Consider the following 57,008-nt stretch of genomic DNA (forward strand, 5'->3'; position numbering starts at 1 on the left):
CCGCGTCGAATGGAGCCACCATGGTGGCACCTGGGGCGTGCCCGGTGGCGCCCGCCGCACTGGTGAAACGGCTCAGCAGGCTGCATTGCGCGAGGCGGGCGAAGAGGCGGGTGTTCCCGCCGATGCCGTGCAGATCTTTGATGAGCAGGTGCTCGATCTGGGCTTCTGGTCGTATGTCACCGTCATCGCCCGCGTGTTGCACCCCTTCGAGGCAGTGCGCACCGATGCTGAGAGCCTCGAGCTGGCTTGGGTGCCGCTGACACATGTTGAGCGGCTCGACCTGCATCCGGGGTTCGCCTCGGCGTGGCCTGAACTGCACCGCAGACTGCTGGCCGCCGAAGCCTAGCGACCCCGCGCATCCTGCCGAACCCCAAGCTTTGAGCGCGACGCTCAGTCGAGGTGATGCCGGATGGCCCACTCCAGTTCGTCGGCTCGGCGCACCCCCGCTGCCGCGAATGACGAGTCTGCGGCGAACGCGGCGACATCTGCCGAGGGTGCGATGCGCATGCGACGCAGCGTCTGGCGGGCCACTGCCTCGGCGCTGTCAAACAACGCGACCCCTTCGGGCAGGTGCCGGGCGATGACGTCAGAAACCAGCGGATAGTGTGTGCAGCCAAGTACCACTGCCTCAACGTCTTTCGGTGTCTCGGCAACGAGGTGCTGCACGGCCGTTTCGATGCCGGCCTCATCCCCGGCTTCGATCTGCGCGGCAAGATCGTGACTGCCCACTACGCTGACGTCGCGGCCGGTGGCGAACACCGAGATCAGGTCTTCGAGGTACTCACTACGTGCGGTAGTGGCAGTCGCCCAGACGGCGAACCTCTGGTGCCGCGCGGCAGCCGGCTTGACCGCGGGAACGGTGGCGATGATCGGCAGGCGTGGTTCGAACTGCTCACGCAGCGGCTCACGGGCGACGATGCTCGCCGTGTTGCAGGCTAGTGCGATCGCGTTGGCGCCATGGTCACGCGCGTGACGCGCCATGGCGAAGACGCGTTCGACCACGTCGCCAGGGTCGCGCTCGCCCCACGGCCCGCCCTCGGGGTCGGTCTCGAGCAGCACTTCGACCTCAGGCGCGAGCCGGTGAATCCATTTTGCGGTCGGCAGCAGCCCCTTGCCAGAGTCGATCAGGGCAACGCGCTTCGCAGTTTCACTCACGCCACGATTGTACGCGCGACGCGTTCGTGCACCGCGCAGGTGTGCAGGCAACCTCAGTGCGCCCACTAGGCTGGAGCCATGCGACTTGGAGTGCTTGACGTCGGATCGAACACCGTTCACTTGGTGGTGGTTGACGCGCACCCGGGCGCCAACCCCTCGCCGTATTCCACGCACAAGTCTGTGCTGCGGCTCATGCGCTATCTCGCGCCCGACGGCTCCATCAATGAAGCCGGTGTCGAACATCTGGTGCGATCGATCCGCGAGGCCGCGGCGAGCGCACGCGCCGAACGAGTCGACAAGCTGATTGCGATTGCCACCTCGGCAGTGCGCGAAGCGACCAACGGCCCGTGGGTGATCGACCACATCGAGCAGCAGACCGGCGTGCGGCTGCAGGTGCTCGAGGGCGAAGACGAGGCGCGTCTGACGTTTTTGGCCGTACGACGTTGGTTTGGCTGGTCGTCGGGCAATATTCTGCTGTTCGACATCGGCGGCGGCTCGCTCGAGATTGCCGCCGGGTCGTCCGAGTACCCTACGGTGGCACGATCCGTGCCGCTGGGCGCTGGGCGCTCGACCATCGGGTTTCTGCATGATGACCCGCCGACCAAAGAGCAGATCTCTCGCCTCAAGCGTTATGCTTTCGAGCAGCTGAGCGACGTGGTCGATGCGTTCGCCGCGCTGCCAGCGCCCGACCATGTGATCGGCAGCTCCAAGACCATCCGCTCGTTAGCCCGACTGGCCGGCCAGTCTCATACCCATGGCGCCCTGAGCTCGCAGTGGCTGCGGCGTGCTGATCTCAAGCGCTGGCTGCCCCGCCTGGCCGGCGTGCCCGCCGAGCAGCGCCAGAATCTGCCCGGAGTTACCGCCGACCGCTCGTTCCAAATCGTGGGCGGCGCTGTCGTGCTCAATCAGGCGATGAAGGTGTTCGGGGCCGACGAGCTGCAGGCGAGCCCATGGGCGCTGCGCGAGGGGGTCATCCTGCGCTATCTCGACTCACTCGACACCGCCGACCTCTGAATCTGCGTAGCTCTAGAGCTGGCGTGCAGCCAGAAACTGCACACGTGCAGACGCAAAGATGCCCGCGAGTGTAAGACCCGCGGGCATCTTTGTGTGAAGTGACTACTTGGTGAAGTCTGTGATGACCGTCACGCCGTTCACCTTGAAGTTCGACATGTCGTTGTACACGTCGATGATGCCGCCCAGGCTGGTCTCGCCGGTGACCAGGTCACCGGGGGTCAGCTTGCCAGTGGCAACCTGGTTGAGCAGGCGCGGGAACTCAGCGCGCGGCATGCCGAACGAACCGAGGTACGAGATCTCGTTGGCGATGATGTCGTTGACATCGAGCGGAATCAGACCGTCGGCGCCCATCGGGGTCATGCCGATCTGCACGGCGCGGCCCTTGCGCTTGACGCTCTTCAGCGAGCTCAGCAGCGTGGCGTTGATGCCCAGCGCGTCGACGCTGACATCGGCACCGCCGTGGGTGAGGTCACGAACGGCCTCGGCTGCGTCGGTGTTCATGCTGTTGATGGTGTGCACCGCGCCGACCTTCCTGGCGAAGTCGAGCTTGTCATCGGCGATGTCGATGGCGATCACGTTGGCACCGGCAGCGGTGGCGATCTGGATGGCCGACAGGCCGACGCCTCCCGAGCCGTACACCGAGATCCACTCGCCCGGCTGCACCTTGCCGACGCTCAGCACGCCGTGATAGGCGGTCATGAAACGGCAGCCCATGCCTGAAGCCTGAGCGAACTCGACCTCTTCGGGCAGCGGGATCAGGTTGAAGTCAGCGGTGGGCACGTGAGCATACTCGGCGAAGCCACCGTTGTAGGTGAAGCCCGGCATGGTCTGGTGCTCGCACACGTTCGAGTTGCCCTCGAGGCAGGCCTGGCAGGTGCCGTCGCCACAGGTGAACGGAACGATCACGCGATCGCCCGGCTTCACCTTGTGCACGTTCTTGCCGACCTCAGTCACGATGCCGCTCATCTCATGGCCACCGACCATGGGCAGCGGAGCCAGGAAGCCGGTCCACTCGCCCTTCCAGCCGTGCCAGTCACTGCGGCAGATGCCACAGGCCTGCACCGAGATAATGGCACCGTCATCGGTGAGCACCGGGTCTGGAACGTCAGTGACGTTCAGCGGCGCATTGAACTCTTCAAGGACTGCAGCCTTCATTGATCTCCCTTTAGTTAGGATCACCTTAACAGTGATCGTATACGATCATTTTGAGCGTAACACTGGGTAACCATTTTGACAATTAGTTCAGTATGTGCTAATGAGGCTAATTCTCATTACTGTCTGCACTCGACAGGCACACCCCCCTCCCGCGCGGGCATAATGAGGCTATGACACAGTTGCTGACCCGCATCGTACTCACCGCGCTGGCCCTCTGGGCGACCACGGCAGTGGTTCCCGGCATCCAGGTCATCCCCTTCACCGGCAGTGAACCGCTCAGCTCAATCGTCTCAATGCTGTTCGTCGCGTTGATCATCGCCGTGGTCAACGCAGCCTTGGGGCCGATCCTCAAAGTGCTGAGCCTGCCGCTGTACATAGTGACGCTCGGGCTGTGGTCAATCGTGCTCAACGCACTGCTGCTCTGGCTGGCCGCGCAGATCAGCTCGCTGTTCGGCTGGGGCCTCGTCATCGACCGGTTCTGGTGGTCGGCCGTCTTGGGTGCGATCGTGCTCGGTTTCGTCAACTGGGCACTCAGTGTGCTCACCCGAAGGCTCACGGCCTGAGAGGCCTCACTCGGCGCGCGCGACGCCCTCCTGCCACACCTGCTCGAGCGCACGCTCGAACACTTCGACTGGCTGTGCACCCGGCAGCGCGTAGGCGTTCTGCAGCACGAAGAACGGCACCCCGGTGATGCCGAGCTCATTGGCACGCTGGATGTCGTCGGCCACCGCCTGCTCTTCGGCCTCGCCATCGAGAGCAGCCCGGGCCTGCTCAGCACTCAGGCCCACCTGCCGGGCCAGCTCAACCAGCGTCTGATCGTCAGCGACGTCAGCACCCTGTTCGAAGTGCGCCGCGAACAGCGCTTCGACCAGTCTCGACTGTGCTGCCTCTCCGCCCTCACGCAGTGCAGCCTGCAGCAGACGATGCGCGCGACGAGTGTTCGCCACCACGGTGCGGTCGAAGCGGTATTCGATGTCGACGTCGCGGCCTCGCTCAGCGATCTGCGCGAACATGCCCTCTACCTGCTCAGCCGAAAGCCCTTTGCGTTCAACCAGATAGTCGAGCTCACTGCCAGTGGCATCAGCCGGCACATCAGGGTCGAGCTGATAGCTGTGGAAGGTGACCCGGACATCCTGCGCATGCGGAAAGTTGGCCAGTGCACGCTGCAGCGACCGCTCGCCCAGATAGCACCAGGGGCAGGCCACATCAGACCACACGTCAATCGAGATCGTCTTCGTCATGGTGGGGCCAACGTTGCGCGTCGCGGCGGTATTCCGATGACTCGGCCCGGCGTCAGGCCTGAACGGCGCCCTGCCAAATCACGTCGAACGGCGCCTGCGAGGTGACTCGAGCCTTGATGCCGTCGGTCACAAACCGCTTGGCACGCCTGGCCGCCTCGAGCGGGGTGTCTCCCTGAGCCAGTGCAGCCGTCACCGCGGCAGCAAGCGTGCACCCGGCACCGGCGACCACGTGCTCGCCGACCTTCGGCTCGCGCAGCACCTCGAGAGTGGTGCCGTCATAGAACACGTCGATCGCGTCGGGCCCCTCGAGCCGCACGCCACCCTTGGCGAGCACGGCTGCGCCGCTGCGATCATGGATGCGCTTGGCCGCCTCGATCAGATCAGTCTCGTTGCCGATGTGCTCAAGCCCAGACAGCCGCTCCGATTCGAAGTGGTTGGGCGTGACGAACGTGGCCTTGGGCAGCACCTGAGTGATGAGCGCCTGATCGGTGTCGAGCGCGGCACCCGGCTCTTGCCCCTTGCAGATCAGCACTGGATCAAGCACGACGTTCTGATACTCGCGCTCGCTGAGCGCCTGCGCCACCCGCTCGATGCTGGCCGGCACGCCGAGCATGCCGATCTTCACCGTCTGCAGCTGGTCTGGGCCATAGGCCGAGGTGATCGCCTCGATCTGGTCGCTGATCACCTGGGGATCGACCGGCACAAACCGATGCCCCCAGTTGTTCTTGGGATCAAACGAGACGATGCAGGTGAGCGCAATGGCACCGAACACACCGAACTGCTGAAAGGTCTTGAGGTCGGCCTGGGCACCGGCACCGCCGGTGGCTTCGGATCCGGCGATTGTGTACGCGAATGATGGCATGCGGCAATTCTACGCGCCGAGACGTGCACATATTCACGCCCCGTGCACGATCTCCCCCTCAGCATGCCCAACCTGACGAAATTATGCGCAGCACGGTGAAATCGTGCCCCCACTCACGCCATGAGGCGGTGCCCGACCACACTCGGCGCAGCCCGCCCCGAGGCCGCCTGCACCATCTGGGCCAGTGCGGCCTCGGCATCGGCGGCGACCACGGCGAAACGCAGGGTGACCGACTGGGTCCATGCAGCATCCAAAGCAGCCCACCCCTGCTGCCGCGCCAACCGCTGCAGCAGCGCGGCATCAGCGTGCGAGGCGGTGACCTGCACCTCGACGCACTCGCGCACCCGCACCAAATCGCAGGCACCGATCGCAGCCTGCGCGGCATCGCGATAGGCGCGGGTGAGCCCACCAGTGCCGAGCAGCACGCCGCCGAAGTAGCGCGTGACCACACAGACCGCCCAGCCGAGATCCGCGGCCTGCAGCGCCTCGAGGATGGGCCGCCCGGCAGTACCCGACGGTTCACCGTCGTCGTTCGAGCGTGCCACCTCCGCACGATCACCGACGATGAACGCCGTGCAATGGTGTCTGGCCTGTGGATGCCGGGCGCGCACCTGCGCGATGGTCGCGCGAGCCCCGGTCTCAGTCGCAGCCGGCGCGAGGTGGGCCAGAAAGCGCGAGCGCTGCACCACGATCTCGGCGTGGGCTGGTGCCGCTGGGGTGAGAAACTGCGTCATGCCTGTCCGGGCCTTGCGAGTGCCATCGATCAGTGCTGAGCGCTGCCTTCAACAGGCTGAGCGTTCAGCAACTGCTGCTTCGCCTCGCGGTCGAACGCCACCGACTCGGGCTGGGCCAGTGCCTGGCGCAGCAGCTCAAGCGCGCCCTCTTTGCTCTTGGCTGCGCCGATAAACCCGGCTTTGTGCGTGAACACGACGTCGGGCACACCGGTGAGCTCAGCCAAATGCGCCTGCTCTTGCCCGCGCCAGGCCGCTGGCAGATACACCCGCGACTCGAAGCTGGCAGAGTCGACTTGCACCGTCTTGATCGCCCAATCACCGTTGGCGTTCGGAAACACGACAAACTGCAGCAACGGCTGCTTGCTGGCGATGCCCCCATGCGGCACGAAGCGATCGAGCACAACGTAGCGGGCATCGTCAGTCTGCGAGTACGCCTCCACGAAATAGCGCTTGCCCGCCACCGCATCGCGGGTCTTGGCCCGCAGACGCAGCAGCAGCTGCGTGGCGACGGCTACCGCCTTCTCGAACTGCGCATCGAACTCTTCAGCCTGCGTCTCGACCAGCTCACCGGTCTCGGGGTCGGTCAGGCTCACCGGGTTGAACCAGCCGAGCGTCTCTGAGATGTCGATCGGCCGAGCCTTGAAGTCGGTCAGCGTGTAGAGGTCTTGACCGTTGTCCACCGCATCGATGGCCTGCACCAACGAGCGATCCATGCGCTCCCACACCTCTTCGTCGCCGCCGACGAACTCGCGCCCGAAATGCTGCCAGAGCAGCCCGAAGGCCGAGTAGAGGATGCCATTCTCACGCGCCCCCGAAGTCTTCTGATGGTGGTCGAAGCGCAGCTTCTCAGGGTCGTACACACCGCCCACGTCGAGCACGATGTCGCCGGAGGCGATCACCTCAGGGTCGCGGGTGCGCACCAACGTCGAGTCGGGGTAGAGCTGGCGCAGCAGCGTCACGCCGAAAATGTCATCGGCGTGGAACTTGCCGTTATGAGTCACGATTTTCACATCGGCCAGTCTACGCGGTGACCTTCGGCCATCCACCGCCCGCGCACCGCCAACGCATACGATAGATGCCATGAAAACTCCCTGGAAAAGCTCGCCCCGTGATCTGCTGCGTTTCGATCCCGGGCAGTTGCTTGCCGATATTGACCCCGCCAGCACTCCCGGCTGGAAGAAAGATGCCGATCCTGTCGAGTTTTTAGCCGACACTGCAAATCACCTGGCAGATCTGCAGGAGCTCATGTTCGCCAACGGCCGCACCGAAACCGGTGACCAGCGATCACTGCTCTTGGTGCTGCAGGCCATGGACACCGCTGGAAAGGGCGGCATCGTGCGACACGTGATCGGCAATGTCGATCCGCAGGGCACACACATCCACGGATTCAAAGCGCCCACTCCCGAAGAGCGCAAGCACGATTTTCTGTGGCGAGTGCGCAAAGAGCTGCCAGCAGTCGGCCTGATCGGCGTTTTCGATCGTTCACACTATGAAGACGTGCTGATTCATCGCGTGCGCAACCTCACCCCGCTGCCCGAGATCGAGAAGCGCTACGGCATCATCAACGATTTCGAGGCCGAGCTCGCCGAGCAGGGCATCACCGTGGTGAAGGTCATGCTGCATATCTCAAAAGACGAGCAGCGCCGACGCCTCGCCTCACGCCTCGACCGCTCCGACAAGCACTGGAAGTACTCCCCCGGCGACGTCGACGAACGCGAGCTGTGGCCGGCGTATCAAGAGGCGTACGAGATCGCCCTGACCCGCACCTCGACCCCAAGTGCGCCTTGGCACGTGGTGCCGGCCGACTCGAAGCCCTACGCTCGCGCCGCTGTGCAGCAGATACTGATCGAAACACTCGAAGACCTGCACCAGCAGTGGCCCCCGGCCGACTTCGACATCGAGACCGAGCGGGCGCGGCTGGCCGCCAGCTGAACGCTGCCTACTTCTTCTTGCCCCGGCGCTCACGCACACGCATGTTGATCTGGATCGGTGTGCCGACGAACCCATAGACCTCGCGCAGGCGGCGGGTGATGAAGCGGCGGTACTGCGGATCCATAAAGCCGCTGGTAAACAGCACGAAGGTCGGTGGCTGGCTTGAGGCCTGCGTGCCGAACAGAATGCGCGGCTGCTTTCCGCCGCGCACCGGGTGCGGGTTCGCCTGGGTGAGCTCATGAATAAACGCGTTGAACTTGCCGGTCGGAACCCGAGTATCCCAACCGTCCAAGGCTGCCTCAAGTGCAGGCACCAACTTCTCGAGGTGACGCCCCGTTTTGGCCGAGATGTTCACCCGCGGCGCCCAGGCGACGTGCGACAGCCGTTGATCGATCTCGCGTTCGAGGTAGATGCGGCGTTCGTCGTCGAGCAGATCCCACTTGTTGAACGCGAGCACCAGCGCACGCCCCGACTCGACCACCATGTCGATGATGCGCAGATCTTGGTCGGAGAGCGACTCAGTGACGTCGAGCACCACGACGGCCACCTCAGCTCGATCGAGTGCCGACTGCGTACGCAGCGTGGCGTAGTAGTCACTGCCCTGTTGCAGATGCACGCGACGACGGATGCCCGCAGTATCGACGAACCGCCAGGTCTTGCCGAGGATGGTGACCAGTTCGTCAACCGGATCACGGGTGGTGCCCGCCAAGTCGTTGACCACCGCACGATTGGTGCCGGTGGCTTTATTCAGCAGGCTCGACTTGCCTACGTTCGGACGGCCGATCAGCGCCACACGGCGTGGGCCGCCAGGTTGCGCCTGGGCGATCTTCGACTCTTTGGGCAGCAACGCGATCACTGCGTCGAGCAGATCGCCCGAACCGCGGCCGTGCAGTGCCGAGACAGGGAACGGCTCGCCGAGCCCCAGCCCCCACAGCGCAGCAACGTCGGCCTCGCGGGCGCCGTCGTCGACCTTGTTGGCGACCAACAGCACGGGTTTGCCCGAGCGGCGCAGCACCTGCACCAGCTGCTCGTCGGTCGAGGTGACCCCTACCGTGGCGTCGACCACGAACAGCACGGCGTCGGCCTCCGAGATGGCTAGCTCGGCCTGCTCGGCAACCTTCGCGTCGAGCCCTTTCGCCTCGAGCTCCCACCCACCGGTGTCGACCAGGGTGAACGGCCGGCCGTTCCACTCGGCGTCATACGACACCCGATCGCGGGTGACACCGGGAGTGTCTTCGACCACAGCCTCGCGGCGGCCGAGCACACGGTTGACCAGCGTCGACTTGCCCACGTTGGGGCGCCCGACCACTGCCAGCACCGGCGGCGCGGGGCGCGGGGCGCTGCGTTCGGCACGCTCTTCATCGCCGAGAATCAGCTGTGCGTCTTCAGGCTCAAGCTCGTACTCATCGAGCGCTGCCCGGGCGACATCTGCCACCTGCTGCTCGAGGTCGGGCGCCAGCCCCTGCAGTCGTTGGGCGAGCTCGTCGGCGCTGGTGGTGCCGAACTCAGGTTCGCGTGGTTCACTCATGGTGCTCCTTCGTCGTAGAGGCGGCCACCAGGTCGGCGACTGTCTCGGTGACCTCGTCAAGGGTGAGGTCGCTGGTGTCAAGCAGGGTGACGCCGTCGGCGGCGTTGGCGAAGTCGACGACGGTCAGATCGCGGGCGTCTCGCTCGCTGATGCGCTGGGCAATGCCCGCAACGTCGTCGCTGCCGAGCTGTGCGGCACGTCGGCGTGCTCGTGCGTCGACCGATGCGGTCAGCAGGATGCGCACGGCCGCATCGGGAAAGGTCACGGTGGTGATGTCGCGCCCCTCGACCACCAGACCGGGCGCACTGGTGGTGGCTGCCAGGTGGCGGAAGGCGTGATTGAGGTGATCACGCACCGCTGGCACGCTGGAATAGCGGCTGACCGACTGGCTGACCTCAGGGGTGCGGATGGCCTCGGTGACGTCGACTCCCCCGACCGTGATGCGATCTGCCCCGAAACTCGAGGCGACCACTTGGTCGAAGTGGGCCAGCGCTGAGTTCAGCACCTGGGCATCCGCTGGGTCGACGCCGTCGCGCAACCCGATCCAGGTGAGCACACGGTACCAAGCACCGGTGTCGAGATGTGCGAAGCCCAGACGAGCCGCGACCGCGCGAGCCGTGCTCGATTTGCCCGAGCCGGCCGGGCCATCGATGGCGACCACCGGCCGCAGGGTCTCTGCGCTCATCTGCTGATCCGCCATGATCGCTCCTCTAGTGCGTCGGCCAGTGCATCACGGCGGTCGGGCACGACCGACAACTCGACCAAGCCGAACTGTGCCTGCGGCGAGTGCTCGATGCGCACGTCTTCGATATTCACGCCGATCTCGCCCACCTCGGCGAACAACCGGGCCAGCTCGCCCGGTCGGTCGTCGACGAAGACCACCAGCGAGGCGTACGTGGCATCGGTGCCGTGCTTGCCGGGAATGCGTCGCACGCCGGTGTTGCCGTCAATGAACAGCTCAACGATGTCACGCCGCGCGCCGGGCGCTTCGACGTCGGAGAGATCGGTGATCATGCGGTCGAGATCGTCGCGCAGACCGGTGAGCACCTCGACCACCTCGGGAGCGTTTGCGGCCAGAATCTGCAACCACAGCCCGGGATCGCTCGCGGCGATGCGCGTGGTGTCGCGCAGCCCCTGCCCGGCTAGGCCCACCTCTGACGGCGAGCCGCCATTGAGCCGTGCAGCCAACAGCGTGGCCACCACCTGAGGCGCGTGCGAGATCAGCGCCACGGCACGATCGTGCTGCTCAGGCGCCAGGTGCACCGGCACAGCCTCGACATCGAGGGCCAGTCGCTCGATGACTTCGAGCGCTTCAGGCGAGGTCTGCGCGTGCTCGGCAATCACCCACGGCTGGCCGAGAAACAGATCTGCGCGTGCGGAGATCGGCCCACCACGTTCTCGCCCGGCCATTGGATGCGAGCCCAGATACCGTGTGAGGTCAGCCCCACGCACGGCAAGTTCAGTGACGATTGCCGACTTCACACTGGCGACGTCAGTGACGAACGCCTCAGGCCAGCGGGTCAGTTGCTCGGCGACCACAGCACTCGTCAGCTCTGGCGGTACGGCCACCACAACCAGCGCCGGCACATCACCAGGTTCGAGTCGGCGGCCAGCCCCATAGTCTGCCGCGAGCGCGAGTGCGCTCGGTGAGGTGTCTTCGAGCAACACCTCGACTCCGCGCAGTCTGAGAGCCAACCCGATGCTGGCGCCCAGCAGCCCGGTGCCCACGATCAGCACCGGCGAGACGGTGCGGGCAACGTCGTGACTGATGCTCATGTGCCCTTTCGAAGCTGACTGACGGGGAGTGGCGCGAACACTGCGCGCACATGGCAGTCTACTTGTCTGTCGTGGCTTTCAGTAAACTGCCCACCTCACGATCGGTCAGCGGGCGCATGGCTCCCTCGGCCAAATCCCCCAGACGCACCGGGCCGACGCTGCGGCGCAGCAGATCGATCACCGGGTGGCCGACTGCCGCGAGCATCCTGCGCACGATGCGGTTGCGCCCCGAGTGCAGGGTGACTTCGACCAGGCTGCGCCCTTCGCTGCGATCGACTACCCGGGCGCGATCAACCGCGATCGGGCCGTCGTCGAGTTGCACACCGTCGCGCAGCTTGGCCAAGGTGCCCGGCTGCACCGTGCCGCGCACAAGAGCCAGGTAGACCTTCTCGATCTCGAATGACGGGTGCATCAGCCGGTGCGCGAGCTCACCGTCATTCGTCAGCAGCAGCAGCCCGCGGGTGGCCTCGTCGAGACGCCCGACGTTGAAGATGCGACCGGTCTCGGCCGTGACGTACTGCGACAGATCGGGGCGGCCCTGTTCGTCGTGCATGGTGCTGACCACGCCGGCCGGTTTATTGAGCAGGTAGTAGCGCAGGTCAGGGTCGGTCACGATCACCAGCCCATCGACCTCGATGCGGTCACGCAGCGGGTCGACGCGGGTGCCCAGTTCTCGCGCAACTTGACCGTTGACGCGTACTCGGCCTGCGACGATGAGTTCTTCGCTGGCCCGCCGCGAGGCGACGCCGGCCTGAGCCATCACTTTCTGCAGCCGCTGCCCCTCAGCGTTCGCGGCGGTGTCATGCGTGTTCGTCATCAGGATCCTCATCGAGCAGGTCAGAAATGGGTGGCAGTTCGGCCAGCGAGTTGATGCCGAGGTGCACCAGCAGCTCGTCAGTGGTCTCGAACAGGGTGGCTTGAGTGTGTTCGTCGATGCCGGCTTCGGTGATCAGCCCGCGAGTCAGTAGCGTGCGCACCACCGAGTCCACGTTGACCGCACGGATGGCCGCGATCTGTCCACGGCTGATCGGCTGTTTGTAGGCGATCACGGCGAGAGTTTCGAGAGCGGCCTGTGAGAGTCGTGCGGGTGCCTGCTCAGCCAGCAGAGCCTGCACCACCGGTTCGCAGCCGGCGCGCACATACAGCTGCCACCCGCCGGCCAGCTGGCGCAGCTCGAACCCGCGAGCGGGCACGTCATCGCCTCCGGCGTAGTCACGCTGCAAGTTCTGCAGAGCGCGCACCACATCGGGTTCGGGAGTCTGTGTGGCGGCGGCGAGCGCAGCCGATTCGATCGGTCGGTCTGCCGAGATCAGCAGCGCCTCGAGCGCAGTGGGCAGCGGGATGCGCGGCTCGGCTGGCTGCCCCGGCTGCGGTGGTTCAGTGGTCATATTCGGCTCCCAACGCGATCAGCTGTTCGTCGCTCCAGTGCTCGGCGCTCCATCGTACGCTCAGCGGGCCGAGTGGTTCGAGCTGTTCCAAGCTCACCGCCGCCTCGCGAAACAGTTCGAGCACGGCCAGAAATCGAGCCACGATCTCGCCCCGTACTCTCGCGTCGGCGATCAACTCGGTGAAGGTGAGCTGGCCGGCACGGCGCAGCCGGTCGGCGATGATTCCGGCCTGTTCCCGGATGCTCACAGCTGGTGCGTGCAGATGTGCCAGCCCGATGGTCTCGGGCGCCTTGGGCGCCAGAGCGATGCGAGCCAGCACGGCGAAGTCGTCGAGGCTGGTCGTCCAGATCAGCTCGGGCAGCCCCGGCCGCAGCCGTTCGTCGATGCCGGCGGTGCGGGCCAACCGGCCAGATTCGGCGGCCAGACGCTGCGCAAACCATGTCGACGACTCTTTGAAGGCACGGTACTGCAAGAGTCTGGCGAACAGCAGATCGCGAGCCTCGAAGGCAGCGATGTCATCAGCATCGACGGCCTCTCCCCGTGGCAAAAGCCCGGCGACTTTCATGTCGAGCAGCGTGGCCGCGATCACGATGAACTGGCTGGCCTGTTCGAGCTGGCCGGCGTCATCGAGCGCTCGCACATAGTCGATGAACTCTGCGGTGACTGCGCTGAGCGACACCTCGGTGACGTCGACCTCGTGGCGGCCGATCAGCTGCAGCAGCAGGTCGAACGGCCCGTCGAAGTTCTCGAGGCGCACCGCGAACGAGGCATCGTCGTGCGCTTCGGCGCCCGCTGCAGGTTCAGGGAGCTCCGCCACGCGAGATCAGTTCTCGGGCCAAGCTGCGGTAGGTCTGGGCTGCCACATGTGTGCTGGCGAACTCGGTGATGGGCTTGGCAGCGACGGTGGCGTCGGGAAACTTGACCGTGCGCGGGATGATCGTCTCGAACACCTTGTCGCCAAAAGCCTCGCGCACGCGCTCGAGCACCTCGCGCGCATGCAACGTGCGAGAGTCGAACATGGTGGTGACGATGCCGTCGAGCTCGAGCGAGGGGTTGAGCCGGTCTTGCACCTTCTCGATGGTCTCAACCAGCAGCGCGACACCACGCAGTGCGAAGTACTCAGCCTCGAGCGGAATGAGCACTCCATGCGCTGCGGTCAGCGCGTTGATCGCGAGCAGCCCCAGTGAGGGCTGGCAGTCGACCAGAATCACGTCATAGTCACCGCTGACCTGACGCAGGGCACGGCTGAGCGCCTGCTCGCGCGCCACCTCGTTGACCAGCTGCAGCTCAGCCGCAGAAAGATCGATATTGGCTGGCAGCACGTCGAGGCCTGATTCGGTGTGCACGATCACCGATGCGGTGTCGCGCACCGTGCCCATCAGCAGCTCGTAGACCGTGGGCCCGTCGAGAGTCTGCACACCGAGCGCTGCTGACAGTGCCCCCTGCGGATCGAAGTCGACCAGCAGCACGCGACGACCGTACTCTTGCAGCGCCGCACCGAGATTGACCGAGGTCGTGGTCTTTCCGACACCGCCTTTCTGGTTGCACAGCGCGATGATGCGCGCCGGGCCGTGCGTCGACAGCGGCTGGGGTTCGGGAAAATCACTCACCGTGCCATTCTACCCGCGATGATGCGCTCGTGGATGGCTGGTTGCGTAGACCTCGCGCAGCCCCTCCTGCGTGACCAGTGTGTACACCTGTGTGGTCGCCACCGAGGCATGCCCCAGCAGCTCCTGTACCACACGAATGTCGGCACCGCCCGAGAGCAGATGCGTGGCGAACGAGTGTCGCAGCACATGCGGTGAGACGCGATCTGCCAGCCCCACCCGATCGGCGGCACGCTCAAGGATGGTCCACACCGCCTGTCGCGACAACGGCCCTCCGCGCACGCCCAGAAACAGGCGTGCGCGGCCTCGCCCATGTGCAGCCAAGCCCGGCCGGGCTCGCACTAAGTAGGCATCCAGCGCAGCCCGTGCCATCGCACCAATCGGCACGATCCGCTCTTTGTCACCTTTGCCACGCAACCGCACGATCGACAGCGCGGACTCCGGCGACTCCTCATCGCCCAGCTGCTGCAGATCGTCGACGCACACGTCACACAGTTCGCTCACCCGGGCTCCGGTGGCGTAGAGAAACTCCAGAATGGCCCGATCGCGCAGGGCGATCGGATCATCACCGGGCACCGACTCGAGCAGTCTGGTCACCTCATCGATGCTGAGCGCCTTCGGCAGACGCCGACCACGCTTGGGCGCGCGCAGCCCCGGCGACGGATCCTGCGCACTGGCCCCATCAAGAAACAGAAAGTGGTGAAAGCTGCGCACCGCACTGAGCATCCGTGCCGCCGTGGCCGCACTGGTCTCGACCTGCTGCACTGCTCGCGTCTCGTTGAGCCATAACGGATACTCGGCGATGCGGCGCTCGGTGACCTCTGTCGCATCCGTGATGCCAGCCTCAGCCAGCCAGCGACCGTAGCTGCGCAAATCACGCCGATATGCCTCGGCCGTGTTGGCCGACAGAGCGCGTTCAACGCGCAGCTGCCGCAGAAACGCATCGACCTGCGCGGCGAATCCGGCGGGTGCGTTCATCGTGGCCTAGGCCCGCCTGGCTGCCTCGGCGAGTACGCCGATGACCAAGGTGGGGTTGCGCACACGCGAGCTGCGCACCGCCTCGAGCACTTCGGCGAACGGGCGCCAAACCAGTTCGAGCTCCACCTCTTCGCCGTCTCGTGCGAAATGTTCGGTCGAGTGCAGCCCCTCTGCGCGGTAGAGCCGCAGCAGTTCGTTGCTGCCGCCAGGGGTCGTATAGCAGTCGATCAAGTGCTCCCAGTGGTCAGCGCGCAGTTCAACCTCTTCGGCCAGCTCGCGCTGGGCGGCGGCCTGCGGGTCTTCGCCCGGCACATCGAGCAGACCGGCCGGCAGCTCCCACAGACGCGAGCGCACCGGGTGACGATACTGACGAATCAGGGCGAGACGGTCGTGCTCGTCTACTGCCAGAACGCCCACGGCACCGGGGTGTTCGACGAATTCGCGTGTGAGCGTCTGCCCGTCGAACTCGAAGGTTTCGGTCACTAGGTCAAAGACGTGGCCGTGGGCCAGCACACGGCCTTCGCTTACCGGCAGGTGCGCCGGCTGATCAGCCAGCGGCTCCGTCATTCGGCAGTCTCGCCGGTCTCGGCAGCCGCGTCGTCGGCGTCGAACAGTCGCGAGGCCTGCTGTCGATCGAGAGCGGCCGCGATCAGACCGGCGAACAGCGGATGCGGTGAGGTCGGCCGTGATTTGAACTCCGGATGCGCTTGGGTCGCCACGTAGTACGGGTGCTCGTCTCTGGGCAGTTCGACGAACTCCACCAGATGCCCGTCGGGCGAGGTGCCGCTGAATACCAGGCCGGCCTCGGCGATGCGATCACGGTAGGTGTTGTTCACCTCGTAACGGTGACGGTGACGCTCGGTCACCTCGGTGCTGCCGTAGGCTTCGGCGACGATCGACCCGGGGGTCAGACGTGCCTCGTAGGAGCCCAGGCGCATGGTACCGCCGAGGTCGCCCGCGGCGAGCACGTCAACCTGCTCAGCCATGGTGGCGATCACCGGCTGCGGAGTCTCGGGGTCGAACTCGCTCGATGAGGCATCGACCAGACCAGCTTTGGCCCGAGCGTACTCAATCACCATGCACTGCAGCCCCAAGCACAGGCCGAGCGCGGGAAGACGCTGCTCGCGTGCGTAGGTCAGGGCGGCGAGCTTGCCCTCGATGCCACGAATGCCGAACCCGCCCGGCACGCAGATGGCATCGACGGCACCAAGCTCGCGCTCGCGCACAGCCTCGTCGAGCAGGCTGTCTGACGGAATCCATTTGATGTCGACCTTGACAGTGTGTGCGAAACCACCGGCACGCAACGCCTCAGTCACCGACAGATACGCGTCGGGCAGATCGATGTACTTGCCGACGAGGCCCACAGTGACCCGATGGCGCGGGTGGTGCACGGCGTCGAGCACCGGCTGCCAGCGAGACCAGTCGACTGGCTGCGCCTCAAGGTGCAGCTGATCGAGGATCACTCGGTCGAGGCCCTCGGCGTGAATGATGGTGGGAATGTCGTAGATGCTCGCCGCATCAGGGCAGTTCACCACGGCCTCGTCTTCGACGTTGCACATCAGGGCGATCTTCGACTTGATCGACTCGCCGACTGGGCGGTCAGAGCGAAGCACGATCGCGTCGGGCTGCACGCCGATCGAACGCAGCGCGGCCACCGAGTGTTGGGTGGGCTTGGTCTTCAGCTCGCCGCTGGGGCCGATGAACGGCACCAGCGAAACGTGCACGAAGAACACGTTGTCGCGGCCGAGCTCCTGCCGAATCTGTCGCGCGGCTTCCAAGAAGGGCTGCGACTCGATGTCGCCGACCGTGCCGCCAATCTCGGTGATGATCACGTCTGGCAGGTCGTCGCCTTCGGCCTGCGCGCGCATGCGCCGCTTGATCTCATCGGTGATGTGTGGAATGACCTGCACGGTATCGCCCAGGTACTCGCCGCGCCGTTCTTTGGCGATGACCGTCGAATACACCTGGCCGGTGGTGACGTTGGCAGCCTGCGACAGATTGATGTCGAGAAAGCGTTCGTAGTGGCCGATGTCGAGGTCGGTCTCGGCGCCGTCTTCGGTGACGAACACCTCACCGTGCTGGAACGGGTTCATGGTGCCCGGATCGACGTTGAGATACGGGTCGAGCTTCTGCATCACGACGCGCACGCCGCTGGCCCGAAGGATGTGTCCGAGGCTGGCTGCGGTAAGCCCCTTGCCAAGTGACGACACCACACCGCCGGTCACGAAGATCTGTTTGACTGTTCTGTTCGCCTGGGGGCTCTGCGCATCATCCACGGAACTTCATCCTATCTCATGCCGTCGCCCGTGACAGCCGCCACAGACGTGATCGTGTCAGCTGTTGGGTCGTCTTCGTCGCTCGTCGGCCTGCACACGCGAATCGGCCAGCAGTTCACGGGCATGTGCCAGAGCGGTCTCGGTCACGGTGCCCGCGAGCATTCGGGCCAGCTCGGCTTCGCGCGCTGGGATGTCGAGCTGCCGCACCGTCGAAGCGACGGTCGCGTCGTCATCAGACTTGTGCACCAGCAGCTGTGTGTCTGCGAAGGCAGCCACCTGTGGCAGATGTGTGACGACCACGACCTGAGCGCTGCGCGCCAGCTCGGCCAGACGTCGGCCGATCTGCACTGCGGCGGCGCCACCCACGCCAGAGTCGACTTCGTCGAACACGAAGGTCGGTCGATCGGTGAGTTGGTCGCCTGTCTCGGTGCTGGCCAGTGCCAGCTCGAGAGCCAGCATCACTCGCGACAGCTCGCCGCCCGAGGCTGAAGAGGTCAGCGGCAGAGGTTGTGCGCCGGGATGCGCGGCGAGGGTGAATTCGATTCGGTCGCCTCCCTGCTCGTCGAGTGGCTGCTCGCTCAGACGCACCCCGAACTGTGCGTTTGGCAGGGCGAGCCCGGGCAGCTCCGCCGTCACCTCGGTGGCCAGTCGTTCGGCAGCTGCGGCTCTCGCCTCATGCAGACGGCTCGCCGCAAGGTCGCGGCGAGCGACAGCCGCAGCCAGCTGGTCTCTCAGCTGCAGCACCGTCTGTTGGTCGGCATCGAGCTCGACCAGACGTGCGCTGCCGGCGCCCAGCAGGTCAATGGCTCGGTCTATCGACCCGAACCGGCGTTCGAGATCACGCAGTGCCGCCACGCGTTCGTGCAGCTGGCTGATCTGTTCGGCGGTGACCTCGTCGAACGCACCGAGCACTGCGGTCAAGTCGCCCGCGATCTCCTGCAGATCGATGGCGGCGGCCTCGAGCCGTTCACCCAAGGCAGTGAGCTCGGCGTCGTCTGCCCCACCGAGTTCGCGCGCGGCCTCGCTGATCAGACCTGCCGCATCGGGGCGGCCGTCTGCTGACCAGTCGTCGCCAGAAACCAGCTGGTAGGCCGTCGTTGCGCGCCGCAGCAGGTCTTGGCGCGCGTCAATGCGGCGCAGTTTCGTCTCCAAAGCTTCGAGCTCGCCCGGCTGCGGGTCGATCTGTTCTACCGCTTCAACGTCGGCGCGCAACGCCACCGCTTCGGCCGCACGTGCGTCAGCTTGATCAAGCAGCGAGCGCAGTGAATGCTCGGTCTGTTGCCAGTCTCGATAGCCGGCACGATAGGCCGCACGCACCTCGGCCAGCGGCTCACCGCCAAATCGGTCGAGCAGCTCTCGCTGCTGCGTCGTGCTGCGCAACCGCAGCTGATCGCTCTGGCCATGAATCGAAATCAGCGGCGCCACAATCTCGGCCAGCACGCCGGTGGGCACCGCCCGCCCGCCCAGCCACGCACGTGAGCGTCCGGATTCACTGACCCGGCGATCCACCAGCAGCTCGTCATCATCGAGCTGCCCGCCGGTTTCGGCCACCGCGAGCGCAGTGTCGCCATTGGCCGGCACCAGAATGCGGCCGGTGACCTCGGCTTGGTTAGCTCCCACGCGCACCCGGCCGCGGTCGGCGCGGGCGCCCTGCAACAGCTGCAAAGCGGTGATCAGCATGGTCTTGCCAGCGCCGGTCTCTCCGGTGATCGCAGTGAAGCCGTCAGAGAGTTGCAGATTGGCTTCGCGCACCACTCCGAGGTCTCGTAGCGTGATCTCCTCGATCATGCGCCATCTACCTCGGTCTCGTGCGACTGCCCGTGCTGCTGCTTCCAGCTGGCCGAGGGCAGCGAGAACTTGCCCACCAGCCGGTCGACGAACGACGAGATGCGAAGCCTGGCCAGCCGCACCGGCGTCTCTGATCGACTGATCGTCACGAGCGCTCCGGCTGGAATGGTCTGCTGGCGGCGCCCGTCCGCCCAGGAAACGGCTCCGTCGATGTCTTCGCTCAACTGCACGCTCACCGTGTGCTGCGGTGCGATCACCAGCGGCCTGGCGAATAGCGCGTGCGCATTCAACGGCACGAACAGCAGGGCCTGCACGCTCGGCCAGACAATTGGGCCGCCGGCAGAGAATGAGTATGCGGTCGAGCCGGTGGGCGTCGAGACCATGACCCCGTCGCAACCGAATCCGGTGAGCGGGTGATCGTTGACGCTGATGCCCAACGTGATCATCTTGTTGCTGCGCGGCTTCTCGATGGTGATCTCGTTGAGGGCCCAGTCTTGAAAGAGCACTTCGCCATCGACGATCACTCGCATGGTCAGCGCCAGGCGCTCTTCCACTTCGTATTCTCGCCGCACCACGTGCTGCACTGCCTGCACAAGATCATCGCGCTCGCTCTCGGCCAAGAAGCCGACATGCCCGAGGTTGACCCCGAGAATCGGGGTGGCGTCGAAGCGCACTGTCTCGGCGGCGCGCAGGATGGTGCCGTCACCGCCCAGCACCATCACGAGTTCGAGATCGGGACCGGTGCAGTCGATGCCGAGCACTTCGTCACCGCCGACGTCGAGCCCCCATTCGACCAGTGGTTCGATACCCTCGGGCAGAAATACGGGAATCAGACCGGCTTCGCGCAGCAGACTGACGGCGACTGTGGTGGCCTTCAGTGCAACCTCACGTCTCGGGTGCACCACTAACAGCACACGACGGGGCGACTCAGTCACTGCGACCTCCTCTCGGTCAGCTGTGGCAGCAGCTGCCGCCACGGTATCTCTTGTGCGCGATCCGTGCTCAGCCAGATCGGGTACTCCTGATTGCCAGACTCTCCCGCAATGCGCGAGGCCACGACGCCGGCCACGGCCCAGCCCAGCTGTTCGGCGGCTACCGCGACGCGCTCGACGGCTGCCCGCTGCAACGCGGCATCACTGACCACACCGCCTCGTCCAAGGTTACCGCGCCCGACTTCGAACTGCGGTTTCACCAGCAGCACGGCGTCGGTCGGGTGCAGCTCAGTGGTGAGCGGTTCGAGTACCTGCGTCAGCGAGATGAACGACAGATCACCGACCAGGAGGTCAATGTGCTCCGGTGGATGCTCGGCGTGCGCCGGGCGCAGCTGGTCGCGTTTCAGCGTGCGCAGGTTGAGCCCCTCGATGTTCGTCACTTGCGGGTCAGCCGCCACGCTCGCAGCCAGCTGGTCGTGCCCGACGTCGACGGCGTAGACATGAGCACAGCCGCGCTCGCGCAGCACTTGGGTGAAGCCTCCGGTCGAAGCGCCGGCGTCAAGTGCGACGCGGCCGGTCACGTCAATGCCAAAGTCGTCGAGAGCGCCGATGAGTTTGAACGCGGCACGACCCACGTAGTGATGGTCGCCAGCAACCGTAATCGTCTGCTCGTCGGTGATGGCCGTGGCTGGTTTGAGTCTGGCGAGGCCGGGCACCGCTACTGCCCCGGCGTCAAGCAGGGCGCGAGCCTGGGGACGAGAGCGCGCGAGTCCGCGCTCGACCAGTGCTTGGTCGAGCCGCATCACGCCTCCAGCTGCGAGGCGGTGTCGGTCACATCGAGCTGATGCGAGAGGTCGTCGTAGAGCCGCTGATACTCGGCGGCTCGCTGCTCAAGCGGCAGCTGAGCGACCCGGTCGAGCGCAGAGACCAAGAGTGCACGGTCGATCTCAACGTCGCTGGTGCCCTGATCGGCCGGCCTGTTCATACTGGCGATTCTACCCGAGGCGACCGACCAGCTCCTCTGGCATACGCAGCGCAGAGGCTGGGGTCTCGCTGGTCCACACTGCGGCGGTGGCTGCTCGCAGCGTGTTCACATCTCTGGGGTCACCGCGGTCGATAATCACGTCGCTGCCGGCGATGATCACGGCGGCATCGCCGACGACGGCGCCGTTGGGCGCGATCTCGAGCAGCGGGTAGGGGCGGTGCAGATCGGCCAGGCTCGCCAGGATGTAGTCGGGTCGCTGCGATTCCTCGGCCTTCAGCAGCTCTGCGGCGCCGTCGACTCCGGTGAGCACCAGTGCCGACTCGATGCCCACCGTGCGCGCTCCCTGAATGTCGGTGTCGAGTCGATCGCCGATGAACAGCGGATTGCGGGTCTTGAACCGAGTGATCGCCACATCGTAAATGGGGCGCTCGGGTTTGCCGGCAATCTTGGGAAAGGTTCCGGTGGCGGTATGCACGGCAGAGAGCAGTGTGCCGTTGCCCGGGGCGAGACCACGTTCGTTGGGCAGCGTCCAGTCTTGATTCGTGCCGATCCAGGCCGCACCGGCGGCAACAGCGTATGCAGCCTCGGCCAAGTCGCTCCACTGCACGTCTTTGGCAAAGCCCTGTACGACGGCTTTCGTCTGCTCAGTTGCGGTGCGTGTGATCGCGAACCCGGCAGCCTCCACCTCTTCCAGCAGGCCAGGGCCGCCCACCACGAGCACCTCATCGCCCGGCTCGAGTTCTTCGAACAGCATGGGCACCGCCGCTTGCGGGCTCGTCACCACGTCGCGCTCGGCGACACTCAGGCCGAGTTCGGTGAGGTGTTCGGCAACCGTGCGCGCTGGCCGTGAGGCATTGTTGGTCAGATAGGCGATCGTGAAGCCGAGCGCCTGCGCGGCGTTCAACGCGTCAATCGCGCCCGGCACGGGGTTCGGGCCGCGGTACACCACGCCGTCGAGGTCGGCGAGCACTGCGTCGTGACCGGCCAGCGGCGACTCGGCAGGAGCTTCGGGAAGGGCGGGGGCATCATCCTGACGACGACGGAACAGTGCAGACATGACCGCAAGTCTACCGATTCGTCAGCAGGCGTCGATCGACGGCCGCAGCGCAAACACTTCACCCGCCAGCTCCAACCCACGGGCCAGCTCCAACAGCCGTGCTTCATCGCCGATGTGGCCGATCAGCTGCACGCCGATCGGTAGACCGTCAGCAGCCAGGCCTGTGGGCAGGGTGATCGCCGGAGCGCCCAGCACGTTGACGAACGATGTGAACGGTGTGAACTGACACTGCTGCGCGAAATTGCGCCGGGCATCCACCGGGTCGTACCAGCCATTGGGGCGCGCGGTGTCAGCTAGCGCGGGGGTGAGCACAGCATCCCATGGGGTGAATTGCGTTTCGACTCGTTCGGCGTAGCCACGCAGCAGCTGCAGCGCCTGTTGTATGTCGGCTTCGACCACGGTACGCCCCTGGGCCACGAGCCAGGCAGTCAGCGGCTCGAGCAGCGACGTGTCGACGTCTGCGGGCACTGCTGCAGCTGCGCCCGCCTGCCACAGCACCGAAAAAGCGGCGCCATAGCGGTCTTCCTCGACCAGACGGATGCGCTGCACCTCATGTCCTTGGTCAGCGAGCGCTGCTGCGATTTCCTCGGTTCGCGACCGAATCTCAGCAGTCACGGTGATGTCGGTGAAGGCGTCCCATGGGCTGCCCTCGAGCAGCGCCACTCTGGCGTGCGAGGCCGGACCGTCTTGCTGAAGCAGCCGATCGGTCAGCGCCGTCGTGGGTGCCGCCGAGCCCCCGCTCAGTCTGGCATCGGCCCACACCAAGCCTTCGGACAGCAGCGCCGCATCGGTCACATCGTGTGCGATGCAGCCTTCGACGATCAGCCCCGACGCAGACTCGGCCACTGTCAGCGCAGCCGTGCGGCCTCTCGAGTGTTTCAAACCAACCAGCCCACAACTGGCTGCGGGAATGCGCACCGATCCTCCGCCATCCGTGCCAATAGCGAAAGGCAGCATACCCGCGCTGACGGCAGCAGCCGCGCCACCGCTCGAGCCGCCCGCATTGCGATCGAGGCGCCAGGGGTTGTGCGCCGTGGGCCAGTCGAGTGGCTCGGTGTAGCAGGGCAGCCCGAATTCCGGCACGCTCGTGCGGCCCAGGCTGACCATGCCGGCGCGGTCGGCCAGCTGCAGCAGCCGATGGGTGCGGCGGGCGGGGTGCGGCGAATTCGCCCGAGACCCAAAACCGGTCACTGCCCCGGCCCGGTCATAGAGATCTTTATCGCCACCGGGCAGTCCCCAGAGCGGTCCACGCTCCTCTGGAGGTTGCCGATACAAGTCGTCGAGCTGCATGGCGGCAAGCGCTGGGTCGTGTTGGGAAAACGCGCCCACGAACGCGTCTCGCGCCGCAATCGCTTCGGTGAAGGCCACAGCGACCTCCCGCGGTGACACCGCGCCGACGCGCAGCAGATCGCGCAACGCAACAGCGCTCAGTTCGGTCAGATCGGCAGTCATACTGGCATCATTGCCTCAGGATGCTGGCGACGGTCACTCGGCGATCTCGCCCAGGTCAGTGACCAAGTCGTCTTCGCTGCCACTCGCCGAGGGATTGCGTGCCTCCCATGCCGCTTCGGCGAGGCGGGCGCGCCGCGCCCAGTCAGCCGCTGCGGAGTCGCCGAGTTCTTCGAGCACATCAGCGTACGCCTCAAACAGTCGAGCGCTATAGGAGTAGGCGACGTCAGGGTTCAGCTCGTCAATCTCCAGCGCCGCACGCGCCTGCGCCAGATCGTGCTTATCGCGCCAGGCACCACTTACCACGATCGCGAGCTCAACCCGCACAACAGCTGGCAAGGCAACAAGATCAGTCTCTTCGGCAAGCTGAATCGCATCATCAGGGCGCCCCAGACCACGTTCAGTGTCTGCAATGATGGCAAGATTCGACTGGTCGCCGGTGATGCGGCGGTGTGCGCGCAGCTCACGCAGGGCCAGCGCCCAATCCTGATTTCGATATGCGCTGAGCCCAGCGATCTCACGCACGATGCCAACACGGCCAGCGCGTTTGACCGCTGCCTGCGCGTACAGTGAGGCCTCTGCCGGGTCGTTCTCAAGATTGGCCAGAGCGACAGCGAGCTGACGGGCCACAACCTCGGCGTTCTCTTTCGCCAGCGTCTTGAGCTCGACGCGCATGTTGAACGGCAGATCGGCAACACGAACGGATGCCGGCAGCTCCGGTTCATCGCGACGGCTGGTCGGTTCCTCCGTGCGACGCGAGTCGGGCCGACCCTTTTGCCCGCCCTTGTGCTGTCCTCGCTTCTGGAAGTCAGACTTCTTGCCACGGAAGTTCCCTGAACCGCCGCGCTTCGGGCGCCCTGAGGCGTCTTTGCCGCGGCGTGCCCGGTCGTCCTGGTGCTCGTTCATGAGTCCTCCCAAAAGTGCTGTTAAATGCAGAATGGCCACCCGAAGGTGGCCATTCTGAAGTTAAGTCCGGCGGTGTCCTACTCTCCCACAAGGTCCCCCTTGCAGTACCATCGGCGCTGTGAGGCTTAGCTTCCGGGTTCGGAATGTAACCGGGCGTTTCCCTCACGCTATGGCCGCCGAAACACTTATTGATTTATCAATCGGTTTCGTCAGCGAGATGAGCGATGCTCATCAAGCGATAAACAGATTCCCGACCATAAATCGGGAACCACAAAGTGGACGCGAACATCTCGGATAGAAAATGTTATCAAGTTATCGGACTATTAGTACCGGTCAGCTCCACACATTACTGTGCTTCCACATCCGGCCTATCAACCCAGTGGTCTGCTGGGGTCCTCTCGCCATAAGGCTTGGAAATCTCATCTTGAGGCCGGCTTCCCGCTTAGATGCTTTCAGCGGTTATCCATTCCCAACGTAGCCAACCAGCCATGCTCCTGGCGGAACAACTGGCACACCAGAGGTTGGTCCATCTCGGTCCTCTCGTACTAGAGACAGATCCTCTCAAATTTCCTACGCACGCAGCGGATAGGGACCGAACTGTCTCACGACGTTCTGAACCCAGCTCGCGTACCGCTTTAATGGGCGAACAGCCCAACCCTTGGGACCAACTCCAGCCCCAGGATGCGACGAGCCGACATCGAGGTGCCAAACCATGCCGTCGATATGGACTCTTGGGCAAGATCAGCCTGTTATCCCCGAGGTACCTTTTATCCGTTGAGCGACAGCGCTTCCACAAGCCACTGCCGGATCACTAGTCCCGACTTTCGTCCCTGCTCGAGATGTCTCTCTCACAGTCAAGCTCCCTTGTGCACTTACACTCGACACCTGATTGCCAACCAGGTTGAGGGAACCTTTGGGCGCCTCCGTTACTTTTTGGGAGGCAACCGCCCCAGTTAAACTACCCATCAGGCACTGTCCCTGACCCGGATCACGGGTCGAAGTTAGATATCCAAAACAGTCAGAGTGGTATTTCAACAACGACTCCACAACCACTGGCGTGGCCGCTTCAAAGTCTCCCACCTATCCTACACAGACTGCACCGAATACCAATACCAAACTATAGTAAAGGTCACGGGGTCTTTCCGTCCTGCTGCGCGTAACGAGCATCTTTACTCGTAGTGCAATTTCGCCGAGTTCGCGGTTGAGACAGCTGGGAAGTCGTTACGCCATTCGTGCAGGTCGGAACTTACCCGACAAGGAATTTCGCTACCTTAGGATGGTTATAGTTACCACCGCCGTTTACTGGGGCTTAAATTCTAGGCTTCGCCGAAGCTAACCCTTCCTCTTAACCTTCCAGCACCGGGCAGGCGTCAGTCCGTATACATCGTCTTGCGACTTCGCACGGACCTGTGTTTTTGATAAACAGTCGCTTCCCACTGGTCTCTGCGGCCCTGGGACGCTCGAGGAGTAAATCCTGTCACGTCTAGGGCCCCCCTTCTCCCGAAGTTACGGGGGCATTTTGCCGAGTTCCTTAACCACGATTCTCTCGATCTCCTTGGTATTCTCTACCTAACCACCTGAGTCGGTTTGGGGTACGGGCGGCTAGAACCTCACGTCGATGCTTTTCTCGGCAGCATAGGATCACCCACTTCGCACATACGTGCTCACCATCAGATCTCAGCCTATATGAGAGACGGATTTGCCTATCTCTCGGCCTACATCCTTAGACGGGGACAACCATCGCCCCGCGGAGGCTACCTTCCTGCGTCACACCTGAGATACGTTAGCCTTGCCAGCGTAGGGTCGAACGCTAGGCCTCTTTCTCTCCCCGAAGGGAAAGCCAGAGGATTCGGGTTCTTAGCATTACTGGGTCGGCTTGGACGGTTCTTTGCCGGTACGGGAATATCAACCCGTTGTCCATCGACTACGCCTGTCGGCCTCGTCTTAGGTCCCGACTTACCCAGGGCGGATTAGCCTGGCCCTGGAAACCTTGGTTATTCGGAGGACGGGTTTCTCGCCCGTCATTCGCTACTCATGCCTGCATTCTCACTCGTGTAGGCTCCACCGCTGGGTTACCCCGCTGCTTCACTGCCCACACGACGCTCTCCTACCCATCCAGACGACTGGACCACGAAGGCCTATCTAATATCTGAATGCCACAACTTCGGCGGTATGCTTGAGCCCCGTTACATTGTCCGCGCAGAATCACTTGACCAGTGAGCTATTACGCACTCTTTCAAGGGTGGCTGCTTCTAAGCCAACCTCCTGGTTGTCACTGCAACTCCACATCGTTTCCCACTTAGCATACGCTTGGGGGCCTTAGTTGGTGGTCTGGGTTGTTTCCCTCTCGACGATGAAGCTTATCCCCCACCGTCTCACTGCCATGTTCTCACTTACCGGCATTCGGAGTTTGGCTGACGTCAGTAACCCTGTGGGGCCCATTAGCCATCCAGTAGCTCTACCTCCGGTAAGAAACACATGACGCTGCACCTAAATGCATTTCGGAGAGAACCAGCTATCACGAAGTTTGATTGGCCTTTCACCCCTATCCACAGCTCATCCCCTCAGTTTTCAACCTAAGTGGGTTCGGTCCTCCACGCGGTCTTACCCGCGCTTCAACCTGGCCATGGATAGATCACTTCGCTTCGGGTTTAGAACATGCGACTACGACGCCCTATTCAGACTCGCTTTCGCTACGGATTCCCCTCACGGGTTAACCTCGCCACATATCACTAACTCGCAGGCTCATTCTTCAAAAGGCACGCTGTCACACCTACTAGGGTGCTCCAACGGATTGTAAGCAAACGGTTTCAGGTACTATTTCACTCCCCTCCCGGGGTACTTTTCACCTTTCCCTCACGGTACTTGTCCGCTATCGGTCATCTGGGAGTATTTAGGCTTACCAGGTGGTCCTGGCAGATTCACACGGGATTTCTCGGGCCCCGTGATACTTGGGATACTTCTCGAAGGTTCATAACATTTCGTCTACGGGGTTTGCACCCTCTATGACTGGCCTTTCAATGCCATTCGACTATGCTAATCATCTCTTCTTGTTGTTCAGCAGCACAACTGAAAAGTCCCGCAACCCCAGCCATGCAACGCCTGCTGGCTATCACACATGACCGGTTTGGCCTGTTCCGCGTTCGCTCGCCACTACTAACGGAATCACTAAATTGTTTTCTCTTCCTGTGGGTACTGAGATGTTTCACTTCCCCACGTTCCCTCCCGCTGCCCTATGTATTCAGACAGGGGTAACTGGATTCTTAGGCCCAGCTGGGTTTCCCCATTCGGAAATCCTCGGATCAAAGCCCGTTTATCGGCTCCCCGAGGCTTATCGCAGATTACTACGTCCTTCTTCGGCTCCAGATGCCAAGGCATCCACCGTTTGCTCTTAGAAACTTGACCACATAAGTAGCGAATCTTCATCTCTTCCAGGCAAGCCTGGGAGTGAATCGGATTCACCAGTGTTTGTCTTAGCTTCTTGGCTTTCGCCAGAAACAAAATTGACTACTATCCGACAGATTCAGAAGAATCTGTCTGATGCTCGCGTCCACTGTGTAGTTCTCAACTTACGGTCGGTACCGAACTCGTAGAAGCGATGCTTCGTAGAGGTTCGGTCCGTAACCAGAGGTCTTGCGACCTGCAGGTCTTGAGTGATCGTCCGGCTTGCGCCGTCCCGATCCCTCAGGACCCAACAGTGTGCACTCTGTCTCTTCACTAGATGAGCGTTCCGAGTCATTACTGACTGTACTGATCACACCTAGATTCAATCCAGAAGATGTCGATATTCCACCCTTGAGTGTTACCCGTTGAGCTTTTGGTGACTCAACGGCTCTAGAACACAGTTGTGTTCGAGATACTCCTTAGAAAGGAGGTGATCCAGCCGCACCTTCCGGTACGGCTACCTTGTTACGACTTAGTCCCAATCACCAGTCCCACCTTCGACGGCTCCCTCCAAAAGGTTGGGCCACCGGCTTCGGGTGTTACCGACTTTCGTGACTTGACGGGCGGTGTGTACAAGGCCCGGGAACGTATTCACCGCAGCGTTGCTGATCTGCGATTACTAGCGACTCCAACTTCATGGGGTCGAGTTGCAGACCCCAATCCGAACTGAGACCGGCTTTTTGGGATTCGCTCCACCTTGCGGTTTCGCAGCCCTCTGTACCGGCCATTGTAGCATGCGTGAAGCCCAAGACATAAGGGGCATGATGATTTGACGTCATCCCCACCTTCCTCCGTGTTGACCACGGCAGTCTCCCATGAGTTCCCACCATTACGTGCTGGCAACATAGGACGAGGGTTGCGCTCGTTGCGGGACTTAACCCAACATCTCACGACACGAGCTGACGACAACCATGCACCACCTGTATAGAGACCTTGCGGGGCGACTATCTCTAGCCGTTTCCTCTATATGTCAAGCCTTGGTAAGGTTCTTCGCGTTGCATCGAATTAATCCGCATGCTCCGCCGCTTGTGCGGGCCCCCGTCAATTCCTTTGAGTTTTAGCCTTGCGGCCGTACTCCCCAGGCGGGGCGCTTAATGCGTTAGCTACGACACGGAAACCGTGGAAAGGTCCCCACGTCTAGCGCCCAACGTTTACGGCATGGACTACCAGGGTATCTAATCCTGTTCGCTCCCCATGCTTTCGCTCCTCAGCGTCAGTTACGGCCCAGAGACCTGCCTTCGCCATTGGTGTTCTTCCTGATATCTGCGCATTCCACCGCTACACCAGGAGTTCCAGTCTCCCCTACCGCACTCTAGTCTGCCCGTACCCACTGCAGGCCCGAGGTTGAGCCTCGGGTTTTCACAGCAGACGCGACAAACCGCCTACGAGCTCTTTACGCCCAATAATTCCGGACAACGCTTGCGCCCTACGTATTACCGCGGCTGCTGGCACGTAGTTAGCCGGCGCTTTTTCTGCAGGTACCGTCACTTTCGCTTCTTCCCTGCTAAAAGGGGTTTACAACCCGAAGGCCGTCATCCCCCACGCGGCGTTGCTGCATCAGGCTTGCGCCCATTGTGCAATATTCCCCACTGCTGCCTCCCGTAGGAGTCTGGGCCGTGTCTCAGTCCCAATGTGGCCGGTCACCCTCTCAGGCCGGCTACCCGTCGTTGCCTTGGTGAGCCGTTACCTCACCAACAAGCTGATAGGCCGCGAGCTCATCCTTGACCGAAATTCTTTCCAGCTGCTACAGATGCCTGTACAGCTCGTATCCAGTATTAGCTACCGTTTCCAGCAGTTATCCCAGAGTCAAGGGCAGATTGCTCACGTGTTACTCACCCGTTCGCCACTAATCCACCGGAGCAAACTCCAGCTTCATCGTTCGACTTGCATGTGTTAAGCACGCCGCCAGCGTTCGTCCTGAGCCAGGATCAAACTCTCCGTAGAAAATTTGACTTGGCTATTCAGAATGTCATCTGACAATTCTGTCTATCCAAAAGGAATCTCACTTACAGAACCGAAGTTCTGAAGTCGAGGTTTTTGGTATCGACATGTGCACACTGTTGAGTTCTCAAGGATCGGATGCTTCCGGCCTTCGCAGTTCTGAGAAGAACTACTACCTGTCGGGGCAACTTCTCTAGTTTAGCACTTCGTGCTGCCTTGTCAAATCGGTGTGACACCGAAGTGGTTGGCAGCGGAAGCGCCGCTTGATCAGTTTACCTGATGTTTGTGACTTGTCAAATCGTGTGTTCGAAGCGAACTTCGAACGGCGCTTTGACCCGCCTCAAATATCAAGTTATCAATGATCAATCTCGCACACGAATATGACCGAGACTGTGCTTCATGCACATCCCCCGGACAATGTTTCCGTGTGGATGACATCCGAAAGTGTATCACATGATTTCCATCATGTTTCACATCATTTGGATGGTCCCGCTTGAGGCCTGAACTCTGAGAAGTTTTCAGCACCTTTGGGGTGACGAGTAGATACTCTACGCAACCACCCCATCCGGTCAAAATCCCGAACGCAACCCGGGCGTGTCGCCCGTGTTGACGCGGATTCCGGCCAGAGTCTTCTTGCCGCGGCGCAGCAGTGCGAAGCCGCCATTCAGCAGATCGTCAGCGCTGAGCTTCGCATCAGCGTCATCGACTTTGACGTTGTTGAGATAGAGCCCGCCCTGGGAGATGGCACGTCGTGCTTCGCCCGCGCTGCGGAACAGCTCAGTCTCTACTCCGATTGCTGACAGGGGTGTGCCGATCTCGACATCTGCGTGCGGCAGTTCATCGACTGCTGCCGCCAAGGTTGGAGCGTCAAGGGTAGCCAAGTCGCCTTGCCCGAACAGTGCCTCCGACGCAGCGATCACCGCATTCGCCTGAGACGCCCCGTGGGCGATGGCAGTGACCTCGAACGCGAGTCGCCGCTGAGCGGCACGGCGGAATGGCTCTTCAGCGACCAAGCGCTCATATTCAGTGATCTCTTCACGAGTGAGGAATGTGAACACTTTCAGCCGAGCGATCACATCAGCGTCATCAGTGTTCAGCCAGAACTGATAGAACGCGTACGGGCTGGTCAGCTCTGGATCGATCCAAATGGCGTTGCCCTCTGACTTGCCAAATTTGGTGCCGTCGGAGTTGGTGATCAACGGAGAGCCAAGCGCATGAACGCTCGCTCGCTCGACGCGGCGGATCAGGTCGACTCCTCCGACCAAGTTGCCCCATTGATCTTGACCGCCACTCTGAAGTGTCACTCCTTCGCGGCGGAAGAGTTCGAGGAAGTCGTTGGCCTGCAGCACCTGGTAGCTGAACTCTGTGTAGCTGATGCCGGCATCGGATTTGAGCCGCGCGGAGACGGCATCTTTGGCGAGCATCGCGCCGACACGGAAGTTTTTGCCGATGTCTCGCAGAAAGTCGATGGCGCTGAGCTGGGAGGTCCAGTCGAGGTTGTTGACCAGCCGCACCGCGTTGTCGCCCTCGTCGCTGAGGTATCCAGAGACCTGCGCCTGCAACTGCGTGACCCATTGGGCGACTTGATCGCGGGAATTGAGCGTGCGCTCAGCGGTAGGGCGAGGATCGCCGATCAAGCCGGTCGCGCCTCCGACCAACGCGTATGGCACGTTGCCCGCCAGCTGCAGGCGACGCATCAGCAGCAGCTGCACCAGGTGCCCCAAATGCAGACTGCCCGCGGTGGGGTCGAAGCCGCAATAGTACTTCACTGGCCCAGCGGCCAAGTCGGATCGCAACGCGTCGAGATCAGTACTGACCGAGATTAGCCCTCGCCAGACCAGCTCGTCGATGATCGAGTCAAAGCTGGTGTCGATCTGCTGCGTTGCCGGTTGCATCGCCTGGGTCACGGTATCTGTCTTTCGTCTGTGTGACGGATCAGGCGCCGGTCGCGCCGATTCGTTGAAGGGTGTCATGCAGGATGGCCGGTACAGCATCGAGCTGAGCCTGCACGCTGGATGCTGCGGTGCCGCCACGTCCGTTGCGCGCGTTGACCGAGCCGTTGACGGTGAGCACACTGCGCACCTCGGGCTTCAGCCGAGGGTCGATGGATGCGTACTGCTCGTCGCTGGGCTGATCGAGCGTCAGACCGCGCTGCTCGCAGAAGCTCACCAGCTCGCCGGAGATCTCATGTGCGTCGCGGAAGGGCGTGCCCTGTTTCACGAGCCATTCGGCCACGTCGGTGGCCAGGGAGAAGCCCGCCGGAGCAACCTCGGCCATGCGCGTCACGTTGAAACGAGCAGTGGCGACCATGCCGGCAAAGGCTGGCAGCAGCACTTCGAGCGTGTTCACTTGGTCGAAGACCGGCTCTTTGTCTTCTTGCAGATCGCGGTTGTAGGCCAAAGGCTGCGCCTTGAGTGTGGCCAGCAAACCGGCCAGATCACCGATCAGCCGACCGCTTTTGCCACGGGCCAGCTCGGCGATATCAGGGTTCTTCTTCTGCGGCATGATCGAGGAGCCCGTGGAGTACCCGTCATCGAGAGTGACAAAGTCGAACTCTGCGGTGTTCCAAATGATGATCTCCTCAGCGAATCGTGAGAGATCGATGCCGATCAGCGTGAGGATGAAGGAGAACTCGGCCACGACATCCCGCGACGCGGTGCCGTCGATCGAGTTGGCCACCGACGACGAGAAGCCGAGCTGCTCGGCGACCAGCTGGGGGTTGAGCCCCAACGTGTTGCCGGCGAGCGCTCCTGAGCCATAGGGTGACACATCGGCTCGGGCGCGCCAGTCTGCCAGGCGATCAAGATCACGGAGCAGCGGCCAGACATGCGCGAGCAGGTGATGCCCCAGCAGCACTGGCTGCGCGCTCTGCAGATGTGTGCGCCCCGGGAGTGGGTCGTTGATGTGGCGCGTGGCCTGCTCCACGAGCGCATCGATCACATGACGCACAAGGCCGGCGATGCGCACGGCATGATCTTTGGCGTACATGCGCACAAAAGTGGCGATCTGGTCGTTGCGGGAGCGTCCGGCTCGCAGCTTGCCGCCAAGTTCTGGCCCAGCGATCTCGATCAGTCCGCGTTCGAGGGCCGAATGCACGTCTTCGTCTTGCGGCTGCGCAACAAATGCGCCAGAGCGGACGCGTTCGGCGAGCTCGTCGAGGGCGGTGGTCATGCCCGCGAACTCGTCATCGGTGAGGTAGCCGGCTTGGTGCAGGGCAGCGGCATGTGCATGTGACCCCTGCAGGTCGTATGGCGCCAGCACCCAGTCGAACTGCGTCGAACGACTCAGCTCGGCAAGCGCCGGGGACGGCCCGTCACTGAACCGACCGCCCCACAGCGCACCAGCAGAACTCGCCTGCTCCGACAATGCTCAGCGCTCCTGCGTGCGCTCGACGGTCACCGGCTCAGCGGCTGCCTCAGCTGCTTCTGCAGCAGGCAGGCTCGCGGCCCCGGTGGCCTCAATCGAGACCGCGTCCTGTGACAGAGCCAGCGGGTTGTCTCGACGTGCAGCAATCTTGGAGGGCAGTGACCAGAGCTCGATGAAGCCCTTGGATGACTTGTGATCGAATGTGCCGCCCTCATCGTAGGTGACCAGGTTGAAGTCGTAGAGGCTCTGCGCCGAGCGACGCCCGGTGACCGTGGCGCGCCCGCCCTGCAGATGCAGTCGGATGTCACCCGAGACCACCTGCTGGGTCTCTTCGATGAACGCGTCGATGGCACGCTTGAGCCCGGAGAACCAGAGGCCGTCGTAGACCAGCTGGCTCCAGCGGTTCTCCAGGTCGCGCTTCGTGCGGTTGACATCGCGCTCAAGGGTGAGGTTCTCGAGCTCTTCGTGCGCGGTGATCAGTGCGATTGCGCCCGGAGCCTCGTACACCTCACGGCTCTTGATGCCCACCAGACGATCTTCAACCAAGTCGAGCCGCCCGACGCCCTCGTTGCCAGCCAGCACGTTGAGGCGCTCGACTGCCTGCAGCGGGGTGACCGCCTGGCCGTCGATGGCCACGGGAATGCCCTGCTTGAACGTGATCGTCACCTCGACGCCCTCGCGAGACGCCTCAGCGGGGTTCTTGGAGTAGGTGTAGAGATCTTCGATCGGTGCGTTCCAGGGATCTTCGAGGAAGCCGGTCTCGACTGCCTTGCCCCAGACGTTCTGGTCGATGGAGTACGGGCTCTTCTTCGACTGCTTGATCGGCAGCTGGTGCACCGCGGCGTACTCGATGGCGCGGTCGCGGGTGAGTTCGAGGTCGCGGATGGGCGCGATGGTGGCCAGGTCGGGGCCGAGCGCGGCCACCGCAGCCTCAAAGCGCACCTGGTCGTTGCCCTGACCGGTGCAGCCGTGAGCCACGGTATCGGCACCCAGCTCGCGTGCGGTCTGCACAAGGTACTTAGAGATGATCGGGCGTGACAGCGCCGAAACCAACGGGTAGCTGCGCTGGTACGCAGCGTTGGCCTTGAGCGCAGGCATCAGGTAGTCGCGAGCGAACTCTTCTTTGACGTCGGCGACCACTGCGTCGACCGCGCCACAAGCGAGCGCGCGCTGGCGGATCTCTTCGAGATCTTCACCACCCTGACCCACGTCTACCGCCAGTGCGACGACGTCTTTGCCAGTGCGCTCCTTGAGCCAGCCGATCGCGACAGAGGTGTCGAGACCGCCAGAGTACGCGAGAACGATGCGATCAGTCATGTGTTTCCTGTGCTCCTTCAGACCATGCCGCCGATGCGGCTTCTGCAATTGTACGTGGTGGGGGTCACTGCTGGGCGAGCAGCCACGCCATGAGCCCCTTCTGCGCGTGCAGTCGGTTCTCGGCTTCGTCCCAGACGACGCTCCGTGGCCCGTCGATCACCGAGGCTGCGACTTCATAGCCACGGTACGCCGGCAGGCAGTGCAGGAAGATCGCCTCGGAATCGGCTAAGGCGAACAGCTCGTCGTCAACTTGATAGTCGGTGAACAGCTGCTGCCGCTCGGCCTTCTCGGACTCCTGCCCCATTGACACCCAGGTGTCGGTGATCACGACGTCGGCGTCAGCGACGGCCTTGCGCGGGTCGGTGCCGACCCAGACGGAGCCCCCGGTTTCGGCGGCGCGTGCCTCGGCGTCGGCCACCACATCGGCACGGGGCAGATAGCCTTCAGGGCCGGCGACGCACACATGCATGCCCGCGGTGGCCCCACCCAGCAAGTAGGAGTTGGCCATGTTGTTGGCTGCGTCGCCCACATACGCGAGGGTGAGACCGGCCAGCCTCCCTTTGTGCTCGCGGATGGTGAGCAGGTCGGCGAGGATCTGGCAGGGATGGAAGTCATCGCTCAAGGCGTTGATGACCGGCACTCGCGAGTTCTCTGCCATCTCTTCAAGACCGCTCTGTGCATAGGTGCGCCAAATGATCAGCGCGACCATTCGCTCGAGCACGTGCGCGGTATCGGCGATGGACTCTTTGCCACCGAGCTGACTCACCTGAGATTCGACGATCAGCGGAGACCCGCCGAGATCGGCAATACCGGTGGCGAACGACACCCGAGTGCGGGTCGAGGTCTTGTCGAAGAAGACCGCCGCTGTCTGTGGCCCGGCCAGCGGTTTCAGCGAGAAGCGATCTGCCTTGAGCGCAGCAGCGAGGTCGAGCACCTCCGCCTGCTCGGCAGCAGTCAGGTCATCGTCACGGAGGAGGTGTCGAGTCATGCGCTCAGCCTTTCAGCAGTCAGTGTCCAGCGGTCGAGGAACTCGGCCACCTCGGCTTCGCCGATGATCAGCGGCGGAGCCAGTCGAATGGTTCGATCATCAGGTGCGTTGACGATCAGCCCTTCTTCGAGCGCCGCACGCACAAAGGCATGGGCGACCGGCTGGGCCAGCTGCACCCCGATCAGCAGGCCGCGCCCACGCACGCCTGCCACGAGTGGCAGCTCCGGAAGCGCGTCGCGCAGGCGAGACGACTGACGTGCGACGTTCTCAAGCAACCCTTCGTCTTCGATGGCACGAATGACCGCGCGACCAGCAGAGGTGGCCAACGGATTGCCGCCGAAGGTGGTGCCGTGCTCGCCGGCCTTGAGCACGCTGCTGGCCTCTCCGGTGGTGACCAGCGCACCGATTGGCACACCGCCGCCCAAGCCCTTCGCCAAGGTGAATGCATCAGGCACGATGCCCTCTTGCTGGAAGGCGAACCACGTGCCGGTGCGTGCCACTCCGGTCTGCACCTCGTCGATGATCAGCAGTGCACCCGCGTTGCGGGTCAGTTCACGAGCGCGAGCCAAGTACCCCTCGGGCAGCGGCAGCACGCCGGCTTCGCCCTGCACCGGCTCGACGAACAGCGCGGCGACGGTATCGTCGATGCTGTGCTCGAGAGCCTCAATGGTGGCCGGGATGAACTCGACGTCGCTGGCCAGCGGCTCAAAAGTCTCGCGCAGGGCGGGCTTCCAGGTCAGCGAGAGAGCTCCCAGGCTGCGGCCATGGAAGGCGTGATCGAGAGCGAGCACCCGCGTGCGTTCTGGGTGACGATGCCGCCAGGCGCGAGCCAGCTTATACGCGGCTTCATTGGCTTCAGTGCCACTGTTCGCGAAGAAAACCCGGCCCTCGCTCGGGTCGTCTGCCACACGGAGAAGGTCTTCAGCCAACCCGATCTGCGACGCCGAGGTGAAGTAGTTCGAGACATGGATGACCCGTTCGGCCTGCTCGCTGATCGCACGTACCAGCCCAGGATGCGCATGGCCCAGTGAAGAAACGGCAATGCCAGCGAGAAAGTCGAGGTAACGACAACCCTCGGAATCGTAGATCCACGCGCCGCGACCGTGGTCGAACTCTCGCATCGGGCTGCCGAACACTGGGAGCAGATGCTCGGCGTATTCTTCTTGCCATTGGCTCATGGGTCTGGTTATTCCTTTGTCTCTGGTGTGGCTGTAAGTTCTGGGGCTGCGGTGGCGGTGACTTCGGTGCCGATTCCCCGGTCGGTGAAGATCTCGAGCAGAACCGAGTGTGGAACGCGACCGTCAACGACCGCCGCAGTGTCGACGCCGCCTTCGACCGCATCGAGGCACGCTCGCATTTTGGGGATCATGCCCGAAGCCAGCCCAGGCAGCAGCTCGGTCAGCTCGCTCGCGGTCAGGGAGGAGATCAGGCTCGAGGTGTCAGGCCAGTTTCGGTACAGACCCGGCACGTTCGTCAGCAGCACCAGCTTGGCTGCGCCGAGGGCAACCGCCAGTGACGCGGCAGCAGCATCTGCGTTGACGTTCAGCGAGTCTTCAGGGTGGTCGCCGTCTGGAGCGATGGATGAGACCACCGGAACCCGACCGGCGTCAAGCTGAGCCTGCACAATCGTGGGATCGACTGCGACGACTTCGCCCACGAGGCCCAAGTCGAGCGGCTCGCCCTGATCGTCTGTCGTGACTCGTGCACCCGTAAACAGGCCGGCGTCTTCGCCGGAGATCGCCACGGCAATCGGCCCGTGCCGGTTGATACGGCCGACGATGTCTCTGGAGACCTGCCCAGTGAGCACCATGCGCACCACATCGAGCGCTTCGGGAGAGGTGTACCGGTAGCCGCCGCGAAACTCGCTGGCGATATCAAGCCGTTCGAGCATCCGAGTGATCTGCGGCCCACCGCCATGAACCACCACCGGACGAATGCCCACCATGCTGAGATACACGACATCTTGCGCAAACGCATCGAGCAGCGCTGGATCGGTCATGGCGTTGCCGCCGAACTTGATCACGAAGGTCTCGCCGTGGAACCGCTGCAGCCAGGGCAGCGACTCGATCAGCGTGCTGGCTTTGATCGCAGCCAAGTGCTGCTCATCGGCGTCTTTCTGATCGATCATTGCTCAGCTCTCATATTCACTGTTGATCTCGACATACTCATGGGTGAGATCGCTGGTGCGCAGCGTGGCAGTGGCCTCACCGACTTTGAGGTCGATCAGCACATGCACCGCGCGAGTCGAGAATTCCACCTCAGCAGGGTCGACGTCAGGTGCACCTGCGTGACAGACCCTCGTGCCGTTAATTGTCACGTCGATGTCAAACGGATCGAACTGCGCATCGGTGGTTCCGACGGCAGCCAACACGCGCCCCCAGTTCGGGTCGTTGCCCGCGATGGCGGTCTTGAACAGGTTGTTGCGCCCGACGGAGCGCCCGACGGTCACCGCCTCGTCAACGGTCGCCGCATGCACAACCTCAATATCGATAGTGTGCGAGGCGCCTTCTGCATCGTCTTGAATCGCGGCAGCAAGTTCTGTGGCTACCTGGCTGAGCGCTTGGGTGAACTCTGTCGGGTCGGCGGGCACGTCAGACGCGCCCGAGGCCAGCGCCGTCACTGAGTCGTTGGTTGACATGCAGCCGTCAACGTCGAGGCGGTTGAAGCTCACGTCGACTGCCTGGTGCAGCGCGCCGTTGAGCGTGTCAGAGTCGAGCACGGCATCGGTGGCAAGCACGACCAGCATGGTGGCCATGCCGGGTGCGATCATCCCAGAGCCTTTGGCAATTCCGCCGATGCGCCATCCTGAGGGATGCTCAAAAGTCGCAGTCTTGGGTTTGGTGTCGGTGGTCATGATGGCTCGTGCTGCCACGTCGCCGCCGTCTTCGGAGAGCTGCTGGATCGCCGCAGCAATGCCCTCGAGCACCCGTTGCTTGGGCAGCTGATGGCCGATGATGCCCGTTGAGCACACCACCACGTCACCAGCAGACACGCCCAGCCCCTCGGCGACGGCCTCGGCCTCGGCGTGGGCCGTCTGGAAGCCTTGTGAGCCGGTGTAGCAGTTCGCTCCGCCGGAGTTCAGCACCACGGCGTCGATGCGACCGTCTGCCACCGCCTGGCGGCTCCAAATGACTGGGTTCGCCTGGCAACGGTTCGTGGTGAACACTGCCGCAGCTGCATGATCGGGGCCGTTGTTGACCACGAGCGCCAAATCGAGCCCGCCGTGCTCTTTGATGCCGGCAGCGACTCCGGCGGCTGAGAATCCTCGGGGGAATGTGACGCTCATGGTGCGACTCCTTCAGTGGGCAGCCCGGCTCCCTCGTTGAGGCCGAGTGCGATATTGGCAGACTGCACGGCGGCGCCCGCCGTGCCCTTGGTGAGGTTGTCGAGAGCAGTGACAGCAACCAGGCGGCCGGCTGCCTCGTCGAGTGCGATGCCGATTGCCGCCACGTTGGCGCCAAGCACCTCTGCAGTGCTCGGGTATCGGCCGGGAGCGCTCAACGCGATGAACTGCTCATCGCCGTAGGCGGCTTCGTACGCGTCACGCAGATCTGATTCGGTCACCCCCGGCAGCACTCGAGCCGTCGACGTCGCCAGGATGCCCCGAGACATCGGCACGAGCACCGGAGTGAACGAGATGGTGATGGGGCCTTCTTCGGGCTGACCAGCAGCCGAGGCGGCCCAGCGCAGATCTTGCTGAATCTCGGGGATGTGGCGGTGCACTCCCCCGACGGCGTAGGCGCTGGCTGCACCCATGATTTCACTGGCCAACAGGTTGGGTTTGAGCGAACGCCCCGCACCAGAGGGCCCCACCGAGAGCACCGCGACCAAGTCTTGCAGCTCGACAAGACCGGCAGCCACTGCGGGAGCAAGCCCAAGGCTGACTGCGGTCACATTGCACCCGGGCGCGGCAATACGAGTGGCACCCACGAGGTGCTCACGCTGTCGTGCGCCGTCACGCGGCAGCTCAGGCAGGCCGTATTCCCAGGCCCCGTGATACTGCCCACCGTAGAACTGCCCCCAGGCATCTTCGTCAACGAGGCGATGGTCTGCCCCAGCGTCGACCACGACCGTGTCGGGTGACAGCTGATCGGTCAGCTCACCACTCTTGCCATGCGGCAGCGCGACGAACACCAGATCGTGCCCAGCCAACGACTCTGCATTGGTATCGGCGAGCACGAGGTCGCCCAGTCGATGCAGATGCGGATGGATGTCGCCCAGACGCGAACCGGCATTGTTATGCGCCGTAACCGTGCGCACAGTGAACTCAGGGTGGCTGCTCAGCAGACGCAGCAGCTCTCCACCGGCATAGCCCGAGGCTCCGGCGACGGCAACAGAAATCGACATGCCACTACCTTACTCGCGACCGCCGCCGCGTCTGAGGCAGGTTGCCTCTCAGACGCGCGGCGTGGCGCCAAGGCGCTCGGCTGCCAGAGCCACAGCAGCATCGCGGGCCTCGCTTGCCTCAGCCGCGGTCAGTGTGCGGTCGAGTGCGCGGAAACGCAGTGCGAAGGTCAACGATTTGAACCCAGGCTCAATGCCCTCACCTCGATAGTCGTCGACGAGCGCGACGTGCTCCAGCAGCTCACCGGCACCATCAATCACTGCACGCAGAACGGCCGCTGCCGCAGTGTCGGCTGGCACGACCAGCGACAGGTCTTGCGTGGCCGGCGTCTGCGTGTGCACTGGCGTAGCCTTCACTTCTTCGGGCGACAGCGCGATGAGTGCGTCAAGGTCAATCTCGGCCACGGCCACCCGACCGGTCAGTGCATACTCATGAGCGATGTCGGGGTGCAGCTCACCGGCGAATCCGACGACCACTGCGCCTTCAGCGCGCTCAGCAACCACCTCAGCGCTGCGCCCGGGATGCAGCCCAGTGACCGAAGCAGACCGCAGAGTGAGCGACACACCCGCCGCGAGCCCCGCCTGCACGACGAATTGCGCGGCTTCTTGCCAGTCGACCGGCACGGCGTGCACGCCTGGCTGTTTGGCCAACGTCTGCCCAGTGATCACCGCGGCCAAATGCCGAGGCTGATCGGGCAGCGAGGCACCAAGCGCGGCAAGCTGTTGCGGGGTGGGTCGAGCGCTGCCGACGGGCAACTCGTCGATGCCAAGCTGCTGACCAGTCTGGGGCCGGAAGACCGCCTCCTGCTCGTAGATCGCCAGATCAGTCAGCCCGCGGGCGACGTTGCGCCGAGCGACAGTCAGCAGACCGGGCAGCACTAGGCGCCGCAGCAGAGCCTCTTTGGCGTCAAGCGCATTTGCGAGTTCGACCGATGGCAGTTCAGCCGACTCGAACAGGGCATTCTGCGCTGCCGACACGAAGGGGTAACTGAACACCTCGGTGTACCCGGCGCCAGCCAAGTGACGAGCGATGCGACGTCGCGACTGCTGAGCCGTCGTGTAGCCGCGCCCTGGCGGAGCGACCGGCAGTCGGCTCGGGATGCGCGTGTAGTCGGCAATGCGGGCGACTTCTTCGATCAGGTCGACCTGTTCGGTGAGATCAGGGCGCCAGCTGGGCGGGGTCACCTGCAAGACGTCGCCGTCTTCGACGACCTCGGCGCCAATCTGGCGCAGAATCGAGATCACCTCATCACGGCCGTACTCGACCCCGACGAGCTTTGACGCAGCATCGATCGGCAGCTGGATGGCCGGGGTCGCCGGCACGTCGGCATACGACGAGCCGAGCTCGGTTGCGGTTCCACCGGCGAGCTCGATGATGAGATCGACCACACGCTGCGCCGCGGCTGCGGCAATGGTCGGGTCGACACCGCGCTCATAACGCTTTGACGCCTCGCTCGGCAACTTGTGGCGACGGGCAGTGCGCGCAATCGACACCGGTTCGAAAGCGGCGGCCTCGACGAGCACGCGGTTGGTGGCATCGCTCACCTCAGTGGCGGCGCCGCCCATAACGCCGGCCAAGCCGATGGGCCCCGAGTGATCGGCGATCACCAGGTCTTCGGCATCGAGCGAGCGCTCCTTGCCATCGAGTGTGGTGAGGTGTTCGCCCGCCTGAGCCCGACGGACGATCAGCCCGGTGTCGACGGTGTCGAGATCATAGGCGTGGATGGGCTGGCCAGTTTCGAGCATCACGTAGTTCGTCACGTCAACGATCACCGAGACCGACCGAATGCCGGCGAGCGTGAGCCGCTCGAGCATCCATGGTGGGGTCGCTGCCTTGGCATCAACACCTTCGACGACTCGCGTGACGAAGCTGCGCACCCCCGCCTGACCGCGGATCGGTGCCTCGTCGCGAATCTCGACGGGGAATCCGCTGCCGAGCGCAGGAGTGCCGACGGCCAGCACCGGATCACGGAAGTCGACGCCTGTGGAGTGTGCATACTCACGGGCAACCCCGCGAATCGAGAAGGCATAGCCACGATCTGGGGTGACGTTGATCTCGACTGCGGCATCGTCGAGGCCGAGCAGCGGAATAGCCAGCGTGCCGACCTCAGGGTCGAGCCCGAGAGCGGCGAGCACGATGATGCCGTTATGGTCTTCGCCAAGCCCCAGTTCACGAGCGCTGGCCATCATGCCGTCAGAGACATGACCGTAGGTCTTGCGTGCAGCGATGGCGAAGCCGCCGGGTAACACGCTGCCGGGCAACGTGACAACCACTTTGTCGCCGACCACGAAGTTGTGGGCGCCACAGACAATGCCACGCACGTCGGCACCGCCGTCGGCGGCTAGCTGCCCTTCTGGAGCGACTCGCACCTGGCACCAGTTGATGGTCTTGCCATTGCTCTGCGGTTCGGGCTCGGCCGAGAGCACCTGCCCCACAACGAGCGGACCCGACACATCAAAACGATGCACGTCTTCTTCTTCAAGGCCGACTTTGACCAACGCCGCTAACACCGCATCGGTGGAACGATCGGTGAGGTGCACCTGCTCGGCGAGCCAGCTCAGTGGTACCCGCATCAGATGTTCACCCCGAACTGCTCGCTGAAACGCACGTCTCCCTCAATCATGTCTCTCATGTCGTTCACGTCGTTGCGGAACTGCAACGTACGCTCGACGCCCATCCCGAAAGCAAACCCGGAATACTTCGCCGGGTCGATGCCTGCAGCGCGAAGCACGTTGGGGTGCACCATGCCGCACCCGCCCCACTCGACCCATCGGGCGCCGCCCTTGGCACCGGGGTACCAGACGTCGAGCTCTGCGCTCGGCTCGGTAAATGGGAAATAGCTCGGGCGCAGCCGAATGCGCGCGTCGTCACCGAACATCACTCGGGCCATGTGCTCAAGCGTGCCGCGCAGGTCGGCCATGGTGAGCCCGCGGTCGACCGCCAGCCCCTCGAACTGGTGAAAGACCGGAGTATGTGTGGCATCGAGCTCATCGGTGCGATACACCTGCCCGGGAGCCAGCACGTAGACCGGCAGATCGCGTTCGAGCAGGGAGCGCACCTGCACCGGAGAGGTGTGTGTGCGCAGCAGCAGGTGGCGGTTCTCGGGTGCCACAAAGAAGGTGTCTTGCATCGCCCGCGCCGGATGATCAGCGTCGAAGTTCAGCGCGTCGAAGTTGAACCACTCATTCTCAACCTCTGGCCCCTCGGCGATCTCCCAGCCCATGCCAACGAACACGTCGCTGACTCTCTCGATCAGCAGATTGAGCGGATGCCGCGCACCGGTGCGCGTGCGGCTCACGGCCGCAGTGACGTCGACGGTGTCTGCCGCCAGCCGGGCGGCCTTTTCTGCCGCCTTGAGCGCGGCCTCACGTGCGCCATACGCCTTCTGCACTCGACCACGCCCCTGCCCGACGATGCGTCCGGCTTCGGGTTTGAGCTCTTTGGGCAGCGCCGCAATGGAGCGGTTGAGAGCGGCCAGCGGTGACCCGTCGGCGATATGTGCGGCGCGCACGTCGATGAGCTGCTGCGAGGTCTCGGCCGCCTCGATGGCGGCCAGGGCCTGCGCGACCAGCGCGTCGACGGACTCCTGAGTGATCGAGCTACTGTCTGACATTGTTCCGTTTCAGCGTGAATGGTTCGGGGCGTTCGCGCCCTCACCCATTCTAGCGACGGGAGCGGCTGAGACGGCGCTGCAGCCAAGTGGCGAAGCCAGAGAGCACCAGGCAGAGCCCGATGTAGATGGCGCCGATAGCCATGGCAGAGGGAATGATCGGATAGCCGAAAGCGGCCTGAGTGCCCAGCGATTTGGCGACGTAGAGCAGCTCTTCGTAGGTGACGATGAAGCCTAGGGCAGTGTCTTTCAAGATGACGACCAGCTGCGAGATGATCACCGGCATCATGGCCTTGACAGCCTGCGGCAACAGGATCAACCGCATAACCCCGGCTTTGCGCAGCCCGATGGAGTAGCCAGCCTCGGCCTGCCCCTTCGGCAGCGACTCGATGCCCGAGCGGAACACCTCGGCGAGCACCGACCCGTTGTAGACGGTCAGCCCGACCACAACCGCAGCGAAAGGAGTGATGCCCTGCACACCCACCGTCGGAAGCCCGTAGTAGATGAGCATCATGAGGATCAGCAGTGGCACAGCACGACACAGCTCAGTGATCCAGCCGACGGGCACGCTCACCCATCGGTGTTCGGAAAGACGCCCGATGGCCAGCAGGAGGCCGAACAACAAACTCAGCACTGAGGCCAGGGCGAAAGCGGAGAGCGTCGAGATGAGGCCGCTGCCAACCTTTGCCCAGACCAGTGGATAGGTGAAGATCGACCAGCGCTTGGCGTCGAACTGCCCGGCGTTGGCCAGCTGCACGACGATGAAGGCGAGAACGGCAATGACCACGACAATCGTCGCGACGCCCAGCAGGCGGTTGCGGCGAATCGCTTTGGGGCCGGGGACGTCGAAAAGTACCGATGCTCTCATCGTGCTGCCTTCCATTTGCGTTCGAAGTGCCGTTGCAGTGCTGACAGGAACAGCACGAGCACGATAAAGATGGCTGCGACCCACAGCAGGGTGACCAGCTGGTTCTCACCGCGTTCAGACGCATATGCGCGAATGGCTCCGGCCTCGAACACGGAGAATCCCGCTGCGACGGTGGTGTTCTTCAGCAGCGCGATGAACACGCTGACCATGGGCGGCACAACGGCACGGATGGCCTGCGGCAACACTACGAGTGACATGGTCTGTCCGAAGCTCAGACCGATCGAGCGTGCCGCTTCGGCCTGCCCTACTGGCACGGTATTGATACCAGATCGAATCGCCTCGGCGATGTAGGTGGCCGTATAGAGGCTGAGGGCGATAATCGCCAGCGTCATGAAGCCCGGCGTGGGCAGTCCCAGCTTCGGATACCCCAGCGCGAAGAACAGCATCAGCAGCGTGAGCGGTGTATTGCGCACCAGGTTCACATACACTGCGCCGACCACGCGCATTGGCACTACCGGAGACACCCGGAAGGCGCCGACGATCAGGCCGATCAGCATGGCGAACGCAGCCGAGACAAAGAACAGGATGAGCGTGTTCTTGAATCCGGTCACGAACAGATCTTGATTGTCGATCAGGACGTTCACTGTGATTCCTTGTGCAGTCGAATGAGAGGGGTGGGCCGGGGAGGCGATGCCGTCCCCGGCCCGAGAGTGGTCACAGCGTTCTCAGAACTCTGTGATCGAGGAGAGCGACGGATCAGTACGCTTCAACCGCCGGCTGCTCCACGGTGGTGCCAGAGGTACCGAGTGTGCTGTCGTAAATCTTGGTCCAGATGTCGCCGCCATCAGTGAACAGCTCGTTGATGTGTGCACGCAGCACCGAGTCGTCCTTGGCCAAACCAACACCGTACTTCTCGGTGGTGAAGGGCTCACCCACGACCTTGAGGTTGTCCGGGTCTTGCGCGGCGTAGCCGATCAAGATGGCCTCGTCGGTGGTCACTGCGTCAACCTGGTTGTTCTGCAGAGCGTCAACGCACTGTGAGTACTTATCGAACTCAGTGGTCTTAATGTCGGGGTAGTTGTCTTTGATGTTCTGAATCGGGGTAGAGCCCGTCGCAGAGCACACGGTCTTGCCGGCAAGATCGTCAACGCTGTTGATGTCGTTCTCGTCAGCACGCACGAGCAGGCCCTGACCAGTCACGAAGTAGGGGCCAGCGAAGCTGATCTGCTGCTTGCGCTTGTCGGTGATCGAGTATGTGCCAACGTAGTAGTCGATGTCACCGTTGATGATGGCCTGCTCACGGTTGGCACTTGGGATCGATTTGAACTCGATCTTGTCTTCGCTGTAGCCGAGCGATGCCGCGATCCAACGGGCGATCTCGACGTCGAAGCCAGAACGCTCGTTCGTGGTGGCGTCAAGGTAGCCAAGACCCGGCTGATCATCTTTGACACCGATGATCACTTTGTCGCGTGACTTGATGTTGTCGAAGGTGGTGCTGCCCTCCAACGACACATTCTCTGCCACGGTAAACGGCTGGTCGCTGGTCGTCGCGGTCGTGCTGCTGCCTGAGCAGGCAGTCAGCGCAAGTGCAGCGACGGCCAGGCCCGCGACAGCGGAGAGTGCTTTGCTGATCTTCACAGTATTGCTCCTTTGTGGTGGGGGCTCACGCCTCAGTGCGTGAGGATCTTCGAGAGGAACTCTCGTGCTCTCGAGGTTTTGGGGTTATTGAAGAAGTCGTCGGGGCGAGCTTCTTCGACGATCTGGCCGTCGGCCATGAAGATGATGCGATCGGCGGCTTTGCGCGCGAAGCCCATCTCGTGCGTGACAACGACCATCGTCATGCCAGAACGAGCCAGCTCGACCATGACGTCAAGCACTTCGTTGATCATCTCAGGATCGAGCGCGCTGGTGGGCTCGTCCATCAGGATCAGCTTCGGGTTCATCGCCAGTGATCGCGCAATCGCAACACGCTGCTGCTGCCCGCCAGAGAGCTGGGCCGGGTATTTGTTCGCCTGCGAGGCGACCCCGACGCGCTCCAGCAGCGCCAAAGCCTGTTTTTCTGCCTCTTCTCGCTTGAGGCCACGGACCTTAATGGGCCCCAACGTGACGTTCTCGAGAATGGTCTTATGCGCGAAAAGATTGAACGACTGAAAGACCATGCCGACATCGGCACGCAACTGTGCCAGCGCCTTGCCCTCTGACGGAAGCGGCTCGCCGTCGATCAGGATGGTGCCGGAGTCGATGGTCTCGAGACGGTTGATCGCGCGGCAGAGCGTTGATTTGCCTGACCCCGAAGGGCCGATCACAACGACGACCTCACCGTGCCCCACGTTGGTATTGATGTCGTTGAGCACATGCAGTTCGCCGTAGTGCTTGTCGACATGGTCGATAACCACGATCGGGTCATCGCTCTGGATCGTAGGGATGGACACCGTATTATGCGAGCTCATATTTCCTCATCGTAATGGCGCGGACTTCGCGAACCGGGCGAAGTCGGCGGAGCGTAACAATACCGAAACGTGTGCCAACGGTATCAGTCAGTTCGCTATCATACCTAACCGCGTATATGAAACGCCGACTGGTAAAGCAGCACGGCGGCTGCTGTGGCAAGGTTCAGCGACTCCGCGCGGCCGAAGATCGGCAGGCGAATCACCCCATCGCACAAGGCGAGTTCTTCTTCGGTCAGGCCGTGGGCCTCATTGCCGAACACCCATGCCGTGGCCTGAGCCAGCAGATCGGCATGGGCTGCACTCGAATGCAGCACTTCGCCTGAAACATCAGCGGCGAGCACCTGCAGGCCCGCAGATCGCGCGACCTCGACCGCCTGCTCGAGTGGGGCATCCACCGTCATCGGCAGGTGAAAGAGCGAACCAGTCGTCGCCCGAACCGCTTTGGGGTTGTACGGGTCGACACTGCCCTGAGTGAACACCACGGCATCAGCACCAGCCGCATCAGCAACGCGCAGCACTGCTCCCGCGTTGCCCGGGTCGGCAATGCGATGCAGGATGGCCACCAGTGACGGTTGTGTGGGCAGCACCTGTTCGAGCGCTGTGGGCGCCTGCCGAGCCACCGCGAGAATACCCTGCGGCGTCACGGTGTCGGCGATGGCTCGCAGCACCGCGTCGCTGACCTCAGTGACTCGAATGCCGAGTCTCTCGGCCGTGGCGGCCAACCCATCGACGCGCACCGAGGCGCCCGGGGTGACGAACACCTCGTCGACCAAGTCGTGGCGACCGGTCAGCGCCTCATCGACCGCCTGCGGCCCCTCCAACAGAAAACGCCCGGTCTTGGACCGGGCGTTTCTGCGAGCCAGTGCGGCAGCGGACTTGACGCGCTCATTGTGAACGCTGGTCAGCATGCTCAGGCTTTCGGCGCATTCACATCTGCGGGCAGTGCCTGCTTGGCCGTCTCGACGAGTGTCGCGAAGGTCTTGGGGTCGTTGACGGCAAGCTCGGCGAGCAGTCGACGATCGACCTCGATCTCAGCAAGGCTGAGGCCCTGGATCAGACGGTTGTAGGTGATGCCGTTCGCACGAGCAGCCGCGTTGATGCGCTGAATCCAGAGGCGACGGAACTGCCCCTTCTTGGCGCGACGGTCGCGGAAGGCGTAGGTGTATGAGTGGGTGACCTGCTCTTTTGCCTTGCGGTACAGGCGTGAGCGCTGACCGCGGTAGCCCTCTGCCTTCTCTAGGATTTCGCGACGCTTCTTCTTCGCGTTGACGGACCTTTTTACTCTGGCCATGATGCTGTTCTCTCCTTGAGGTTTCTGAGGTTACTTGCCCAGCAGACGCTTGACCTGCTTGGTGTCAGCGGCCGAGACCGCAGCATCCTGGCTCAGGCGACGCGTGCGGGTCGACGGCTTGTGCTCGAGCAGGTGGCGCTTGTTCGCCTGCTCGCGGAACAGCTTGCCGCTGCCCGTGGTGCGGAATCGCTTCTTCGCACCGGAGTGCGTCTTCTGCTTTGGCATGTTTCTTCTTCTCTCTCGTGCTGGGCTCGGCCCAGATCAGTTGTCAGCGGGTGTCTCGGAGGTGGCCTCAGCCTCGGCCTGCCGCTTGGCGCGGTCTGCCTCTGCTTTGACCTCGGCCTTGGTGCGAGTTGGTGCAAGTACCATCGTCATGTTGCGGCCGTCTTGCAACGGCTTTGACTCGATGGTGGCGTATTCGCGCAGCTCTTCTGCCAGCTTCATCAGCAGTTTGTAGCCGAACTCAGGGCGCGACTGCTCACGGCCACGGAACATGATCATGACCTTGACCTTGTCGCCCGCCTTGAGGAAGCGGATGACATGCCCCTTCTTGGTCTCGTAGTCGTGGCTGTCGATCTTCAGACGGAAGCGGATCTCTTTGAGCTGGGCGTTGGTCTGATTGCGGCGCGCTTCGCGAGCCTTCTGTGCAGCTTCGTACTTGAACTTGCCGTAGTCCATGAGCTTGGCCACTGGAGGCTTGGAGTTGGGTGCGACCTCGACCAGGTCGAGATCGGCCTCTTGTGCCAGACGCAGTGCCTTGGCAACGGGGACCACCCCGATCTGCTCACCCTTGGGCCCCACAAGACGTACTTCTGGGACACGGATCCGATCGTTGATGCGCGGTTCGCTAATCAGCTGCTCCTTTTCGTTCAAGACGTATGCCGAACATCGGAGGAGCACGCACGCCGACATGCGGCGAGACGGTGCAGACCCGGCAGTCTCTCAGAACTCGACTACCATAGGTGGGAGCGTGTGCTCCTCTTCAGCTCGTGGCTGTGACTCAGAAGAGCACAGCCGGGCCAATACTAGCAGATCAGTGTCTTCGCCGCATCGGCGCGCTGACCGACAAAGGAGATCATCGTGGCTGAGAAAGAGTGGACCGACGAGGACGTCGAGGCTCTCGACACACTGACCCGAGACATCAGCGACGTGCCAGCGGTCGAGGTCATCACTACCACCGCTGTTCATCTGATGAGCGCCGCAGCAGTCAAAATCGGCCTGGCTGACGACCCCGAGAACGAAAAAGACCTTGATGAAGCACGCAAGCTCATCGAGGCACTGGCCGGCCTGGTCGTCGCGTCAGCACCGCATGTGGGCAACCTGCACGCGCGAAGTCTGCGCGATGGTCTGCGCACCCTGCAGCTGGCCTTTCGCGAAGCCTCGACTTTTCCTGATAAGCGCGGCGAGGGCCCCGGCGAGAAGCTCACCGGCCCGGTCAACTGATTTTCAGAAGGTCGTGCGCACGCAGCGCACGCCGAGCGAGTCGACCCGCTGAGCGATGGTGGCGTCGTCACGCCATTGCTCCGACAGCCAGTCTGTGATCTCTTTGAGCTCGGCAGCATCGAGGCCGTCGATCACCTCGAGTTGCACGATCACCTCTGGCCCGCGCAGCTGCGACGTCGGGTCACCCGGCATGAGCACGAGCGACTTGATGCTCGGCACCTCGCTGGCCGGGCGCATAAACGCCTCCAGCACACGCGCGTCGTCGACGGCAGGAACCCATTCGGCGCCGGTTGCCAAGGCTTCGAGCGCAGGCCAACGCACCACGAATTCAGATTCACTGCCGGGGTCGACCACAACGCGCGGGGTATTCTCCCCAGCAGCTGCCAAAGCCACACGTGCGGCCTCGGCCGGCACAGGGCGAGCCTCGGGGTTCCAGCGATTCATGGCTTCGATGGAGCTGAACACCGGCAACGCGCGCTGGCCATCGGGCGTTGCCACGCTCACCGTCGACAGCTCGGCTGACTTTTCGACCGTGAGCCCTTTGTCGTTGACCCCGGCAGCCTCGAGCTTGGCCAACAGAGGAATGAGCAGGCGCGTTTCATGCAGCGCGCTGATCACCTCGGTGATGCTCACCTCCGCCAGGCGGAAGCGTCGCACGGTCTCGAGCCACACCTGCGGCGCAGTACCGTCATCAGCGCTGAATCGGTTCTCTTCGAACCGACGACCAGCCCATGGCGTGCCTGCGGAGTCGCTGGGCAGATCGTGGTCGCAGTGATCGTGCATAGGGTCAGTCTCGAGCCAGATCGAGAGCCTCGGCGAACGTGAACCGACCGGCGTACAGTGCCTTGCCGATGATCACTCCTTCAAGGCCCGCCGGAATCAGCTCACGCAGCGCCACAATGTCGTCGAGCGTCGACACGCCGCCGGAGGCGACGACCGGCTTGTCTGTGCGGGCCAGCACGTCACGCAGCAGTTGGATGTTCGGCCCGGTCAGCGTGCCGTCTTTCGACACGTCGGTGACCACGTAGCGGGCACAGCCGGCCTCTTCGAGACGTGCAAGCACCTCCCACAGGTCACCGCCTTCTTTGGTCCAGCCGCGAGCCGCGAGCGTCGTGCCGCGGACATCCAGCCCGACCGCGATTGCCTCGCCGTACTCGGCGATGACGTGCGCGGCCCACTCTGGGTTCTCGAGGGCCGCGGTGCCCAGGTTAATGCGTTTCACCCCGGTGGCGAGCGCCTGTTCAAGCGAGCGATCGTCGCGAATGCCGCCAGAGAGCTCAATATTGATGTCGCCCACCTGTTTGATGACGCGTTTGATGGATGCGCGGTTCTCGCCGCGCCCGAAGGCTGCATCTAAGTCGACCAGATGAATCCACTCTGCGCCTTGAGACACCCAGTCTGCGGCAGCATCTACCGGATCACCGTACGACTTCTCGGTGCCGGCCTCGCCCTGCGTCAGGCGCACTGCCTTGCCGTCGGCGATGTCGACGGCCGGCAGCAGCTCAAGCTCTGGGCGGCGTGCGAGGTCATCAGTCATTAAGGCGTCTCCTTGTATGTGGTTTCGATGGTCGTGATCAGAATGTTGCAAGCCAGTTGCGCAACAGCGTGATACCCGCTTCGCCTGACTTCTCGGGGTGAAATTGTGTGGCGCTCAACGGACCGTTCTCGACCGCGGCGAGAAAGCGCTGGCCGTGCTCGGCCGTGGTGACAACTGCCTCAGGAAAAGGCTTGATCACTTCAAGGCTCCAGTCGGTCGCCGCGTAGGAATGCACAAAATAGAACCGCTCATCGGCAATGCCTTCGAAGAGCTTGGAGCCCTCGCCAGCGTGCACAGTGTTCCAGCCGATGTGCGGAAGCACCGGAGCGTCGAGCTCGACAACCTCGCCCGGCCACTGTGCCAGGCCCGCATGACGGGTGCCGCCCTCGATGCCGGAGTCGAACATGACTTGCATGCCCACGCAGATGCCGAGCACTGGGCGCCCGCCGGAGAGCCGCCGGTCGATCAGGGCCGGCCCGCCAACCTGTTCAAGCTGCTGCACAACCGACGAGAACGCCCCCACACCAGGCACGAGCAGGCCGTCTGCACTGAGCACCGCCTCGCGATCGGCTGTCAACGTGACGTCGGCGCCAGCGCGCTCGAGCGCCTGCACCGCAGAGTGCACATTGCCGCTGCCATAGTCGAGCACGGCGACTGAAGGGCGAACCGTCACAGTGCACCTTTCGTCGAGGGCACACCACTGACTCGCGGATCGGGCTGCACTGCCAGACGCAGGGCACGCGCGACGGCTTTAAACTCGGTTTCGGCGATGTGGTGCGGATCGCGCCCGGCCAGCAGGCGCAGGTGCAGCGTGATGCCAGCGTGGAACGCGAATGACTCGAGAGCGTGCGACACCAAGCTGCCGGTGAAGTGCCCGCCAATCAGGTGCAGCGCAAAGGCCTCTGACTCACCAGTGTGCACGAAGTACGGACGCCCTGAGACGTCGACGACCGCCTGTGCCAGCGCCTCATCGAGAGGCACCGTCGCATCGCCATAGCGGCCGATGCCGCGTTTGTCACCCAGGGCTTCGCGCACGGCCTCGCCCAGCACGATCGCGGTGTCTTCGACGGTGTGGTGCACGTCGATATCGATGTCGCCAGACGCCTGCACGTCGAGGTCGATCAGTGAGTGCTTGCTCAGTGCAGTCAGCAGATGGTTGTAGAAGGGCACCCCGGTGTCGATGTGTGACGCACCGGTGCCGTCAAGGTTGACGGTGACCGTGACGTCAGACTCGGACGTGTGGCGGCTCTTCGTCGCGATGCGCGATGGTGACGCGGCCATGGGACTCCTCTGGATCGCTGTCGCCGGGAGGCTGCCCGGCATGACGCTCTATTCTATCGGTCTGCCGACCTATGAGTCGGCAGCCATCGGCGAGGCCACCTCAGCGAACGCCTCGAGAAAGGCAGCCGTCTCGGTCGGCGTGCCCGCGGTAACCCTCAACGTGTGGGGGATGCCGTTGTCGCGCACGATGATGCCGCGCTCAAGAAGTGCGGTGAACGTCGCCTGAGGATCGCTGATGCCGCCGATGAGCACGAAGTTCGCCTCGCTGGGGTATGGGGCGAACCCCAGCTCACGCGTACGGCGGATGATGAGGTCGCGTTGCGCGCGGATGCTCTCGACATTTGCCAGCAGCGCCTCACTGTGCCGAAGTGCGCCGAGTGCAGCAGCCTGTGTGAGAGCAGACAGGTGATACGGCAGTCGCACGAGCCTGAGCGCGTCGACGAAGGCCGCATCGGCTGCCAAGTAGCCGAGGCGCACTCCGGCGAATGCGAAGGCCTTGCTCATCGTGCGCGAAACGGCCAGTCTCGGCTTGCCCGCCAGCAGCGAGAGTGCAGTGGGTGCGTCAGGCCCGGCGAACTCTTGGTACGCCTCATCGACGATAACCACCCCATCGGTTGCATCGTAGACAGCCTCGATGACCTCAAGCGAAAGCCCGGTACCAGTGGGATTATTCGGACGGCAGAGAAACACCACATCAGGACGGTGCGCCCGCACCGCCTCGGCAGCGACTTCTGGGGTCACGGTGAAATCTTCAGCCCGCGGCACAGCCACCCAAGAGGTTTGGGTGCCTGCAGCAAGTAATGGATACATCGAGTAAGTGGGCGTGAAGCTCAGCAGCGAACGGCCGGGGCCGCCGAACGCCTGCAATACCTGTTGCAGCACCTCGTTGGAGCCGTTGGCCGCCCAGATCTGATCAGCCACCAGCCCGTGCCCAAGATACCCAGCCAAAGCCTCACGCAGTCGGCTGAATTCACGATCTGGGTAGCGGTTCAGCCCAGCGATCACATCGTGCAGTGACTGCGCGATATCGGCGATCGCCTCGCCCGGCAGACCATGGGTGTTCTCATTGACGTTGAGCTCGATGGGCACATCAAGCTGTGGGGCGCCATATGGGCGTTGCCCAACAAGTTCGTCGCGGAGAGGGAGGTCGTCAAGTGTGCTCACAGGACGATTCTACGCAGCCGCCCCGCTGCACACCGTGAGTTGCCGCGTTCTCAGAGAAGCGTTGACGGAATCAGCAGGCGCGTGCCGGCCTGCACGACGCTGTCGCTCAGTCGGTTGGCGGTCTTGATGTCTGCCACGGCATCACGCGGATCGTGGTCTGGCGCCACACGACTCGCGACGCTCCACAGGCTTTCGCCTGCGCGCACCTCGACATACGTCTGGGTGCCAGGGGCGTCGTCACCGGCAAAGGCCTGCGAGCCGAAGGCGAACACCGTCATGACGACAGCTACGACGAGCAGCAAAGTTGCCAGCCCGCGAAGCCGACGCCCGCGAGCGGTCAGGCGCATGGGTGCAGCAGCAACGCTCTCAACAGCAGGTGCGGCAGTGTTCGTGTTCATATGAGCCTCCTCGGTTCGAACAGGTGTTTCGAATATATCTTCGAATCTGACGAATGACAAGTGCCTTTTCTCGCGACACTCGAACATATCTCTGTACACGGTCACGCAATTCGGATACAGTTTCGAATGCGATCGACGTGTGGTTCGAGTTCAGCACCACCCACTGACATCGCTCCCAGCGCGCGCATGCCGCACCCTGCAGAGAGGCCATCATGAAGGCAGAGAACACCCCGGCGCGGCGACCGCAGCTCACCGCCAAGCAACAGCAGATTCTCGACTGCATTGCCAGCGCAATAGACGACCGCGGCTATCCGCCGAGCATGCGTGAGATCGGCGACGCCGTCGGCCTCTCTTCGCTCTCATCCGTCACACACCAGCTCAATCAGCTCTGTCTGGCTGGTTACGTGCGCCGCGACCCCGGGCGCCCACGCGCGCTCGAAATCCTCGAACCACGTCAGCCGCAGTCCGACCCCGAGCCTGCCCCGGGCGACTACGCCATCTCCGATGATCTTGCAGCGGTGCCACTGGTCGGGCAGATCGCAGCGGGCACGCCAATCCTCGCCGAGCAGCACATCGAAGAGGTCTTTCCGCTGCCTCGACGCCTCGTCGGCAAGGGCGATCTCTTCTTGCTCAAGGTGAAGGGCGACTCGATGATCGACGCCGCCATCTGCGACGGCGATTGGGTCGTGGTGCGCCAACAGGCCGATGCCGTCAACGGCGACATCGTCGCTGCCATGCTCGACGACGAAGCCACCGTCAAGACGTTTCGCCAACGAGACGGGCACACCTGGCTGCTACCGCAGAACACCCGCTACGAACCCATCTTGGGCGATCACGCCGTCATTCTGGGGCGGGTCGTGGCGGTGCTGCGCTCAGTCTGAAATCGGTTCGCCGCTGCTGGCCTCGACCAACTGCTCTGCAAGCGCTCGTGACACCCTGGCGTGCAGGCGAGTACCCGTCGCCACGTACTCACTGCTCAGCACTCGGCCCGTTTCGTGCGCCCGCGCAACCAGGTCGCCGCGCTGGTACGGCACCACAACATCCACCTCGACATCAGGATCAGGCAGTGCAGACTCAATGCGCTGCACCAGCTCAGCAATACCCTCGCCCGTCGCGGTAGACACGAACAGCCCGTCGGGCGCGAGACCACGCAGCACTAGGCGTCGATCGGCATCGATCAGGTCGACTTTGTTGAATACGATGATCTCTTCGGCGCTCGACAGATCACTATCGGCGAGCACCTCGTGCACCGCCTGAATCTGCGCCGCCGGATCTGGGTGCGAGCCGTCGACCACGTGCACGAGCACGTCTGCATCGGCCGCTTCTTCAAGCGTTGACCGAAACGCCTCAACCAGCTGATGCGGCAGGCGCCGCACGAAACCGACCGTGTCGGTCAGGGTATAGATGCGACCGTCAGCAGTCTCGTTGCGACGCACGGTCGAGTCGAGGGTGGCGAACAGCGCGTTCTCGACCAATTCGTCGGCCCCGGTGATCGCGTTGAGCAGTGAAGACTTACCCGCGTTGGTATAGCCCACAATGGCCACAGACGGTACGTCTCTGCGGTGCCGATTGGCCCGCTTCGCCTCACGAGCTGGCGCCATCGCTTTGATTTGGCGGCGCAGCTTGGCCATGCGGGTATGGATGTGGCGACGGTCAAGTTCGATCTTGGTCTCACCTGGCCCACGAGAGCCGATGCCCTCACCCGATGCCGCGCGCCCACCGGCCTGACGGCTCAGCGAGGCACCCCAGCCGCGCAGGCGCGGCAGCATGTACTCGAGCTGGGCGAGCTCGACTTGCGCCTTGCCCTCGCGGCTCTTGGCGTGTTGCGCGAAGATGTCGAGGATGAGCGCCGTGCGATCGACCACCTTGACTTTGACGATGTCTTCGAGCGCGCGGCGCTGACTCGGCGCTAGTTCGGTGTCGGCGATGACCGTGTCGGCACCGAGCGCGGCCACGAGATCGTGCAGCTCATGAGCCTTGCCGCGACCGAAGTACGTGCTCGCATCGGGCGTGAGCCTGCGTTGCAACAAGCCGTCAAGCACGTTCGACCCGGCGGTTTCGGCAAGGGCCGCGAGCTCGGCCAACGAGTTCTCGGCATCGGCCTGAGCCCCCTGCGGGTAAACACCGATCAGCACCACATTCTCGAGGCGCAGTCGCCGATACTCAACCTCGGTGACATCTTGCAGCTCGGTCGACAGACCCGAAACCCGCTGTAGCGCCTGACGGTCGTCACGCTCAAGATCGCCGCCGTGCTCTACCGCGGGCATCTGCTGCAGTGCTTGGGCGCCCTGCGCCAGCTGACTGCCCAGCGTCTCTGTCGACGCCTCACGACTCTCGATACGCGCCAACAGGCGATCGAGCTGTTCGTTGTGTTCAGTCACTCGCACTCTCCTCGATAACATGAACGCATGTCGACCGAGCATTATTTCTCCGCCACGCCGCAGGTGCCCGCGAACTGGCGCGAGATCACCGTGTCGCTGGCCGGCAGTGAGCGCACCCTCACCACAGCCAGCGGCCTCTTCTCCCCCGACGCCCTCGACCGCGCCACCGCTGTGCTGCTCGACCACGTGCCTCCACCGCCCCAGCAGGGCAACCTGCTCGACATCGGCTGCGGGTGGGGGCCCATCGCGCTCACCCTCGCTCTGCGTGAAGCTGACGCAGACGTCTGGGCGGTAGATGTCAACGAGCGAGCGCTGCAGGCCACGGCGACCAATGCCGACCGTCTGGGGCTCAGCCGGGTGCATCCTGCTCACCCGGACGATGTGCCCGCAGAGCTCTGCTTCGACGCCATTTGGGCGAACC

Annotated in this window: 55 protein-coding genes and 3 rRNA genes (2 of these 58 cut by a window edge); 7 read left to right on the top strand and 51 right to left on the bottom strand. The window is 63.3% G+C overall.

Annotated elements, in window-relative coordinates; translation table 11 throughout:
* Positions 1–346, top strand: partial view of an NUDIX domain-containing protein gene (locus G557_RS0101595; RefSeq protein ID WP_051224064.1) — the 3' portion only. 161 nt of this gene lie to the left of the window's left edge; 346 of the gene's 507 nt are visible here — the last part of the coding sequence; the start codon falls outside the window, past its left edge; the stop codon is at positions 344–346.
* 44 nt (positions 347–390) lie between these two features.
* Here G557_RS0101595 and G557_RS10975 read toward each other — a convergent pair whose 3' ends face one another.
* Entirely contained in the window at positions 391–1,155 is a 765-nt protein-coding gene (locus tag G557_RS10975; protein WP_084626946.1) for a glutamate racemase, read from the bottom strand.
* Between the two features lie 78 nt (positions 1,156–1,233).
* Between G557_RS10975 and G557_RS0101605 the strand changes: the two genes are divergently transcribed.
* Complete coding sequence (locus G557_RS0101605; RefSeq protein WP_028244700.1) at positions 1,234–2,169, top strand: Ppx/GppA phosphatase family protein; 936 nt, start codon at positions 1,234–1,236, stop codon at positions 2,167–2,169.
* A 102-nt stretch (positions 2,170–2,271) separates the two neighbouring features.
* Here G557_RS0101605 and G557_RS0101610 read toward each other — a convergent pair whose 3' ends face one another.
* On the bottom strand, positions 2,272–3,324 hold the full coding sequence (locus tag G557_RS0101610; protein ID WP_028244701.1) for a zinc-dependent alcohol dehydrogenase family protein: 1,053 nt from the start codon (positions 3,322–3,324) through the stop codon (positions 2,272–2,274).
* Between the two features lie 170 nt (positions 3,325–3,494).
* Between G557_RS0101610 and G557_RS0101615 the strand changes: the two genes are divergently transcribed.
* A complete protein-coding gene (locus G557_RS0101615; protein WP_028244702.1) occupies positions 3,495–3,887 on the top strand; it encodes a phage holin family protein in 393 nt (130 codons plus the stop codon).
* 6 nt (positions 3,888–3,893) lie between these two features.
* On the opposite strand, the gene G557_RS10980 is transcribed toward G557_RS0101615, so the two are convergent.
* From G557_RS10980 to G557_RS10985, 4 genes are all read right to left on the bottom strand, one after another.
* Positions 3,894–4,565 (bottom strand): DsbA family oxidoreductase, encoded by a 672-nt coding sequence (locus tag G557_RS10980; RefSeq protein ID WP_051224069.1) that lies wholly within the window; start codon positions 4,563–4,565, stop codon positions 3,894–3,896.
* A 52-nt stretch (positions 4,566–4,617) separates the two neighbouring features.
* Complete coding sequence (locus G557_RS0101625) at positions 4,618–5,427, bottom strand: PfkB family carbohydrate kinase (protein WP_028244703.1); 810 nt, start codon at positions 5,425–5,427, stop codon at positions 4,618–4,620.
* Between the two features lie 113 nt (positions 5,428–5,540).
* Entirely contained in the window at positions 5,541–6,161 is a 621-nt protein-coding gene (locus tag G557_RS0101630) for an IMPACT family protein (RefSeq protein ID WP_028244704.1), read from the bottom strand.
* 29 nt (positions 6,162–6,190) lie between these two features.
* Positions 6,191–7,171: an MYG1 family protein gene (locus tag G557_RS10985; RefSeq protein WP_084626905.1), complete on the bottom strand. Its 981-nt coding sequence runs from the start codon at positions 7,169–7,171 to the stop codon at positions 6,191–6,193.
* Positions 7,172–7,241: 70 nt separating this feature from the next.
* Here G557_RS10985 and G557_RS0101640 point away from each other — a divergent pair, with 70 nt between their 5' ends.
* Positions 7,242–8,093, top strand: coding sequence for a polyphosphate kinase 2 family protein (locus G557_RS0101640; protein ID WP_028244705.1), 852 nt, complete (start codon positions 7,242–7,244; stop codon positions 8,091–8,093).
* A gap of 7 nt (positions 8,094–8,100) precedes the next feature.
* Here the strand turns inward: G557_RS0101640 and der are convergent, their stop codons facing one another.
* The 38 genes from der to infC all read right to left on the bottom strand — a co-directional run bounded on the left by der (position 8,101) and on the right by infC (position 49,256).
* On the bottom strand, positions 8,101–9,621 hold the full coding sequence (der, locus tag G557_RS0101645; protein ID WP_028244706.1) for a ribosome biogenesis GTPase Der: 1,521 nt from the start codon (positions 9,619–9,621) through the stop codon (positions 8,101–8,103).
* Positions 9,614–10,321 (bottom strand): (d)CMP kinase, encoded by a 708-nt coding sequence (cmk, locus tag G557_RS0101650; RefSeq protein ID WP_051224072.1) that lies wholly within the window; start codon positions 10,319–10,321, stop codon positions 9,614–9,616. Before cmk ends, der begins: the two co-directional genes overlap by 8 nt.
* A complete protein-coding gene (locus tag G557_RS0101655; RefSeq protein WP_156877044.1) occupies positions 10,303–11,397 on the bottom strand; it encodes a prephenate dehydrogenase in 1,095 nt (364 codons plus the stop codon). The genes cmk and G557_RS0101655 overlap by 19 nt, the downstream gene beginning before the upstream one ends.
* Before the next feature lie 58 nt (positions 11,398–11,455).
* The gene (locus G557_RS0101660) at positions 11,456–12,214 is read right to left on the bottom strand and encodes a pseudouridine synthase (protein ID WP_028244709.1); all 759 of its coding nucleotides are present in this window, start codon (positions 12,212–12,214) and stop codon (positions 11,456–11,458) included.
* Positions 12,198–12,785 carry an SMC-Scp complex subunit ScpB gene (gene scpB, locus G557_RS0101665; protein WP_028244710.1) on the bottom strand — a complete coding sequence of 196 codons (588 nt, stop codon included), beginning with the start codon at positions 12,783–12,785 and terminating at the stop codon, positions 12,198–12,200. Before scpB ends, G557_RS0101660 begins: the two co-directional genes overlap by 17 nt.
* Positions 12,775–13,602 carry a segregation and condensation protein A gene (locus G557_RS10990; protein WP_036960272.1) on the bottom strand — a complete coding sequence of 276 codons (828 nt, stop codon included), beginning with the start codon at positions 13,600–13,602 and terminating at the stop codon, positions 12,775–12,777. The genes scpB and G557_RS10990 overlap by 11 nt, the downstream gene beginning before the upstream one ends.
* On the bottom strand, positions 13,586–14,395 hold the full coding sequence (locus tag G557_RS10995) for a ParA family protein (protein ID WP_051224075.1): 810 nt from the start codon (positions 14,393–14,395) through the stop codon (positions 13,586–13,588). The genes G557_RS10990 and G557_RS10995 overlap by 17 nt, the downstream gene beginning before the upstream one ends.
* A gap of 9 nt (positions 14,396–14,404) precedes the next feature.
* A complete protein-coding gene (gene xerD / locus G557_RS0101680) occupies positions 14,405–15,370 on the bottom strand; it encodes a site-specific tyrosine recombinase XerD (protein WP_028244711.1) in 966 nt (321 codons plus the stop codon).
* A 6-nt stretch (positions 15,371–15,376) separates the two neighbouring features.
* A complete protein-coding gene (locus G557_RS11000) occupies positions 15,377–15,937 on the bottom strand; it encodes an NUDIX domain-containing protein (protein WP_036960274.1) in 561 nt (186 codons plus the stop codon).
* Positions 15,934–17,646: a CTP synthase gene (locus G557_RS0101690; RefSeq protein WP_028244712.1), complete on the bottom strand. Its 1,713-nt coding sequence runs from the start codon at positions 17,644–17,646 to the stop codon at positions 15,934–15,936. Before G557_RS0101690 ends, G557_RS11000 begins: the two co-directional genes overlap by 4 nt.
* Before the next feature lie 57 nt (positions 17,647–17,703).
* Positions 17,704–19,434, bottom strand: coding sequence for a DNA repair protein RecN (recN, locus tag G557_RS0101695; RefSeq protein WP_028244713.1), 1,731 nt, complete (start codon positions 19,432–19,434; stop codon positions 17,704–17,706).
* Positions 19,431–20,369, bottom strand: a complete 939-nt coding sequence (locus tag G557_RS0101700) for an NAD kinase (protein WP_028244714.1) — start codon at positions 20,367–20,369, stop codon at positions 19,431–19,433. Before G557_RS0101700 ends, recN begins: the two co-directional genes overlap by 4 nt.
* Positions 20,366–21,169: a TlyA family RNA methyltransferase gene (locus tag G557_RS0101705; protein ID WP_051224078.1), complete on the bottom strand. Its 804-nt coding sequence runs from the start codon at positions 21,167–21,169 to the stop codon at positions 20,366–20,368. Before G557_RS0101705 ends, G557_RS0101700 begins: the two co-directional genes overlap by 4 nt.
* Entirely contained in the window at positions 21,169–21,351 is a 183-nt protein-coding gene (locus G557_RS0101710; protein ID WP_028244716.1) for a hypothetical protein, read from the bottom strand. The genes G557_RS0101705 and G557_RS0101710 overlap by 1 nt, the downstream gene beginning before the upstream one ends.
* 10 nt (positions 21,352–21,361) lie before the next feature.
* Positions 21,362–22,408, bottom strand: a complete 1,047-nt coding sequence (locus G557_RS11005) for an HAD-IIA family hydrolase (protein ID WP_084626906.1) — start codon at positions 22,406–22,408, stop codon at positions 21,362–21,364.
* 21 nt (positions 22,409–22,429) lie between these two features.
* Positions 22,430–23,860: an amidase gene (locus G557_RS0101720; protein ID WP_028244717.1), complete on the bottom strand. Its 1,431-nt coding sequence runs from the start codon at positions 23,858–23,860 to the stop codon at positions 22,430–22,432.
* Positions 23,861–23,893: 33 nt separating this feature from the next.
* Complete coding sequence (locus G557_RS11010; protein WP_051224081.1) at positions 23,894–24,763, bottom strand: hypothetical protein; 870 nt, start codon at positions 24,761–24,763, stop codon at positions 23,894–23,896.
* 64 nt (positions 24,764–24,827) lie between these two features.
* Positions 24,828–24,944: ribosomal RNA gene (gene rrf / locus G557_RS0101730) — 5S ribosomal RNA — on the bottom strand.
* Positions 24,945–25,066: 122 nt separating this feature from the next.
* Positions 25,067–28,168: ribosomal RNA gene (locus tag G557_RS0101735) — 23S ribosomal RNA — on the bottom strand.
* A 462-nt stretch (positions 28,169–28,630) separates the two neighbouring features.
* Positions 28,631–30,151: ribosomal RNA gene (locus tag G557_RS0101740) — 16S ribosomal RNA — on the bottom strand.
* Together the 16S, 23S and 5S rRNA genes form the textbook arrangement of a ribosomal RNA operon.
* 566 nt (positions 30,152–30,717) lie before the next feature.
* A complete protein-coding gene (gene tyrS / locus G557_RS11015) occupies positions 30,718–32,043 on the bottom strand; it encodes a tyrosine--tRNA ligase (RefSeq protein WP_245542754.1) in 1,326 nt (441 codons plus the stop codon).
* Positions 32,044–32,083: 40 nt separating this feature from the next.
* A complete protein-coding gene (gene argH, locus G557_RS0101750) occupies positions 32,084–33,514 on the bottom strand; it encodes an argininosuccinate lyase (protein WP_028244718.1) in 1,431 nt (476 codons plus the stop codon).
* A gap of 3 nt (positions 33,515–33,517) precedes the next feature.
* A complete protein-coding gene (locus G557_RS11020) occupies positions 33,518–34,831 on the bottom strand; it encodes an argininosuccinate synthase (protein ID WP_051224087.1) in 1,314 nt (437 codons plus the stop codon).
* Positions 34,832–34,895: 64 nt separating this feature from the next.
* Entirely contained in the window at positions 34,896–35,819 is a 924-nt protein-coding gene (argF, locus tag G557_RS0101760) for an ornithine carbamoyltransferase (protein WP_028244719.1), read from the bottom strand.
* Complete coding sequence (locus G557_RS0101765; protein WP_028244720.1) at positions 35,816–36,997, bottom strand: acetylornithine transaminase; 1,182 nt, start codon at positions 36,995–36,997, stop codon at positions 35,816–35,818. Before G557_RS0101765 ends, argF begins: the two co-directional genes overlap by 4 nt.
* Positions 36,998–37,005: 8 nt before the next feature.
* On the bottom strand, positions 37,006–37,947 hold the full coding sequence (gene argB / locus G557_RS11025) for an acetylglutamate kinase (protein WP_051224090.1): 942 nt from the start codon (positions 37,945–37,947) through the stop codon (positions 37,006–37,008).
* 3 nt (positions 37,948–37,950) lie between these two features.
* Positions 37,951–39,105 carry a bifunctional glutamate N-acetyltransferase/amino-acid acetyltransferase ArgJ gene (gene argJ, locus G557_RS0101775; RefSeq protein WP_028244721.1) on the bottom strand — a complete coding sequence of 385 codons (1,155 nt, stop codon included), beginning with the start codon at positions 39,103–39,105 and terminating at the stop codon, positions 37,951–37,953.
* Entirely contained in the window at positions 39,102–40,166 is a 1,065-nt protein-coding gene (gene argC, locus G557_RS0101780; RefSeq protein ID WP_028244722.1) for an N-acetyl-gamma-glutamyl-phosphate reductase, read from the bottom strand. Before argC ends, argJ begins: the two co-directional genes overlap by 4 nt.
* A 48-nt stretch (positions 40,167–40,214) precedes the next feature.
* A complete protein-coding gene (gene pheT / locus G557_RS0101785) occupies positions 40,215–42,737 on the bottom strand; it encodes a phenylalanine--tRNA ligase subunit beta (protein WP_028244723.1) in 2,523 nt (840 codons plus the stop codon).
* Complete coding sequence (gene pheS, locus G557_RS0101790) at positions 42,737–43,777, bottom strand: phenylalanine--tRNA ligase subunit alpha (protein WP_028244724.1); 1,041 nt, start codon at positions 43,775–43,777, stop codon at positions 42,737–42,739. Before pheS ends, pheT begins: the two co-directional genes overlap by 1 nt.
* A 49-nt stretch (positions 43,778–43,826) precedes the next feature.
* The gene (locus G557_RS11030) at positions 43,827–44,642 is read right to left on the bottom strand and encodes an amino acid ABC transporter permease (protein ID WP_051224093.1); all 816 of its coding nucleotides are present in this window, start codon (positions 44,640–44,642) and stop codon (positions 43,827–43,829) included.
* Positions 44,639–45,286 (bottom strand): amino acid ABC transporter permease, encoded by a 648-nt coding sequence (locus G557_RS0101800; RefSeq protein WP_028244725.1) that lies wholly within the window; start codon positions 45,284–45,286, stop codon positions 44,639–44,641. Before G557_RS0101800 ends, G557_RS11030 begins: the two co-directional genes overlap by 4 nt.
* Before the next feature lie 112 nt (positions 45,287–45,398).
* Positions 45,399–46,280, bottom strand: a complete 882-nt coding sequence (locus G557_RS0101805) for a glutamate ABC transporter substrate-binding protein (protein ID WP_028244726.1) — start codon at positions 46,278–46,280, stop codon at positions 45,399–45,401.
* Positions 46,281–46,312: 32 nt separating this feature from the next.
* A complete protein-coding gene (locus tag G557_RS0101810) occupies positions 46,313–47,092 on the bottom strand; it encodes an amino acid ABC transporter ATP-binding protein (RefSeq protein ID WP_051224096.1) in 780 nt (259 codons plus the stop codon).
* Positions 47,093–47,196: 104 nt separating this feature from the next.
* Positions 47,197–48,000: a TrmH family RNA methyltransferase gene (locus G557_RS0101815; protein ID WP_028244728.1), complete on the bottom strand. Its 804-nt coding sequence runs from the start codon at positions 47,998–48,000 to the stop codon at positions 47,197–47,199.
* A gap of 2 nt (positions 48,001–48,002) precedes the next feature.
* Positions 48,003–48,383 carry a 50S ribosomal protein L20 gene (rplT, locus tag G557_RS0101820; RefSeq protein ID WP_028244729.1) on the bottom strand — a complete coding sequence of 127 codons (381 nt, stop codon included), beginning with the start codon at positions 48,381–48,383 and terminating at the stop codon, positions 48,003–48,005.
* Positions 48,384–48,413: 30 nt separating this feature from the next.
* Positions 48,414–48,608: a 50S ribosomal protein L35 gene (gene rpmI, locus G557_RS0101825; protein ID WP_028244730.1), complete on the bottom strand. Its 195-nt coding sequence runs from the start codon at positions 48,606–48,608 to the stop codon at positions 48,414–48,416.
* Positions 48,609–48,644: 36 nt separating this feature from the next.
* Entirely contained in the window at positions 48,645–49,256 is a 612-nt protein-coding gene (gene infC, locus G557_RS0101830; RefSeq protein WP_245542743.1) for a translation initiation factor IF-3, read from the bottom strand.
* A 207-nt stretch (positions 49,257–49,463) separates the two neighbouring features.
* On the opposite strand from infC, the gene G557_RS0101835 reads away from it, so the two are divergent.
* Positions 49,464–49,826, top strand: coding sequence for a DUF1844 domain-containing protein (locus G557_RS0101835; RefSeq protein WP_245542744.1), 363 nt, complete (start codon positions 49,464–49,466; stop codon positions 49,824–49,826).
* Between the two features lie 3 nt (positions 49,827–49,829).
* On the opposite strand, the gene G557_RS0101840 is transcribed toward G557_RS0101835, so the two are convergent.
* From G557_RS0101840 to G557_RS0101865, 6 genes are all read right to left on the bottom strand, one after another.
* Positions 49,830–50,609, bottom strand: coding sequence for an SseB family protein (locus G557_RS0101840; protein ID WP_028244733.1), 780 nt, complete (start codon positions 50,607–50,609; stop codon positions 49,830–49,832).
* A gap of 4 nt (positions 50,610–50,613) precedes the next feature.
* Positions 50,614–51,363, bottom strand: coding sequence for a bifunctional 1-(5-phosphoribosyl)-5-((5-phosphoribosylamino)methylideneamino)imidazole-4-carboxamide isomerase/phosphoribosylanthranilate isomerase PriA (priA, locus tag G557_RS0101845; RefSeq protein ID WP_028244734.1), 750 nt, complete (start codon positions 51,361–51,363; stop codon positions 50,614–50,616).
* Between the two features lie 37 nt (positions 51,364–51,400).
* The gene (hisH, locus tag G557_RS0101850) at positions 51,401–52,036 is read right to left on the bottom strand and encodes an imidazole glycerol phosphate synthase subunit HisH (RefSeq protein ID WP_028244735.1); all 636 of its coding nucleotides are present in this window, start codon (positions 52,034–52,036) and stop codon (positions 51,401–51,403) included.
* The gene (hisB, locus tag G557_RS0101855; protein ID WP_036960284.1) at positions 52,033–52,644 is read right to left on the bottom strand and encodes an imidazoleglycerol-phosphate dehydratase HisB; all 612 of its coding nucleotides are present in this window, start codon (positions 52,642–52,644) and stop codon (positions 52,033–52,035) included. Before hisB ends, hisH begins: the two co-directional genes overlap by 4 nt.
* A gap of 69 nt (positions 52,645–52,713) precedes the next feature.
* Positions 52,714–53,808, bottom strand: coding sequence for a histidinol-phosphate transaminase (locus tag G557_RS0101860; protein ID WP_028244737.1), 1,095 nt, complete (start codon positions 53,806–53,808; stop codon positions 52,714–52,716).
* A gap of 50 nt (positions 53,809–53,858) precedes the next feature.
* Positions 53,859–54,206 (bottom strand): LysM peptidoglycan-binding domain-containing protein, encoded by a 348-nt coding sequence (locus G557_RS0101865; protein ID WP_028244738.1) that lies wholly within the window; start codon positions 54,204–54,206, stop codon positions 53,859–53,861.
* A 212-nt stretch (positions 54,207–54,418) separates the two neighbouring features.
* On the opposite strand from G557_RS0101865, the gene lexA reads away from it, so the two are divergent.
* Entirely contained in the window at positions 54,419–55,087 is a 669-nt protein-coding gene (gene lexA, locus G557_RS0101870) for a transcriptional repressor LexA (RefSeq protein ID WP_028244739.1), read from the top strand.
* On the opposite strand, the gene hflX is transcribed toward lexA, so the two are convergent.
* The gene (gene hflX, locus G557_RS11035; protein WP_051224334.1) at positions 55,079–56,608 is read right to left on the bottom strand and encodes a GTPase HflX; all 1,530 of its coding nucleotides are present in this window, start codon (positions 56,606–56,608) and stop codon (positions 55,079–55,081) included. The genes lexA and hflX overlap by 9 nt on opposite strands.
* Positions 56,609–56,614: 6 nt before the next feature.
* Here hflX and G557_RS0101880 point away from each other — a divergent pair, with 6 nt between their 5' ends.
* Positions 56,615–57,008: the 5' portion of a class I SAM-dependent methyltransferase gene (locus G557_RS0101880; RefSeq protein WP_028244740.1), read on the top strand. The gene runs 257 nt beyond the window's last position; only the first 394 of its 651 coding nucleotides appear in the window; the start codon lies at positions 56,615–56,617; its stop codon lies beyond the right edge, outside the window.

The organism is Pseudoclavibacter soli DSM 23366 (assembly GCF_000423505.1).
In the GTDB taxonomy this organism is placed as follows: domain Bacteria; phylum Actinomycetota; class Actinomycetes; order Actinomycetales; family Microbacteriaceae; genus Pseudoclavibacter_A; species Pseudoclavibacter_A soli.

Excerpts from the sequence above, each read along its gene's own strand:
- G557_RS0101710 (WP_028244716.1), bottom strand. The coding sequence starts at position 21,351 with ATGAACAGGCCGGCCGATCAGGGCACCAGCGACGTTGAGATCGACCGT.
- hflX (WP_051224334.1), bottom strand. The coding sequence starts at position 56,608 with ATGTTATCGAGGAGAGTGCGAGTGACTGAACACAACGAACAGCTCGAT.
- G557_RS0101865 (WP_028244738.1), bottom strand. The coding sequence starts at position 54,206 with ATGAACACGAACACTGCCGCACCTGCTGTTGAGAGCGTTGCTGCTGCA.
- G557_RS0101720 (WP_028244717.1), bottom strand. The coding sequence starts at position 23,860 with ATGACTGCCGATCTGACCGAACTGAGCGCTGTTGCGTTGCGCGATCTG.
- G557_RS0101815 (WP_028244728.1), bottom strand. The coding sequence starts at position 48,000 with ATGCTGACCAGCGTTCACAATGAGCGCGTCAAGTCCGCTGCCGCACTG.
- recN (WP_028244713.1), bottom strand. The coding sequence starts at position 19,434 with ATGATCGAGGAGATCACGCTACGAGACCTCGGAGTGGTGCGCGAAGCC.
- G557_RS11005 (WP_084626906.1), bottom strand. The coding sequence starts at position 22,408 with ATGTCTGCACTGTTCCGTCGTCGTCAGGATGATGCCCCCGCCCTTCCC.
- G557_RS0101625 (WP_028244703.1), bottom strand. The coding sequence starts at position 5,427 with ATGCCATCATTCGCGTACACAATCGCCGGATCCGAAGCCACCGGCGGT.
- rplT (WP_028244729.1), bottom strand. The coding sequence starts at position 48,383 with ATGGCCAGAGTAAAAAGGTCCGTCAACGCGAAGAAGAAGCGTCGCGAA.
- xerD (WP_028244711.1), bottom strand. The coding sequence starts at position 15,370 with ATGAACGCACCCGCCGGATTCGCCGCGCAGGTCGATGCGTTTCTGCGG.
- argC (WP_028244722.1), bottom strand. The coding sequence starts at position 40,166 with ATGTCGATTTCTGTTGCCGTCGCCGGAGCCTCGGGCTATGCCGGTGGA.
- G557_RS0101840 (WP_028244733.1), bottom strand. The coding sequence starts at position 50,609 with ATGCACGATCACTGCGACCACGATCTGCCCAGCGACTCCGCAGGCACG.
- G557_RS0101660 (WP_028244709.1), bottom strand. The coding sequence starts at position 12,214 with ATGACGAACACGCATGACACCGCCGCGAACGCTGAGGGGCAGCGGCTG.
- G557_RS10980 (WP_051224069.1), bottom strand. The coding sequence starts at position 4,565 with ATGACGAAGACGATCTCGATTGACGTGTGGTCTGATGTGGCCTGCCCC.
- G557_RS0101765 (WP_028244720.1), bottom strand. The coding sequence starts at position 36,997 with ATGAGCCAATGGCAAGAAGAATACGCCGAGCATCTGCTCCCAGTGTTC.
- priA (WP_028244734.1), bottom strand. The coding sequence starts at position 51,363 with ATGACTGATGACCTCGCACGCCGCCCAGAGCTTGAGCTGCTGCCGGCC.
- cmk (WP_051224072.1), bottom strand. The coding sequence starts at position 10,321 with ATGGCGGATCAGCAGATGAGCGCAGAGACCCTGCGGCCGGTGGTCGCC.
- G557_RS0101615 (WP_028244702.1), top strand. The coding sequence starts at position 3,495 with ATGACACAGTTGCTGACCCGCATCGTACTCACCGCGCTGGCCCTCTGG.
- G557_RS0101640 (WP_028244705.1), top strand. The coding sequence starts at position 7,242 with ATGAAAACTCCCTGGAAAAGCTCGCCCCGTGATCTGCTGCGTTTCGAT.
- argF (WP_028244719.1), bottom strand. The coding sequence starts at position 35,819 with ATGACTCGACACCTCCTCCGTGACGATGACCTGACTGCTGCCGAGCAG.
- G557_RS11010 (WP_051224081.1), bottom strand. The coding sequence starts at position 24,763 with ATGAACGAGCACCAGGACGACCGGGCACGCCGCGGCAAAGACGCCTCA.
- scpB (WP_028244710.1), bottom strand. The coding sequence starts at position 12,785 with ATGACCACTGAACCACCGCAGCCGGGGCAGCCAGCCGAGCCGCGCATC.
- pheT (WP_028244723.1), bottom strand. The coding sequence starts at position 42,737 with ATGCGGGTACCACTGAGCTGGCTCGCCGAGCAGGTGCACCTCACCGAT.
- rpmI (WP_028244730.1), bottom strand. The coding sequence starts at position 48,608 with ATGCCAAAGCAGAAGACGCACTCCGGTGCGAAGAAGCGATTCCGCACC.
- pheS (WP_028244724.1), bottom strand. The coding sequence starts at position 43,777 with ATGTCAGACAGTAGCTCGATCACTCAGGAGTCCGTCGACGCGCTGGTC.
- G557_RS0101810 (WP_051224096.1), bottom strand. The coding sequence starts at position 47,092 with ATGAGCTCGCATAATACGGTGTCCATCCCTACGATCCAGAGCGATGAC.
- hisB (WP_036960284.1), bottom strand. The coding sequence starts at position 52,644 with ATGGCCGCGTCACCATCGCGCATCGCGACGAAGAGCCGCCACACGTCC.
- G557_RS0101610 (WP_028244701.1), bottom strand. The coding sequence starts at position 3,324 with ATGAAGGCTGCAGTCCTTGAAGAGTTCAATGCGCCGCTGAACGTCACT.
- G557_RS0101630 (WP_028244704.1), bottom strand. The coding sequence starts at position 6,161 with ATGACGCAGTTTCTCACCCCAGCGGCACCAGCCCACGCCGAGATCGTG.
- lexA (WP_028244739.1), top strand. The coding sequence starts at position 54,419 with ATGAAGGCAGAGAACACCCCGGCGCGGCGACCGCAGCTCACCGCCAAG.
- G557_RS11020 (WP_051224087.1), bottom strand. The coding sequence starts at position 34,831 with ATGACTGATCGCATCGTTCTCGCGTACTCTGGCGGTCTCGACACCTCT.
- argJ (WP_028244721.1), bottom strand. The coding sequence starts at position 39,105 with ATGAGCGTCACATTCCCCCGAGGATTCTCAGCCGCCGGAGTCGCTGCC.
- G557_RS0101605 (WP_028244700.1), top strand. The coding sequence starts at position 1,234 with ATGCGACTTGGAGTGCTTGACGTCGGATCGAACACCGTTCACTTGGTG.
- G557_RS0101705 (WP_051224078.1), bottom strand. The coding sequence starts at position 21,169 with ATGCGGCTCGACCAAGCACTGGTCGAGCGCGGACTCGCGCGCTCTCGT.
- G557_RS11000 (WP_036960274.1), bottom strand. The coding sequence starts at position 15,937 with ATGACGGAGCCGCTGGCTGATCAGCCGGCGCACCTGCCGGTAAGCGAA.
- der (WP_028244706.1), bottom strand. The coding sequence starts at position 9,621 with ATGAGTGAACCACGCGAACCTGAGTTCGGCACCACCAGCGCCGACGAG.
- G557_RS11030 (WP_051224093.1), bottom strand. The coding sequence starts at position 44,642 with ATGAGAGCATCGGTACTTTTCGACGTCCCCGGCCCCAAAGCGATTCGC.
- argB (WP_051224090.1), bottom strand. The coding sequence starts at position 37,947 with ATGATCGATCAGAAAGACGCCGATGAGCAGCACTTGGCTGCGATCAAA.
- tyrS (WP_245542754.1), bottom strand. The coding sequence starts at position 32,043 with ATGCAACCGGCAACGCAGCAGATCGACACCAGCTTTGACTCGATCATC.
- G557_RS0101655 (WP_156877044.1), bottom strand. The coding sequence starts at position 11,397 with ATGAGCATCAGTCACGACGTTGCCCGCACCGTCTCGCCGGTGCTGATC.